This window comes from Nonomuraea sp. NPDC049637 (genome assembly GCF_040675235.1).
Lineage (GTDB): Bacteria > Actinomycetota > Actinomycetes > Streptosporangiales > Streptosporangiaceae > Nonomuraea.
In genome coordinates, this window is record NZ_JBFAOM010000007.1 from 115,344 (window position 1) to 173,014 (window position 57,671).

Below are 57,671 nucleotides of genomic sequence, written 5' to 3' on the forward strand. Positions count from 1 at the left end.
GGCGGACCTGGCGCCCGTGGTGCCGGTGCCGGGGAAGATCATCTGTGTCGGGCTCAACTACCGCGATCACATCCTGGAGATGGGACGGGAGTTGCCGCGGTATCCGACGGTGTTCGCGAAGTTCGCCGAGGCTTTGATCGGGCCGTACGACGACATCGAGTTGCCCGCGGTGTCGGACTCCATGGACTGGGAGGGTGAGCTGGCCGTGATCGTCGGGGCGGAGGTGCGCGGCGCCTCGCGCGAGGAGGCCGAGGCGGCCATCGCCGGGTACTCGGTGCTCAACGACGTGACGGCCAGGGACTACCAGAACCGTACGGCGCAGTGGCTGCAGGGCAAGACGTTCGAGGGGACGACGCCGTTCGGGCCCTTCCTCGTCACGCCGGACGAGATCAGCGGGGCGATGACCCTGGAGTGCGAGGTGGACGGGGAGGTCGTGCAGCAGGCGGACACGGCCGGCCTGGTGTTCCCGCCGGCCGAGCTGATCGCGTACCTGTCGCAGATCCTCACGTTGCGGCCGGGCGACGTCATCGCGACCGGCACGCCCGGAGGGGTGGGGCATGCCCGGAGGCCGCCGCGGTATCTGATGGACGGGAGCAAGGTCGTCACCCGGATCGCGGGGGTCGGCGAGCTGGTGAACACGGCTCGCCGCCTGACCTGACCCGGCCTCGCCGGACGCCGGGCCGACGTATTTCCCGGACCGCCCCGGGCCGGACCTGGTCTTTCTGGGTGCCGCGACGACGTTTCCTTCCCTGATCGCCTGTGCGCAGCCGACCTCGACCGTCGCCCGGTGCTGCCGGCGCCGTCGTGGGTGGCTGCCGAACTGCACGAGGGTTCGGCGGCGGGCCCAGGAGACGTGGTGCAGGGGCGGTCCCAGCGGACGGATGCCGGCGATAGGGAGGGCCGGTGCTCGCTGCAGGACGGTGTGCTCGGTGTGCGGGTCAGGGTGAAGGGTTCCATGGCGGGGGTAGGTGGGGGGCGGCTGCGGTGGCGGTGCCTGGGAGGATCACGGTCAGGACCTCGGCTGCGCTTCCTGACGTGATCGTCACCGCCTCCTCCGTGCGCAGGTAGCCGGTGGAGACGGTGGTGGTCCCCACCTCCATGCCCGTCGCGGGCCGCTGGAGCAGCGTGACCCGCCAGCCGCCGTCGCCGAGAACCACGACGTCCGTCCGCCGCTCGACCAGCCGTAGCGCGGGGTCGAAGTGCCACAGGCTGCGCAGCGTCCCCGACGGCACCGAGTCGCGGACGGCCATCACGTCCTCGCCGTGCCCGACCAGGACGCGGCGGGTCCTGGTCACCTCGTAGGCGTCGTCGGCGAGCTCGAACTCCTGGCGTCCGGGGCCGAGGTCGGCGTGCACCAGGCGGGTGGCCGTGCCAGGACGGAAGTCCCCGTCCGGGACGGGCACGTTGTGGGCCTGCGGGGTACGGGTCCAGGCCGCGTACTCGGTGCGTTCGTAGGAGTGGAACCCGGCCTCGACCAGGATGCGGCGGCCCTGGGCGCTGTAGGTGACGCCGAGGTGGTCCTCGTGGCCGTGCAGGCGGCGGCCGGGGCCGAACCTGATCGAGTAGTGGGCCGAGCGGGGGTCGTCCCAGGCGGTCCTGCCGAAGACGTATCCGGCGTCGAAGACGCGTACGAGGGGGCCGTCGTGGGGGAAGCCGGGGGCGCGGGTGTCGGCCGGGCTGTCGCCGATGGGGGTCAGGCAGCCGTCGGGCTGGGTGGCGTGCGCGATGTAGCCCTCCAGCGCGGTCCGGCGGGCGGCGAGGCGGGCTGGGGGCTCGGCGCCGCTCTCGCTGATCGCGCGCAGGGCCACGCCGAGACGGCGGTGCACGTACAGGCCGTAGCGGGGGGCCTGTTCGTGCAGCACGCCCTGGGCGTCGACGGCCAGTTCGGCCGATCCGGTCATCCTGCGTACGGCCAGGTCACGCCACTTGGCGCGGCCGAGGCGGCAGCCGATGAGCAGCAGCCCGATGTCCTGGTCCAGCCCGTGGTTGTGGCCCGCGCGGTAGAGCGCGGGGTCGGCCAGGACCTCGCCGTGCTCGGCCAGGCTCGCCCACAGCTGCGGGGTGCGCACGTGCTCGCTCAGGCAGACCAGCACGGGCGCGCGCAGGGCGACGGCGTGCTCGGCCCACGCCCACGGGCTCAGGTCGTGCCCGCCGCGCGGGTTCCGGCTGATCCACTGCGCGGTCACGTCGGCGGCGCGTTCCAGGCAGGCCCGCTCGCCCGTGCGCTCGTACGCGGCGACCAGCCGGCCCGCCCAGCGCAGCGTGTGCAGGTTCAGCGCCCAGGAACGGTTGCCGTACGGGTCGGCGGTCCAGTCGATCTCCGTGCCGAGGTCGGCGGGTGGCAGGCCGGCGAATCGGACTCGTCCGTCCATCACCTCCGCGACGTCGGCGGCGGGGAACTGGTCGCTCAGGCAGATGGCCCTGCCGGTGGTCGTGCGGGCACGCCAGAACACGTCGCGGCTCCTGTTTCGGGGCGCGCTGAACTCGCCGCGCGGCGGTCACGCGCCTGCCGGGATGGGGTCAGTGCAGGTCGGGGGTCAGTGCAGGTGGGGGGTCAGTGCAGGTCGGGGGTCAGTGCAGGTCGGGGGCCTGGTCGGTCCAGCCTGCCGTGAGGACGATCTGCGAGCTGCCGGTCCCGCCCGCGTCGGCGCCGGCCAGGACCTGGGAGGTGGCCGGGTCGATGATCAACGTACGCCGGACGCCGGTGGGGAGCGGATAGCTGAACGCCTCCCCCGGACGGCCCAGCGGGTCGGCGCGACCGCCCAGGTAGCGGACGTCGGGCAGGTCGGCCAGCGCCCGGTAGGCGGCGGCGCGTACGGCGGGGGGTGACGGCTTGCTCCACAGCAGGCCGCTGAGCGCGTCGGCGAGCAGGCCCGCCGAACCGGCGGGCAACATGGCGGCCACTCGCTCCCTGAGCGCCGCGGGGTCGGCGGGCAGCTCCTGGATCTGGCGGAACGTCAGGTCGCGGCCCGCCATGGTGAACGGCGCCCGGCCCGTCACCGGGACGACCCGCCCATGCCCCGCACAGCTCTCCTCGGAGGCCGGCCCCGAGGGGGGCGCTGGGGTGGTGGCGCGGCCCGGGTCCGACGCGGAGGCGGCAGGGGGCGAGCTGGGGGCCAGGGTGGAGGTGATCGTAACGGTGGAGTCGGGAACCGGGGAGGAGGTGGGCGCCAGGGTGGAGGTGGGGGCCAGGGTGGAGGTGATGGTGAGGGAGGAGTCGGGAACCGGGGTGAAGGTGCAGGTCCAGGCTCGGCCGTCGCGGGTGGCCCAGAGTTCGGTGAGGCGGTCGCCGTCGTGCACCCGGCTGATGTGCCAGTAGGCCGCCTGCTGTCCGGAGGCCGCCGTACTGGCCGCCGCTAGCAGGATCGAGCGGCCCGGCACGGCGGGCGGCGTCCCTCTGACCAGCATGAGCGCCACGGCGAGCGCGGCGGCCGTGGCCGTGGCAAGGGAGAGCGCCGACAGCCGCGTCAGGCGCCGGCGGCGGCGCCCGGCCGCCACCCGCCGCCATACCCTGGCCTGGGCGTAGGGCGCGGGCGCCGGATGCCCGTACAGGTCACGCAGGGCTCGCAGGTCGTCACCGCCAGGAAACGAGCGCGGGTCGGGAGCGGGCCCGGACTGCTCGGGGACGGAGGAGGAGCGCGGCCCCGGGGCGTCGGAGGCGGGCGGGCGGGGGTCAGGCATGGGTGGCCTCCAGGACGTGCGTGCCGAGCAGGACGCGCAGCTTCCTGCGGGCCCGGCTGAGCCGCGACCCGACGGTCCCGTACGGGATGCCGAGGACGGTGGCGATCTCGTCGTGGCTCAGCCCGGCGAGCGCGACGAGCAGCAGCACGTCGCGGTCGCGCCGGTCGAGCTCGGCCAGGGCGGCGGCCAGGTCGGGACGCAGGCTCTGGGCGCTGACCCGCAGGGCGACGGCCTCCTCGTGGCCGGGCGCGTCGCCGTCGGGGCCGCAGCGGCCGAGCGCCCGCAGCGTGCGGGCCTCCAGCCGGCGCTGCTTGCCGATGAGGTTCGTGGCGATGCCGTAGAGCCAGGCGCGCACGCCCGCCCGCGACGGGTCGTAGTGCGCGCGCTTGCGGAAGGCGGTCAGGAAGGTCTCGGCGACGATGTCCTCGGCGTGGTCGGGGCCGAGCCGCTGCGCGACGTAGGCGTGGATCTCGCCGAAGTACCGGTCGAACACCTCCTCGAAGCGTTCGTCGAGCGTGCGCTCGCCGGGCGCGCGGGCGGCCCACGGCACCGCCGTCGCGATGGTCTCCCCCGTCATGTCCAGCCTCCGTGCGTCAAGTGGTTCTTCTCTTATCACCCGATGCGCCGGATCGCTTTCACGACAATTCACTCTCAACGGTCACATGCCTTTCTTCCGGGTAGGCGGATGGCATGGGGGAGCTGGTCATCGCCCTGGTCGGGGTGGGACCGCGGGGGTTGTCGGTGCTGGAACGGCTGCTGGTCCGGCCGGCCCGCGTGGTTCGGGGCGAACCCGACGGCGGGCGAGAGCACGGTGCGCTCGCCCGACGGTCTCCTGCCCGAGGAGCGGTTCGGGTCGCCGGCCGTCTGGGGCGGCCTCGACCCGGCGGAGTGCCCGCCGCGCCGGCTCTACGGGCAGTACCTGGCCGACGCGTTCGCGGCGTTGCGCGCGTCGGCGCCGCCGCGGGTTGGGGAGCGTCCGTTGGTGGCCGAGGTGACGCGGATCGTGCGGACGGCGGACGGGCTGCGGGTCAGCGCGGGCGGGACGGCGTACCGGGTGGACGAGGCGGTGCTGACGACCGGGCACGCGGACGTGGTCACGCGGGAGCAGCTCACGCCGGGCCGGCACGCCGAGCGGTGGAGCGGGGCCGTCTACGTCCCGCCGGGGCCGGCCGTGGAGATGCGGCTCGACGTCCTGCCGCCGGGGGCTCGGCCAGGAAGAGCGCGGCGGAGACGCGGTCAGCGACCGCTGAGGAAGCGGCGGACGTCCTCGACCTCCGCCTGGACCAGCTCCTCGGGCAGCTCGCCGAACGGCTGCACGCTCACCTGCGCGCCCTTCCTGGACCACACGCCCGCGACCGTCCCCGCCGACAGCACGACCGGGCGCAGGACGCCGCCGCCGGGGAACACCTCGGCGGCGTGCTCGGCGGCCAGGACGCCGTCCCGGCCGCGCCAGCCCATCAGGTACTCGTCGAAGGCGGGCGCGAGGCGCAGCACGGGCTCGCCGGGCTCGGGCGGCTCCTGGTCGGTGCTCGCCCGCCAGGCGGCGCGGGCCTCGCCGAGCGGCAGGCCGGACCAGGCGGCCAGGTCCTCGGGGGTGGCCGGGTGATGGGCACGGCGGTAGCGCACCGCCAGTTCCTTCAGCGCCTTCCCGCGGTCGGGCTCGGGCACGACGGGCGCGCCGAGCCAGTCGCCCGCGTGCACGTACGTCGGCTTGCCCGCCCTGGACGGGCCGAGCACCGCCAGGCCGTGATGGGCGGCCAGCGCCATCAGGTGCACGACGCCCTGGCCGCGGGCCCGTCCGGCGAGGCGTTCCGTCAGCTCGGCCTTGGTCAGCGGGCCCTGGCCGGCGAGCGCGTTCACGGCGAGCGGGAGCAGGTCGTCGCCCGTGACGCCCTCCTGCCGCAGGCGGCGCAGGGCCGCGGTGTCGCTGCTGGTGAGGGCGTGGATCCAGGGGAGGTCGTCGGCGTGCACGAAGTGCAGCGTGCCGCGCGGGCCCCACGTCCTGACGATCTCGCGGGCCTGCCAGGCGGCCTCGATAGCGGACGGTGTAAGGGTGGCCGAGCGGGCGCGGAAGGCGAGCAGGGCGGAGGGCACGTCCTGGGCCTGGATCGCGGTCAGGTGCCGGACGACGTCGGCCGCGGTGAGGCCGGGCGGGCGGTGCAGGAGCTGGGCCTCGACGCTTCTCATGGCCTGGATCATCGCAGGAGGAGGCGGTCGCGCAGGCGGGTGGGGAGGGGGGTGCGCGAGCGTGCGGCGCGGCGGACTGCGTCGCTGCCGTCCCATGCGCGGGCGGCGTCGGCGTCGGTGACGTCGTCGGGGGCGTACCGGACGAAGTTCGAAATTTCGGCCAACGGCCTGAGATGGGTTGTGATGTCGGGTGGCTGGCCGGTCAGGACGTCCTCGGCGGTCAGCGTCCGCCTGCCGCCCAGCCGCAGGTCGTGGCAGGTCTGCCGCCAGGCGGCGAGTACGCGGTCGCCGGGCGTCCCGCGGCGTCTTCTGGACCGCCTGCGCCACCAGGGCAGCACGGCGGCCGTCACCGCGTACGCGACCAGCAGGCCCCCGCCCGCGGCGGCGGCCGGCAGCCAGGGCGACGGCCCGCCGCCGGGCGGCGCGCCCTGTTCCCCGGCCTTCGGGCGGGCCGTGCCGGACCGGTCGCCGCCCCCGCGCGCGAACTCGCCCTCCAGCCGCTCGCTCTCCTCGATCGCCGAGGAGACGACGTCGTGGTCGTCCTTGGCGCCGCTGCGGCCGGGCGTGGGGTAGAACGGCCGCCAGCCCAGCCGCTCGAACTTGATCTCCGCCCACGCCATGACGTGCCCCGACCTGACGTGGTAGACGCCTCCGGACGCCTGTCCCGGCCGGAAGCCCACCACCACCCGCGAGGGCAGCCCGAGCGTCCTGGCCATGAGCGCGAACGTCGCCGCGAACTGCTCCGACGTGCCCCGGTGCGTGGTCCGCAGGAAGAACTCCAGGCCCTTGAGCGAGTGGCCGGGCGGCGCGGTTACGTCGTAGGAGGCGCTGGTGCGCAGGTAGCTCTGCAGCCGGTACGCCTGCTTGATCGGCGCGTCCGCGCCCTTGGTCGCCTGCTGCGCGAGCTCGCGGAACAGCTTCTCCTGCGGCCCGGGCGGGAACGCGGTCAGCGCGGCGTCGTCGTGCGCGGGGGTGGCCGCCAGCAGGTCCTCCTTGGACGGCTCCGGCACCCTGGACGTCACCGCGTAGGCGAAGCCCCTGCCAGGACGCCTGCCGGCGCCCGCGGCGGGGTCGGCCAGCAGGGCGCCGCTCTGCGGGTCGGCGGCCAGCCCGGGCACGCCGTCGACCTCGACCGGCCGTTCGGCGGCGGGCAGCCACGTCCCCGGCAGCCCGGTGAAGGTCACCCGCTGCCGGACGACCCGGGCGGCTCCCGTCCACTCCCCCTCGGGGACCCGGCCGCCCGTGGGACGGAAGCGGGCCCCGGACGTCCAGCGCACGCCGTCGTAGCGGTCGAGCACGGCCAGCCGCCAGTTGAGCGGCTTGTCCGCCTTGACGGTGAACAGCTCCCTGTCGGGGATCTGCAGCCAGCCCGACACGCGGTCGAGCGGGCTCACGCTGTCCACCCGCCGGGGCGGCGGCGGTTCGGCGTCCTGCCTCGGGTCGTACGGGTGCGCCGCCACGGGCAGCAGCGGCCCCACCGCCAGCGCCAGGGCGGCCAGGACGGCGGCGGCGGGCAGGCCGCCGAGCAGCCAGAGCGGCGAGCGGTCGTCGCGGACCAGGGCGAGGGCGGCGACGAGCACGAACAGGGCGGCGGCGACCGGCAGGTTCGAGCCCTCGCCGTCCACGCCGAGCAGCAGCGCGGCGGCGAACACGGCCAGGGCCGGGACGGCGGCGGCGATCCTGGTGCGGGTGCGGGTGAGGGTCTCGGCGCCGATCACGGCCGCGGCCCAGACGAGCGTGTGCACGAGGACGAGCAGGCGCGGCTCGGGCTGGGCCGGGAGCAGCGTGGTGAGCAGCGCGTGCCAGGCGTCGGCCACGTCGGCGAGCACGCCGGGGGCCAGGCCGTGGTAGAGCGGGATCGTCCCGGCGAGCCAGGCGACGAGGTCGAGCGCGAGCGCCAGCCACAGGGGCCGCCGCGCGGTGAGCGCCGCCACCAGGACGGGGGCGACGGCGGCGGGCACGATCGCGAGCAGGAGCTCCGCGCCGGGGAAGACCCGGTGGAACCCCCACCCGGCGACCCCGGCCACGGCGGCCACCACCACCAGCCCGACCCCTCCCCGCCACCCCACCCCGAACGCAGGCGGAGGAACGACAGGGGCGGACGCGGAAGGGGCAAGGGCGGGCGCGGGAACGACAGGCGCGGACGCGGGAACGACAGGCGCGGGCGCGGGAGCGACAGGCGCGGGCGCGGGGGGTTCTGGGGGGGTCATCGCGGGGTCCAGGCGAAGGGGAGGGCGGCCAGGTCGGTGAGGGGGACGACCGTGACGCCGGGCACGCTCACCGGCCCCGGCCCGGTGTGCACGCAGATCACCCGGTCGAAGCGCCGCCGGACCCCCGCCGCCCGTCCCGCCTCGGCCGCGTCGCCGGTGACCAGCACCAGCGACCCGCCGCCGCGCGCCACCCGCATGATCTCCCCCACGCCCGCCGGGCCCGGCCGCGCCAGGGCGAGCCGGTCGAGGATCGCGTCGGGGTCGGCCTCGGCCCTGGCGTCGGCCGCCGCCCGCTCGCCGGTCAGCACCCGCACCGGGAACCCCGCGCGGGCGGCCGCCACCGCCACGGACGCCGCCGCGTCGACCGCCAGTTCCGTCAGCTCCCGCGTGTCCAGGACGACGGTCGTGGTGGGCAGGCTCGCGTCGATGAGCTGGCGCACCATCAGCGTGCCGGTCCTGGCGCTGGAGCGCCAGTGGACGTGCCGCAGGTCGTCGCCCACGACGTACTCGCGCAGGGTGTGGAAGGTGACGGTGCCGCTGGGGGCGTTGTCGCTGGTGGGGCCCTCCAGGTGGTGGGCCCGGCCGGACGGCGGCACGGACAGCGCGACGGTGCGCGGGCGGACCAGGAGGGTGACGGCGTCGCCGTACCGCCGCACCCGGCGCGTGAGGCCGAACGGGTCGGCCCGGACCAGCAGCAGCGGCCCGACCGGGATCTCGCCGCGCACGCCGGTGGGCAGCGGGTAGGAGACGGTGCGCGCGGCGTTGCCGGGCAGCCGGGGCAGGCCGATCAGGTGCTCCGACGCCCCGACGCGGTCCTGGACGCGCAGCCCCGACAGGCTGCGCCGGCCCCGGTTGACCACGTTCAGCACCGCGACCGCCGCCTCGCCCCTCGGCACCTTGAGCGGCGTCACCTCGCGCCGCACCTCCAGGTCGGGCGCGGGGGCCGTCCAGGCGAGGGCGGCGGCCAGGGCGAGCACGCCGCCGGTGGCCAGCACGACCGGCTCGGGGTAGCCGAGCGCGAACCCCGCCGCGTAGAGCGCCGCCGAGCCCGCGAGCGTGGCCCACCCGAGCGGGGTGAACAGGGCCGTGAGCCGCATCTACGCCGCCTGCGGCACCGGCGTCCCGGCGATGATCTCGCCGAGCGCGGACGCCGCGCCGATCTCGCGCAGCTCGGCCTCCGGCGTGACGATCAGCCGGTGCGCCAGCACCGGGACGGCCAGCGCCTTGACGTCCTCGGGCACCACGTAGTGCCGCCCGGCGGCGGCCGCCCTGACGCGGGCGGCGCGCAGCAGCGCGAGGCTCCCCCGGGGGCTCGCGCCCAGCCGCAGGTGCGGGCTGGTACGGGTGGCCGCGCACAGCCCGACGATGTAGTCGTAGACCGGGTCGGCCACGTGGATCCGGGAGGCGAAGTCGATCATCCCGGCCACGTCCGTCGCCCGCGCCACCACCGGCAGCCGCTCGACCTGCGGCCCGGTCGGCCCGCCCTTGAGCACCTCGACCTCCGAGACGTGGTCGGGGTAGCCGACGGAGATCTTCATCAGGAACCGGTCGAGCTGGGCCTCGGGCAGCGGGTACGTGCCGTCCATGTCCACCGGGTTCTGCGTGGCCACCACCAGGAACGGCCGCGGCACCGGGTGCGGCTCGGCGTCCACCGTGACCCGGCGCTCCTCCATGACCTCCAGCAGGGCCGATTGGGTCTTGGGCGAGGCCCGGTTGATCTCGTCGGCGAGCACGATGTTGGCGAACACCGGGCCCTGGTGGAACTCGAACCTCTGGTGCGCCTGGTTGAAGATCGACACGCCGGTGATGTCGCTCGGCAGCAGGTCGGGGGTGAACTGGATGCGCCGCCACTCGGCGTCCACGCTGGCCGCGACCGAGCGGGCGAGGGTGGTCTTGCCGGTGCCCGGGACGTCCTCGATGAGCAGGTGGCCCTCGGCGAACAGGCAGATCAGGGCCAGTTCGACGGCCTCGTGCTTGCCGCGGACGACGCGTTCGATGTTGCCGGCCAGGAGCTGGAACCGCTGCGCGAACTGGCCGGCCAGGGCGGCGGGCGGCTGGGCCTGGACCATCTGGTCCGGGTAGTTGTACTGGGTCAAGCGGTCCCCCTCCTCAGTCGGTGCACTCGAAGAGCGGCGGCGCCGGGAACGAGCCGCGGGGCGTGGTCATGAGCGTCTCGCTCAGGTAGGCCACGCCGCCGTTCCACTCGATCCTGTTCCAGACGTCGCTGGTCTCCTTGCTCTCGTCCTCCGTGACGCTCTGGCCCTTGACCTGGCAGATGACGGTGAGCGAGAGGTACTGCCCCTTGGGGATGCGGCCCGCCTCGCCGGTCTTCGTCGCGGCGGGGCGCACCAGCGTGTCCACCACGTTGTTGTTGGCGTTCTTGTACTGCTGCCTCGGGTAGGTCAGGTCCGCCTCGGCGGTGGCCACGTCCGGGCTCTCCCCCGCCGCGTTCGTGGCCTTGAGCTTGAAGGCGTACTTCGCGTTGTTCTTCAGGCCGTCCACGGTGAACGACGTCCCCTTGATCGCGTCGTTCGCGGCCGCGCCGCTGAGCTGGTAGGTCACGCCCGGGTCGCCGTTCTCGGGGGCGCTCCAGGTCAGCTCGGCGCCCCGGTTCCTGGGCTTGGCGGCGAAGTTCGACGGCGCGCCGGGCGCCACGCAGGGCCTGGCCCCCGCGCTGCGCTGCGACTCCACCTCGCCGCCCGGCCAGTGGGCGACGACGACGAAGGTGTACTCCCGGGCGCAGTCGCCGCCGGTGAACTCGAACTGGAAGGGCCCGTCGGCGTCCACCGACTGCGGTTCCGGCCGCCCCTCGCCGGACGCCTTGAGCGTGTAGCGCTCGACCTTGCCGCCGGTGGACGGGCTGAAGGTGACGGTCACCCGGCCGGGGCCCGACCGCGCGGTCACCGCGCCGGGCGCGCCGGGGGCGGCGGTGGGCGTCGGGGTCGGGGTCGGGCTGGTCGTGGGGGTGGGCGTGGCCGTCCTGGCCGGGCGGCGGGGGCGCTCGGCCTCCTTCGTCCCGGTCGGGTCGGGTTCGCTGGTCTGCGGCGGATCGTCCGGCGGCGGGTCGGTGATCGTGGGGTCGGGGCGCGGGGTCTGCTTGGGCTTGGGGGTGCTGGTCGGCCCCGGCACGTCGGAGTCGTCCTTGTCCACGTCGTGCTTGCGGCCCTCGGGGTCGATGACCAGGGCCTTGTCGCCGTTCTCGTCGTTGGCCCAGAGCAGGCCGTCCTTGACGAACACGTCCACCGGGCCCGGCCCGTCGGCGACCTGCAGCGTGGTGGGCCGGCCGCCGGCGGCGCTGTCCCAGACGATCAGCGCGCCCCGGCTCTTGTCCGGTACGTACACCTTCGACCCGAGCACCTGGGGCACTCCGAGCCCGGCGGGGTCGTCGATCGCGAACCTGGTGCTGAGCACGGCGTTGGAGGAGGTGTCCAGCACGACGAGCAGCCCCGAGCCGCCCGGCGTCAGCACCGGGACGAGCGGGCCCTCGGTCGTGGCCGGGGTGAGCACGCCGCCCTTGGCCGCCCGCGCGACCTCCTTGGGCAGGGCGATCTCGCCGACGCCGCCGTCCGCGCCCACGGTGACGGCGGTGGCGGCCCGCGTGTTGACCACGACGGGCAGGCCGCCGGCGATGGTCACGGCCAGTTCCTCGCCCGGTTCGCCCACCTTGACGGGGGTCGCGGCGACACCGCCGGACACCGGCACGACCTCGCCCCTGGCGGTCACCGGCACCCACAGCCTGCCGCCGCCGTCGATCCTGGCCGCGCCGAGCGGGCCGGGCAGGGTGACCGGCGCGCCCACGGCGTTCAGCGTGACCGGGTCGATGCGCTGGACGCGGCCCGCCGCCGGATCGACGGCGTAGGCCGTGCCGCCGGAGACGGCGAGCTGCGTCCCGGCCGCGCCGAGGTCGCGGGTCTGGGTGACGGTGAGCTGGCTGGGCTCGACCCGGCTGACGAAGCCGGTGCGGTCGTCGACGAGCAGCACGTTCGTGCCGTCCTGGACGACGCGCAGCTGCTTGCCGGCTTTGTCGTCGAGGTAGCCGTCCACCTCGCCCGACAGGCCGTTCACGTGCACGATCTTGCCCTTGGCCCTGGTCCACAACCACGCGCCGACGTCGGCCAGCTCCGGATTGGCGCTGGAGACGCCCACGCCGAACCACGCCGCCGCGGCCACCAGGATCACGGCCGCCCCACCGGCCATCAGGGCCGTCGCCCGGTCCCCGCCGAGCACACGGATGGACAACCGTCACTCACCCCGTATGTGCGATCACAAAGAGTTTGCCCCGCTTTAACCGGGATCACCCTAGCGGCCAGGAGTCCCATCCGCGTCCGTACCGGCTGGTAGCCCGCGCCGGGTTCCGTGTCTGTCGGTGTGAAGCCGTACCTTAGTGCGCGTGTCCGAACAGCCCCTGACCCTCGACGCCGCCCTCTCCGAGGAGGCGGTGTTGTCGACCTACCGCCGCATGTTCGCCGCGCTGGCCCGCGACAGCGGCGCGGTGGTCGACGACCCCGCCCTGGTCGACATCGCCGAGACGCTGTTCGCGGCGTTCGCCGAGGCGGGCGAGGAGTGGCTGACGCACGAGCAGATGCGCTTCGCCTGCCGGGCCTACCCCGGCGACCAGTTCGACAACCGGCTGCGGGTGCTCAAGGGGCTCGGCGCGATCCGCGAGGTGTTCCCCAAGCCCAACCAGCTCCGCTACCGCGCCTCGTTCACCAGCGTCGTCGGCCTGATGTTCATCCGCCGCATGATGGACGACGGCGGCCAGTCCGAGATGCACCGCCTGCTCGCCCTGGAGGACCTCAACGTCGCCGATCCCCGCACCACGATGGAGGAGGCCCGGCAGAGCGCGGTCAACCTGGCCCGCGCGTTCCGGCTCTGGGCCCTGGAGCTGATCACGCTGACCACGGGCACCATCGAGGAGCTGCGCGAGCAGGCCCCCAAGCTGTGGGGCACCGAGGAGATCGCCCGGCGCGCCCAGGGCCTGCACGGCACGATCCTGACCCGCTGGCCCGAGCTCGACCGGGTCTGCACCGACCTGCGCGCGTCCATCTACTCCTACAGCGACGCCTCCCGCCGCGCCGCCGGCCGGCTGGCCGACTCGGCGGGCACGACCCGCAACCTGACGCTGCTGCCCACCGAGACGTGGCGCACGTTCGCCCAGACCGCCTCCAAGGAGCGGCTGGCCTCGGTGCTCGACGGGTTCGTCTTCGACGCGCCTGCGCCGTGGCACGATCCGGCCGCCGTCGCGCGGGCGGTCGACGAGGCGCCGCGGCCGGCTCCCGTCCAGCCCACTCCCCCGCGTTCGGCGCTGCCCGACCCCGGGCCGGAGGGCTCGCTCGACTCCTCGCCGGGGGCCGCCGTCGAGCGGCTCACGCAGGTGGCCGAGTCGCTGCTCGGCGCCGCCTCGCGCGTCGCGCTGGCCGACGTGATCGGCTCCGACTGGCCCGCGGCCCGCCGGCTGCTCGCCGACCTGACCACCGCCGACCTGCGCCCCGAGCTCCCCTACCGGCTCACCTGGTCCGACGGCCTGACCGTCGATCCCGACGGCGAGCCCGCCTGGCTGTCCCACGGCTATCTGGAGCGCACCTCATGACGTCCACCGGTTCTCCGGCCTCCGAGCGCGGCCGGTCCGCCGGTCAGGCGCTCGCCCACGCGCGGGCGCGCTCCGGCGGGCCGCTGCCGCTGGGGGCGGGCGTGCCCGCGCCCGCCGGGATGACCCGCCTGACCCGGCCCGACTCCACCGGGCACGCGCTGCCGGTCTGGCCCGACGGGGTGACGCCGTCGCTGCTGGAGGAGTACCAGGTCGCCGCCGTCCCGGTGGAGCGGGCCGGCGAGACGCGGCGGGTGCTGGCGGCCACGCTCAAGTGCTGCTGGAACGATCTGTCGGTCGATCCGTGGCCCGGCGACCCGGCGCCGGTCGAGCTGGTGCTCGACACCTACCGGGCGCTGATCGGGCGTACCGACGACCTGATGCGCAACTGGGCTCGGGGGGCGCTGCGGCGGCTGCACGACTCGGCGTGGATCGTCCTCGACGACGGGGTGGTGCGGCTGGGGCCGCGCTGCGCGCTGTGGCCGGCCGAGTCGCACGCCCAGTTGCAGGAGCTGGTCCGCCGCCTGCCCGAGCCCGAGCGGCCGGAGCTCACGGTGGTGGGCGACGCCGACATCGTGGCCGCGGCGGTCCTGCCCGTGCCCGGCGCGGGCGGGCGGGCCGAGCTCGGCGTGGCGGAGTTCGACGACCTGCTGGGCGCCTACGACGAGCGGCGGCGGGCCGAGCTGGTGGCCGCGTTCATGGTGGTCGAGCACTCCGCCGAGCCGGTCGCCGAGGGCCGCTTCGCCGCACTGCGCGATCCGGCGCTGCGCCACACGCTGGGCGAGATGCTGGCCCGCCGCGGCCGCGTCCTCGTCCAGCTGCGCGAACGCTGGACGTCGGGCTACGACGACACCCACACGGCCGCCCTGGCCCAGCCCCCGTCCCCCGCCCCCGAGCCGGCGGCCGAGGCTTCGGCCGCCGCTCCCGACGGGGAGACGGCGGGCGTGGGCGCGGCGGCTCGCCCGGCGGCGGCCGCGGGGCTCGGCGTGAGCGAGCGGGCGGTGCTGACGCTGGTGCTGGTGCACTCGGTCGCGATCCCCAGGGCCGAGGGCCTGCTGCCGGAGGACTCCTGGCTGTCGCCGCACCCCACCCCGGTCGAGGAGCTGCGCCGCCACACCCAGGTCCCGATCGGCGAGCTGGAGTCGGCGCTGCGCACGCTGCGGCACGCCGGCCTGCTGGCCCAGGTGAAGGCCGGCGAGGAGGCGGGCGGCTACGTCCCGGGCCCGCAGTTCCACCGGCTCACGCCGGCGGCCCGGCGGCGGCTGCAGGAGGAGCTGATCCTCGCCGCCGGCCCGCACACGCCGCTCGCGGCGGCCGTACGCGCCCGCAGGTCGGCGCAGTGAACGTCATGACAGATGGAAGGGTTACGGGGGTTCGGGTGTCGCAGATGGAGAACGTCGTCGGAGACCGGGTGCTGATCGCCGTGCAGGCGGTCAACATCTCACGGCTCTCGACCCATCCGGTGCCCACGGTCCCCGGCACGCTCATCGTGGTCGCGGGCGCGGGCCCCAAGGACTCCAACGGCGCGGGCAAGTCGTCGTTCATCGCCTCGATCACGGCGCTGCTCGGCGACGAGCAGTGGCGCTTCGCCTCGGGCGCCAAGGCGGTCTCCGAGCTGCTCTTCAACGCCGAGCTGGCCAGCGGCGCGGGCGCCCGCCAGTGGGCGAGCGCCGACCACGGCTACATCGTGGGCGTCTTCGGCCCGCCCGGCCTCGACTCCTTCGCCCCGCCGCCGGCCCCGCCCGAGCCGGTCGCCTCACCCGACCTCACCCTGACCGATGACGGAAGGGAGGGCGAGGAGGGCGAGCAGGACAGCGGGGAGTTGTTCGAGGTGCCCGACACCTCGGGCGGCGCGATCACCGTGTGGCTCAAGGTCAACCAGGAGGCTCCGCACCTGGAGATCCGCTGGCGGGAGGGCGTCCATCTGGCCGCCTCGCCGTCCGAGGCCGAGCGGGTGGCGCGGGCCGACGAGATCTGGGCGTCGCTGCCGAGGTCGGCGGGCAAGCGCGACGTCGTGGCCCGCGACCTGACCAAGGTGCTCTACGGCGACCGGGTCAGGTGCGTGTCGTTCCTGTCCACGTCCGTGCGCAGCAAGGTCGCCACCAACCTGCTCTCCCAGCCGCTCAACGAGATCTCCCCCGAGCGCGTCTTCGAGGCCATCGCGGCGCTCACCGGCCTCGACGCCGAGCTGGAGCAGGAGCGCGAGGCCCGGCGCGACGAGCACGCCAAGCGGGTGCGGGCGGCGCAGGCGGCCGACCGGCTGGCCGAGTTCGAGGTGGAGTCCAAGGCGCTGCTCGGCACGTTCGACCGCCGCGACCAGGCCCGGGTGCGCCTGGCCGAGGCGTTGCGCTGCTGGCGCGGCAGGCAGGCGCGCAAGCTCGCCGACGCGGCCGCGAAAGACGAGCTGCTGGCCGCCGACCTCGGCCGCCACCGCGCCGCGGGTGAGTCGGCGGCCGAGGAGATCGCGCTGGTCAAGGCCGAGATCGCCACGCTGCGCGAGGACACGCTCGACCGCCAGGTGTCCCAGGCGCGCAAGGAGCTGGCCGCCCTGCAGGCCCGTACCACCAAGCTCGACGCCGACCGCGCGGTGGCCGAGAACTCCGCCGACGAGCTGCGCGCCGCGATCCCGGCGCTGGAGGAGACGCGCAGGTTCGCCGACGGTCGTGACGTGCCCGCCGCCGAGGCCGAGCTGCGGCAGGCCGGGCTCCGGCTCAACGAGGCGCTCAAGGCGCTCGGCGTGGCCGACCAGGAGGTGTCCTCGGCGCGGGCGGCGCTCGACGACGCGGAGGGCGGCCCGGCCGCGGCCCAGCTCGACGCGCTGTCGGCGGCCGGTGTCGGGGCGACCGGCCTGCTCGACGCCCTCGACGTGGCCGAGCAGGCCCGCGACGCCGCCCTGCCCGGCGCCGGCCTGCGCGGCTGGCCGCACGAGCACGCCGTCATCGTCGACGCCGCGCGGCTCGGCGAGGCGGCGCGGGCCCTGGCCGGGCTGCCCGGGTCCGTGCTGGTCAGCGCGGCCGGGGTGAGCGTGGTGGGGGCCTTCGACGGGGTGGCGACCGGGCGCGAGGCCCGCATCAAGGCCGCCGGTCAGCGGCTCAACCGCGCCGAAGACGCCCAGGAGAGCGCCGCGGAGGTGGTGCGCGCGGCCGAGGAGGCCGTCGCCGAGGCGCAGCGGCGGCTGGAGGGCGCGCGGGCCGGGGTGCGGCTGACCGAGCTGGAGGCCAGGCTGGCCGAGCGCCGCGACCGGCTCGTCGGGCTCAACGCGGCGATCGAGGAGCTGGCGCCGAAGGTCGCCGAGGCCGAGCGGCAGGCGGGCGCGCTCGACTTCCGGGCCCGTACCCGCGACATGGAGATCGAGCGGCTCGACGGGCGGCGGCAGCGGCACGAGAGCGAGCGGGCGCAGGCCCGCGAGCAGGAGGCCAAGGTCACCGCCGAGCGCGAGGCGCTGCGGCTCGACGCGCTGGCCGCCGACTGGGGCGGCACGGTGGAGACCGCCCGCGAGTGGATCGCGGCGCTGCCGGAGGAGGAGCGCCCGCGCGCGGCCGAGGAGTGGTGGCGCGTCGCCGAACGCCACTTCGACCAGGCGTTGCGCGACACCTTCCCCGAGGAGGACGCCGAGATCCCGGAGGAGCTGGCGTTCCTGCTGTCGGAGCGGGGCGGCAGCACGGCGCGCGAGCAGGCGACGTTCGCGGCGGTGTGCGGGGCGCTGGCCTCCTACCTGCGCGGCCAGGAGGAGTACGAGAAGCACCAGCGGCGGCAGATCGAGGCGCAGGTCGTCTCCCGGCAGCGCGACCTGGCGGCGGCGGCCCGGGGCGCGGAGGAGGCGGCGCAGTCCACGGCCGTCCACCGGGCGGCGCTGACGGCGGCGATCAAGGCCAGGCTGACGCGGGTGGCCGAGGAGTTCGAGAAGCTCGACACCTCCTACGGCGGCTACGGCGCGACGCTGGAGTTCCCGGTGCCGCCCGCGCCCGCCGACCCCGAGCAGCGCTGGCAGTGGCGGGTGACGCCGAAGTGGCGGCGGGGCGAGGGGCAGGGGTTCGTGCCGTACAACCGGCGGGCCAACACCGCGCTCATGGACGAGAAGGCCGTCAAGCTGGTGTGCGCGGCGGCCATCGCCTCCTCCGGCGGCGGCCATCTGTGCCTGGTGCTCGACGAGCTCGGCCGCAACCTGGGCAAGGAGCACCGCAGGGAGGCGGTCGCGCTGTTCCGGCGGATCGGCGAGACGTACGGCATCACGGTGATCGGGGCGCTCCAGGACGACATGGAGCCGTACGCGATCGACGCCTGCGGCCAGTACGTCAAGCTGCGGCGCTCGTCGGACGCGATGCCGTACAACGAGCCGCCGGTGATCGTCGGCCACGACCAGCACGCCGAGCGGGTGCGCGCGCTGGCCGCGTACGTCGACCGCAGTCAGCCGGTCGGTCAGCCGGTCGAGCAGCCGGTGTAGCGGGCGCGGGGCGGCCGGCTCAGGCGGCGCGGCCGAGGTCGCCGGCCGTCAGGGCCCGGCGGAAGTCCTCCCCGGCGTGCTCGACGGCCGTGAGCTGCACGGCTTCCCGCCGGAACACCATCGACAGCCCCCAGTCCGCCAGCACCCGCGCCTTCTGGTTGAACGTCGGCACCCACGCCAGGTGGTACGCCCGGTGCGCCAGCCACCCCAGGAACCCGGTCAGCCGGATCGCGTGCACCTGCGCCACGCCCTGGTGGTGGCCGAGCCCGGCCACCGACCCCAGGTACGCGTGCCGGTACGCCTTCAGCCGGCCGCCCCTGACATGGGCCGCCATGTTGCGGGCGAGCAGCTTGGCCTGGCGCACCGCGTGCTGGGCGTTGGGCGCGGTGAACCGGCCCGGACGGGTCAGGTCGGGCACGGCCGCGCCGTCGCCGGCCGTGAAGGCGTCCTCCAGGCCGGCCACCGTCAGGTATTCGGTGGCCCGCAGCCGTCCGGCCTCGTCCACGGGCAGCCCGCTGTCGGCGGCCAGCGGGCTGGGCCGGCCGCCGGCCGCCCACACCAGGGTCCCCGCTTCCAGCGACGTGCCGTCCGACAGCCGGGCCACGCCGCCCTCGGCCGAGTTCAGCCGGGTCTCCAGCCGCACGTCCACGCCGCGGGCGCGCAGCGCGTCCACGGTCCAGCGGCCGAGGTCGGGGTGGAGTTCGGGCAGGATGCCGCCGGTCGCCTCGACCAGGGTCCAGCTCAGGTCGGCGGGCTCGATCCCGTCGTGGTAGCGCAGGGCCTCGTCGGCCAGCCCCTGCATCTCGGCCAGCGCCTCGACGCCCGAGAACCCGCCGCCGACCACCACGAACGTCAGCGCCCTGCGCCGCACCAGCGGGTCGTCGGTCGAGGCGGCCGCGGCGAGCTGGGCCAGGACGTGGTTGCGCAGGTGCACGGCCTCGCCGAGGCTCTTGAACCCGACCGCGTGCTCGGCCAGCCCCGGGATGGGCAGCGCGCGGGTGATCGACCCGGCCGCCATCACGAGGATGTCGTACGTGAGCGTCCTGGCCGGCCCCTGGACCGGCTGGAAGCGCGCGGTGCGGGCCTCGTGGTCGACGCGGGTGACGTGGCCGGTGAGCACGCGCGCGCCCTTGAGCACCCGGTTGAGCGGGGCGACGACGTGGCGGGGCTCGATCGTCCCGCCGACCGCCTCGGCCAGGAACGGCTGGTACGTCATGTACCCCCGCGGGTCGACCACGGTGACCGTCACCTCGCCCGACCGGATCAGCCGCCGCAGCCCGCGGGCCGTGTACATCCCGACATATCCACCGCCGACGATCAGAATGTGCTTGCTCATCGTCCGCTCCTCCTCATCAGGTTCTTCACCAGGAGGACGGGACAGCCCCGGCGGATGTGACAGGAAAACCCGGCCTATCGCAGCGAGATGTCACCGGTCTCCGGCAGGGCGAGCAGGCAGAGCAGGCTCAGCAGGGCCATCGCCGAGACGTAGAGGCCGACGCCCATGACGCCGAGGCCGCTCGTCTGCAGGCTGGTGGCGACCAGCGGCGGCACCGCCCCGCCCAGCACGCCGCCGAGGCTGTAGGCGACCGAGGCGCCGCTGTAGCGGAACTCCGTCCTGAACAACTCGGGCAGGTACGCCCCCATCGGCCCGAAGATCAGCCCCATCAGCCCGAGCGCGCCGGCCAGCGCCACCCCGGCCAGGACGACCGACCCGGTCTCCATCAGCGGGAACATCACCAGCCCCCACGCGACGGCGACGGCCGTGCCGGTGAGGAGGGTGCGGCGGCGGCCCAGCCGGTCGCTGACCACCGCCGAGACGACCGTGCCCGCCGCCATGAACAGCACGCCGATCATGGTCAGGGTCAGCATGGTGGTCTTCGGGATGCCGAGGGTGGCGGTGCCGTAGGACAGGCAGTAGGTGGTGGCGGTGTAGAAGAGCGTGTAGGCGACGGTCATCGCCCCGGCGGCGAGCAGCACCCGCCGCCACTGGTGGCGCATCAGCCCGGCGAACGGCACCTTGGCGATGCGGCGCTGGTCGAGTGCGGCCCGGAAGACCGGCGTCTCGGAGATCCGCAGCCGCACGTACAGGCCGACGACCACGAGGAGCAGGCTGGCCACGAACGGCAGCCGCCAGCCCCAGCCGCCGAACTGCTCGTCGGTCAGCGTCTCGCCGAGGATCAGGAACAGCCCGTTGGCCACGATGAACCCGGCCGCGGGGCCGAGCTGGGGGAACATCGCGTACAGACCGCGCCTGCCGGGCGGGGCGTGCTCGGTGGCCAGCAGCGCCGCGCCGCCCCACTCGCCGCCGAGGCCGATGCCCTGGGTGAAGCGCAGCAGCACCAGCAGCACGGGCGCGGCCACGCCGATGGCCGCGTACCCCGGCAGCAGGCCGATCGCCACCGTGGACAGACCCATCACCAGCAGCGAGACGACCAGCATCGACTTGCGCCCGACGCGGTCGCCCCAGTGGCCGAACACCGCCGACCCGAGCGGACGCGAGACGAACGCCACCGCGAACGTCGAGAACGCGGCCAGCCGGCCGGCCACGGGGTCCATGCCGGAGAAGAACGCGGTGTTGAGCACCAGCGCGGCGGCGGTCCCGTAGATGTAGAAGTCGTAGAACTCGATCGCGGTGCCCATGAGGCTGGCCATGGCGATCCTGGTCGTGCTGGGCGCGGAGGCCCGGGGGGAAGTCTTCACTTCGCGGCTCACTGTCCGGACTGACACCTTGTCAAGCGGTACAACGACGCTACCACCTGCGCAATGTCACACAGCCGCCCGATAGATTCGACGGCGAATGTCACCTTTCGGGAGGAACGCACCTTGGCCGTGGAACTGGTCATCTTCGACTGTGACGGGGTGCTCGTCGACAGCGAGCGCATCTCGGTACGCGTGGGCACCGCCGCCCTGCGCCGCCTGGGCTGGACGATCGACGAGACCGAGTACGCCGAGCGCTTCGTCGGCTGCAGCAACGAGTACTGGGACGAGCAGGTCGGCGAGACGCCCCCGGGCTGGCACGACCAGATCACCCAGGAGTACCTGGCCGCTATGGAGGCCGAGCTGCGTGCCATCGAGGGCATCGAGGCCGCCCTCGACCGCCTGGACATCCCCTACTGCGTGGCCTCCAACGGCCGGCACGCCAACGTCCGCAACAGCCTGGAGCTGACCGGTCTGGCCCGGCGTTTCGACGGCCGCGTCTTCAGCGCCGAGGACGTCGCCCGCGGCAAGCCCGCCCCCGACCTGTTCCTGCACGCCGCGGCGACGATGGGGGCCGCGCCGGAGGGGTGCGTGGTGGTCGAGGACAGCCCGTTCGGGGTGCAGGCGGCGATGAGCGCGGGGATGCGCTGCCTGGCGTTCGCGGGCGGCCTGACGCCTCCCGCCCGCCTGTCCGGCCTCGGCGCCACCCTCTTCCACGACCCCACCACCATCCCCGACCTGATCGCCGCCCTCTGACCCCCGCCGCGGAAGCGGCCGCTCACCTCACCCGCGCCACCCTGGCCGCGGCACCCTGGCCGCGACCGCCCTGACAACCGTCCTCCCGACGGCCCCGGACGCCCCCACCGCCCCGGTCACGCCTCGCCGTATCGGGCAGGCGGGCAGGCGGGGTCGAGGCGGTCGGCGGCGCGGCGCAGCGAGTGTGCGAGCCGCGCCCGTACGGCGGCCCGCTCCGGATCCCGCCTGTGCGGCGCCCCTGGCAGGGCCGCGTCGAGCGAGCCGCGGAACCCCATCGCCGTCCGGTGCGCGAGAACCTGCATGGCATCCATGTCTCTCCTCCTTAATCAATTAAGACCTTAATCAATTAAGAACGCACCGGCAAGGCGTTCGATACGGTTGGACGATGGCAAGGGTCACCCTGCAGACGATCGCCGACAGGCTCGGCGTGTCCCGCGCCACCGTGTCGTACGCCTTCTCCCGGCCCGACCAGCTCAGCGACGGGCTGCGGCGGCGCATCCTGGAGGTGGCCGACGAGCTCGGCTACGCGGGCCCCAACCCGACGGCGCGCTCGCTCCGGCTCGGTCGCGCCGGCGCGCTCGGCCTGCTGTTCAGCGAGACGCTGGCCTACGCCTTCGCCGACCCGTACGCGCTCGGGTTCTTCCAGGGGCTGGCCACGGCGGCCGAGGAGGCGGGCGTGGGCCTGCTCATCCTGCCGCTGCCGCACGGCGACCGGCGCAGCGACACCGTGCGCGACGCGGTGGTCGACGCGTTCTGCGTGGTCTCGCTGCCCGACGGCCATCCGGCGCTGGCCGAGGTGCTGGCCAGGAAGCTGCCCGTCGTGGTGGTGGACGAGCCGTACGTGCCCGGCCACCCCTTCGTCGGCATCGACGAGCCGGCCGCCGGGGCCGCCGCCGCCGCGCACGTGCTCGGCCTCGGGCACCGGCGCGTCGCGGTGGCGATGGTCGGCCTGCACGACGACGGCCACACCGGCTGGGCCGACCGCGCCCGCCAGGAGGGCGCGGTGTTCGCGGCGATGCGCGCCCGGCGCGGCGGCTACCAGACGGCCTGCGAGCAGGCCGGCCTCGACTGGGACGACGTGCCCTTCTACGAGGTCGCCAGGAACTCGCGGGAGGCGGGCAGGAAGGCCGGCCACGCGCTGCTGCGGCTGGACCCCCGGCCCACCGCGATCCTGACCAACACCGACGTGCTGGCCCTCGGCGTCCTCGACGCGGCCGCCGACCTGGGCCTCGACGTGCCGGGCGAGCTGTCGGTCGTCGGGTTCTCCGACAGCGCGGCGCAGGAGGCGGGGCTCACCACGATCCGGCAGGCCAAGCAGGAGATCGGGGAGGCGGCCGGGCGGCTGCTGCTGTCGGGGGCCGCGGCCCGGCCGGAGCGGCGGCTGTTCCCGTACGAGCTGGTCGTGCGGGCCTCGACCGCGCCGCCGCCTAGCTGACCAGGGTCGAGCCCCTGCGGGTCTTGCCCACCTTGAGCTGCACGGGGATCCGGGTGCGCAGCTCGCCGACGTGGCTGACGATGCCGACCGCGCGGCCGCCGTCGCGCAGCCCGTCGAGGATGTCCAGCACGTCGTCGAGGGTGTCCTCGTCGAGGGTGCCGAAGCCCTCGTCCACGAACAGCGTGCCGACCTCCGCGCCGCCCGCCTCCGCCGTGACCACGTCGGCCAGGCCGAGCGCGAGCGCGAGCGAGGTGATGAAGCTCTCGCCGCCCGACAGGGTCGCCGGGTCGCGGTCGACCCCGGTCCAGGCGTCGGCCACCTTCAGGCCCAGGCCGCCGCCGGAGCGCGCGCGGGATCCGGCGGTCTTGCGCAGGTCGTGCCGGAGCAGGTAGCGGCCGGACGACATGTGGTCGAGGCGCTCGTTGGCGGCGTCGACCACCTGCCGGAGCCGCTCGCCCAGCACGAACGACGTCAGGCTCATGTTCCACTGGTTGTCGCCGGACGTGCCCGAGGCCAGCGCCGCCATGCGTTCGGCCAGCCGGTGCCGCTCAGCCGCGGGACGCCACCGCTCGATGCGTGCGGCCAGCTCCTCGCGCAGCTCGGCGAGGCGGGCGGCCCTGGCCGCCGCCCGGTCGCGCTCGCTCGCCAGCCGCGTGTGCGCCTCCTCCGCGGCGTCTCTGCCGGCCTCGGCGGCCGCCAGGTCGGGCGCGGGCTCGGCGGCCGCGGCGATCAGCTCAGGGTCGGCGAGCAGAGCGGTGACGGCGGCGTGCTGGTCGTCGAGCCGCCGCAGCAGCTCCGCCTTGCCCTCCCGCTCGGCCGGGCTCCGGTAGGCCTCCTCGGCCTCCCGCACGTCGGCGAAGCCCGCCTCGGCCGCCGCCCGCCCGGCCGCCCCGGCCGCGGCGTCGAGCTCGGCGGCCGCCGCGACCGCCGCCCTGGTGGCCTCCAGCGCCTCGCGCAGCAGCTCGGCCTCGTCGTTGAGCCTGGACAGGCGGGCCGTCAGGGTCGGGTCACCGCCCCTGGCCGCGTCGAGCCGCGCGCCCAATCGCCCGGCGTCCGCGCTCAGCTCCTCATGTCTGGTACGGCCGGCCGCCACCCGCGCCGCGATGCGGCGTCCGCGCTCCTCAAGCTCGGCGCGTTCGCGGCCGAGCGCGGCCACCTCGGCCGCCAGCCCCGCCTCCCTGGCCGCCACCGCCGCCAGCCGCCGCACCTCCTCCTCGGCCGCGGCCAGCACCCGCCTCCCGTCGAGCTCCCCCAGGGTCTCAGGGCTGGCATCCGCCGCGAGCGGGCGCTCCGCGTGCACGGTCTCGGGGTGCAGGGTCTGGGTGAGACGGGTGTGCAGGCGGGTGCGTTCGGCGGTGAGCCGGGTGCGGTGGGCGTGGTGGGCGGCGAGCGCCTCGGCGATCTCCCGGGCCCGGTCGCGGACGTGGTCGCGCTCGCCTTCGAGGCGGTCGAGCGCGTCGGCGAGGGCGGGCTCCCGGTCGGCGACCGACCGCAGCCGGGCCAGCTCCTCCTCGGCCGCGAGCACGCGCCCGGCCGCGGTGTCGGCGGACAGCCCCTCGGTGGCCGCCGAGGCGTCGGCGAGCCGGGACTCGATCGAGGCCAGGGCGCGTTCGGCGGCCTCCCGGTCGGCGGCGGCCGCCTCGTGGGCGGTCTCGGCGGCGTGCTCGTCGTCGGGCGAGGGCGCGCTGGGGGCCGGGGCGGCGGGCACGGGATGGTGCTCGGAGCCGCACACCGCGCACGGACGCCCGTCGGTCAGGTCGCGGGCCAGCTCGGCCGCCATGCCGTCGATCCTGGCCTGACGCAGGTCGAGCCAGCGTTCGCGGGTCTCCTGGGCGCGGTCGACCAGGACCTGGTGGGCGGCGGCGGCCGACTCCAGCTCGGCGGCGAGGGCGTCGCGGCGATGCGCGGCCTCCAGGACGGAACGGGCGGCGTCGAGCCGGGCGGCGGCGGCGGGCACGGCCGCCGCCTCGGCGCGCACCTCGGCCAGGGCGGCGCCCGCCGCGGCCAGCCGGGCGGGCAGCTCGGCCTCGGCCGCCGCCACCTCGGCCTCGCGCTGGGCCAGCGCTTCCAGCTCACCGGCCAGCGCGCCGAGCTCCCGGTCGACGTCGATCAGGTCGGCGGCGGCGTCGCGGACGGCCTGGGCCGCCGGGATGCGCGCCGCGGCCACCCGCGCGTCGGCCAGCCTGCCCTCGGCCTCCGCGATCAGGCCGGGCAGGACGGCCAGCCGCGCGGCGACGGTCTCGTCGGCGCTGACCAGCTCGGCCAGCTCCTGCTGCACCCGCGACAGGTCACGCCGGACGACCGACAGCCGGGCCTCCTCGGTGAGCAGCTCCGACAGGCGGGCCAGCTCGGCCCGGCGCTCCCGCTCCAGGCCCTCCAGCTCCTCCACCGACGGCTCCGCGCCACCCGCCGGCCCCTCGACGCTCTGCGCGGGGCGGCGGGTGAGCAGGGGCCGGGCACGGGCCAGGGCGTCGGCGACCATGGCGCGGGCCTTCGCGGCGGCCTCGGCGCGCTGCCGGGCGGCCGTGATGAGCGGGAGCACGCGGTCGGCGCGGGCGGCGTCGTCGATGACGGCCTGGAGGTCGGCGCGTTCGTCGGCGCGCTCGTCGAGGGTGCGGCGCAGGGTCAGGGCCTCGGCGTGGCGGCGGCGGCGTTCGGCGAGGGCGGCGGCCTGCTCGAACCGCGACCGCGCCGCGCGTACGGCGTCGCCGGCGGCGGCGTGCCGCTCCTCGCACCCCTGGACGACGGCCCGCGCCGCGTCCAGCAACGCGCCGGCCCACCCGAGCGGATCGTCCGCCGCCGACGGCAGCCCCCCGTCCCCGCCACCGCCGTCCGACGCGGAGGCCAGGAGGGGGCCGGCGGCTTCCTCCAGGCGTTCGACGGCGAAGGCGACCTCGCGCCCCAGCTCCTGCTCCTCCCGCCCGGTGGCCCGCCGCCGCTCGGCCAGCCACGCCTCGGCCTCGGTGAACACCTTGACGGTGAACAGCCGCTCCAGCAGCCGGGCGCGGTCGTCGCCGTCGGCGCGCAGGAACTTGGCGAAGTCACCCTGCGGCAACATCACCACCTGGCAGAACTGCTCGGCGTTCATCCCGAGCAGCCCGCCCACCAGGTCGCCCGCCTCGTCGAGCCGGGTCGTGAGCCCCTGCCAGGCGGCCCCGCGGCGCTCCTCGACGACGACCTTGGCCTTCTCCTCGGTGAACCCGGTGCCGCGCAGCTTGGGACGCTGCCACGCCGGCGACCGCCGGATGCGCAGCGAACGCCCGCGGATCGTGACCTCCAGCGTCACCGAAGGGCCGGTGCCGGCGGGCGCGTGGTCGCAGCGCAGGCTGCGGGCGCTGTTGCGCTGGCCGGGCACGACGCCGTAGAGGGCGAAGCAGAGCGCGTCGAGGATCGTGGTCTTGCCCGCCCCGGTGGGCCCGTGGATGAGGAACAGGCCCGCCTCGGTGAGGGCGTCGAAGTCGACCGTCTCGGTGCCGGGGAAGGATCCGAAGGCCGTGAGGGAGAGCCGGTGGGGCCGCATCTACGCCGTCGTCTCCTTCATCCGCGACGCCTCGACCGCCTGTCTGAGCAGGTCTTCCTCCTCGGGCGCGGCGGGCTCGCCGCGCACCTCGCGGACGAAGTCGAGGGCGACCTCGGCCTCGGGCCGCCCGCTGACCTTCACCGGCCCGGCGGCGGGCGCCGCGCCCACCGGCTCGAACGACAGGGCGAGGGCGTGCGGGAACCGGGCCCGCAGCCGGTCCATGGCCTGTTTGGGACGGACGGCGTCGGTCAGGGTGATCTGCAGCCAGTGGTCTTCGTAGGCGGCGAAGGCGGGCAGGGTGAGCAGGTCGTCGAGGTCGCCGCGGAGCCGCCCGACCGGCCGGGGCACGGGCGCGGGCACGAACTCGGCGCCCGAGCCGAGCGTGACCAGCCAGCAGCCCTTGACGTGGCCGGCCTCGGAGAAGGAGTAGGCCAGCGGGGAGCCGGAGTAGCGCACGGTCTCGGACATGCGCTGCCGCCCGTGCAGGTGGCCGAGGGCGACGTAGTCGACGCCGTCGAAGGCCGACAGGGGCACGTGGGACACGCCGCCCACGCTGATGTCGCGCTCGCTGTCGCTGGCCTGCCCGCCGGTCACGAAGCAGTGGGCCAGCACGACGGCGGCCCGATGGCGGACGGCGTCGGCGCGCACGCGGCTCATCGCGTGGGAGATCGCGGCGGTGTGGCCGCGATCGGGCAGCTGCCAGGGGGTGCGCACCAGCTCGGGCTCCAGGTAGGGGATGCCGTAGAAGGCGACGTCGCCGACCAGCACCGGCTCCCACGACAGCGCGGGCTCGGTGCGGACGTGCACGCCCGAGGACTCGAACAGCGCCGACCCGAACCCCAGCCGCAGCGCCGAGTCGTGGTTGCCGCTGATCAGCACCACCCGCGCCCCGGCGGCGCGCAGGCGGGCCAGCGCGTCGGAGAGCAGGGCCACCGCGTCGACCGGCGGCAGGGCGCGGTCGTAGACGTCGCCGGAGACGGCCACGACGTCGACCCGCTCGGCGCGCACCGTCTCGACCAGGTGGTCGACGAACGCGGCCTGCGCCCCGAGCAGGCTCTCCCGATGGAAGGAGCGCCCGAGGTGCCAGTCGGAGGTGTGCAGGATCCGCATGTCGCAGGAAGCTAACATCTCTCACCGACAAATGCGGCCCCTCCTGTCACAGAAGCCGGGAGTAGGCTGGATGATCGGCGGGCAAACCAACGCACATGGGGAGGCCGATGCGCACTGGCCGTGGCACCTTGAGCGTCGCCGCCGGCCTGGTGCTGGTGGCTCTCGCGTCGGTCGGCTACGTGTTGCCGCCCGCGTTCGACCCGCCGCCGCTGAAGGCGGATCCGGCGTTCGCCGCGATTCCCCCGCAACCGGCGGAGGAGCTGCGCCCGGTGGTGGCGGCCACCCCGGTGCGGCGGGAGGAGATCTCGCTGCCGGCCGAGGGCCAGCGCCTGGAGGGCACCTTACGCGTGCCGCTCTCGCCCGGCCCGCACCCGGCGATGGTGTTCGTGTCGGGGTCGGGCAACGGGTCGCGGACGGAGTTCACGCCGCAGGCGGAGTTCCTGGCCAGGGCGGGCGTGGCGACGATCGCGTTCGACAAGCGGACGGTCGACTACGACTTCCGCGACCGCGACTTCGGGCTGCTGGCCGACGACGCGCTGCGCATGGTGGAGTACCTGCGCACCCGGCCGGAGGTGGACGCCTCGCGGGTCGGGTTGTGGGGGGTCAGCGAGGGCGGCTGGGTCGTGCCGATCGCGGCGGCCAAGAGCGCAGCGGTGGGCTTCGCGGTGCTGGTCTCCTCGCCGAACGTCTCGCCGCTGCGGCAGGTCGCCTGGGCCCTGAACGAGCAGTTGCTGCGGCTGCACGCCCCCATCGGCGCCCGCGACCTGCTGACCAGGGCGATGGGCGGCGTCGGCTTCACCTTCCTGCGTTACGACGCGATGCCGGCCTTACGCCAGGTCAGGCAGCCGGTCCTGGCGTTCTACGGCACGACCGACCCCTCGATCCCCTTCGTGGAGTCCACCAAGGCGCTGGTCACGGCGCTCGGCGAGGCGGGAAACGACCGGTACACGATCCGCTTCATGGACAAGGGCGACCACGCGATGCGGGTCAACGGCGGCCCGTTCACCAAGGGTTACCTGGAGACGCTGGCCAACTGGATCACCGGCCTGCCGGGCACCGCCAGGCCGTCGGTGCACATGGCGGGCAGCACGCCGGTCCAGCGCTTCGAGGCCAGCGACGTGCCCGCGGCCCCCTGGTACGCGGGCGGCACGATGCTCGGGCTGACCGTCTGCCTGGCCGCCGTCGGGTACGTGGCGGGCCCGGTGGCGGCGATGGTCGTCCGGCTGCGCGGGCACGGCAGGCAGCCGGTCGAGACCAACGCCCGGCTGTGGCCGCCGATCAGGCGCAGGCTGCGCAGGATGGCGTGGACGGGCCTCGGCCTGCTGGCCTCGGTCGTGGCGTTCATCATGCTGCTGGTGCTGTTCTCGGTGAACCAGGCGGGCGCCTGGCCGGCCGTGCTGGCGGGCTGGCTGGTGGTCCGCGTGCTGGCCGCGCTCATGCTGATCCAGGAGGTCACGGCGGTGGCCGCGTACGTGTCGGCGCTGCGCGAGGGCATGCAGCCCACCCGGTGGCAGTACGTGGCGATCGGCGGCGTGCTCGGCGGCACCGGGCTGCTCCTGGTGGCGGCGGCCTACTACGGCCTGTTCTCGTTCCCCTGGTAGGCGGTCATCCAGCGGTCGAGCTCGGCGAAGACCTGCTTGCGCGCGGGCTCGGCCGACAGCACCAGGTCGTGCACGCCGTCCTGGATGCGCACGCAGGTGACGTGGGGGCCGATCGAGGTGGCCCAGCGGGCCATGTGCTCCGGGTCGAGCACGATGTCGGCCGAGCGCGCCTCGGGCACGAAGTCGCGTACCCGCAGGCCCGTGGAGGAGGCCAGGACGAGCACCGGCACGTCCACCGCCAGCCCGCGGTGCAGCCGCCGCTGGGCCCGCCGGATGGCGGCCAGCCACATGGCGTGCACGGAGAACCCGACCAGCGGCTTGAGCTCCAGGTCGTAGTCCCATTCGCCCTGTTCGGTGCGGTGCAGGCTCTGGCCGTAGGCGGTGCTGATGCCGAGGGGCAGCGGCCGCCGGACGTAGGACATCGGGGTCTTGAGCAGGTCGGCGGCCAGCCGGAGCGGGGCCGGCACGTTGAGGTCGAGGAACGGGCTGTTGAGCACGAGCCCCTGCACCAGGCCCCGGCCGCGGACCCGGTCGGCCCACAGCGCGGCGATCAGGCCGCCGGTGGAGTGGGCGTTGACGGTCAGCTCGTCGTGGTCGCGGCGGATGAGGCGGACTGCCTCGTCGATCTCGGGGAAGTGGTCGGTGACGCTCCTGATCAGCCCCCTGGTCTGGTGCGGGAGCAGTGAGCGGCCGTACTTGCGCAGGTCGAGGGCGTAGAAGTCGATGCCGCGCTGGACGTAGTGGTCGGCCAGATGGTCCTGGAAGAAGTAGTCGGTGAACCCGTGGACGTAGAGCACCGCCCTGCGCGAACCGGTCTTCCTGGAGATCAGGGTCGCGACGACCTCGCCCTCGAAGTCGGGCTGCATGGGGAGAACGGTGATCTCGTACATATCAGACAGAATATGGATTGTCCGGCCATGTGGGGACGCCGGGCGGAAGGTCGGTGCTCACCTTCATCGGGAAGTCGGCCGGGCGCTTCTCCAGGAACGCCGTCACCCCCTCCACCGTGTCGGCCGCGCCCCCGAGTTCGGCCATGAGCCGGGAGTCGGCGGCGTGCGCCTCCCACGGCGAGGCGGCCGACAGGCCCGACCACATCAGCCTGCGCACGGCGGCGACGGAGACGGCCGAGGTGTTGTCGGCGATCTCGCGGCCCAGCGCGTACGCGGCGGGCAGCAGCTCCTCGTCCGGCAGCACCCGCGACACCAGGCGGCCCTCCAGCGCCTCGGCGGCGGGGAAGACCCGGCCGGTCACCGCCCACTCCATGGCCCTGGAGATGCCGACCACCCGCGGCAGGAACCAGCTCGACGCCGCCTCCGTGACGATGCCGCGCCGGGCGAACACGAACCCGAACCTGGCGCTCTCGGCGGCCAGCCGGACGTCCATGGGCAGCGTCATCGTGACGCCCACGCCCACCGCCGGGCCGTTGATCGCGGCGATGACCGGCTTGAGCGAGGCGGCGATCCGCAGCGCGACCGTGCCGCCGCCGTCGCGCGGCGCGCCCTCGACCAGCTCGGCCGGCTCGGCCTGCGCCCGGTGGCCGAACGTGCCACCGCCGCCGCCCAAGTCGGCCCCCGCGCAGAAGGCCCGCCCGGCCCCCGTGACGACCACCGCGCGCACGTCGTCGTCGGCGTCGGCGAGGTCGAACGCGCTGATCAGCTCGGCGCGCATGGTCAGGGTGAAGGCGTTGAGCCGCTCGGGGCGAGACAGGGTGATGGTGGCGACGCGATCGGCCACGTGGTACTCGATCTCGGAGAAGGCCATGACCCGAATCTTATTCGGTTTCCGATGTTCATCCTCCGATAAAGACATATTTCGCATCCAATGCGTAGGCTGCCCGCGCTGTCCGTGCCTGCGGGTTACGGTGGAGTTCGGGAAACGGGGATGGCGTGCAGGGTAAGGAACCGGTGAGCGCGGGAGCGGTCCTCGGCTGGCTGGCGCTCTCGGCGCTGGCGCCAGGGGCCGCGCATCTGCGCGCCGGCCGGCGCACGGCCGGCCTGATCCTGCTGTCGTGCTACTTCGCCGGTCTGCTGGCGCTGCTGGCGCTGGCGCTGACGACCGACAACCTGCTGGGCGCGCTGACCCAGGACTCGTGGCTGACCGCGATCGTCGTCGGAGCCGCGGCGCTGGGCGTCGCCTGGTTCGCGGTGATCGTGCACTCCTTCGTGGTGCTGCGTCCCGGGCGGCTGCCGCAGAACGGCCAGATCCTGGCCGGCACCCTCGCGGGGCTGCTCGCCGTCGCCGTGGTGGTGCCGTTCGGGCTGGTCGCGCAGAACGTGTGGACGTACCAGAAGACCCTCGGCGACATCTTCACCGGCCCCGAGCCGGCCGAACCCGCCGTCCCGGCCGGGCAGGAGCCGCCGCAGGACCCGTGGGCCGGGCGGGACCGGGTCAACATCCTGCTCCTCGGCGGCGACGCCGACGACAACCGCACCGGCGTGCGCACCGACAGCATGAACGTCGCCAGCATCGACGTGAAGTCCGGCAACACCGTGCTGGTCAGCCTGCCGCGGAACCTGGAGAACGTGCGCTTCCGCCCCGGCACGCCCATGGCCCAGCGGTTCCCGGACGGCTTCCGGCTGCCGCCCGACCCCGGCGGCGGCCGCAGCGACCTGCTCAACAGCGTCTGGGAGTACGCCGACGCGCACCCGGAGATCTTCGGCGGCCGCCGGCAGCAGGGCCCGCAGGTGCTCATGGACACCATCGGCTACACCCTCGACCTGAAGATCGACTGGTACGCCCTGGTCAACATGTGGGGCTTCGCCCGGCTCATCGACGCCATCGGCGGCATCACGCTCACCGTCGAGCAGGACGTGGTGTTCGGCAAGTACAACGAGGGCCTGGTCAAGGCCGGCACCAGGAAGCTCAAGGGCGCCGACGCGATGTGGTACGCCCGCTCCCGCACCTTCAGCGACGACTACACCAGGATGCGGCGGCAGCGCTGCGTGCTCGGCGCGCTGCTGGACCAGGCCGACCCGGCTACCGTGCTGGCCCGGTTCAACCGGATCGCGCTGGCCACCAAGGAGCTGATCAGGACCGACATCCCGCGCTCGATGCTGACGAACCTGGTGCCGCTCGCGCTCAAGGTCAAGAACGCGAAGGTGACGAGCCTGCAGTTCGTGCCGCCGCTGATCCGCACCGGCTACCCCGACTGGGACAAGATCCGCCGGCTGACCGCCAAGGCCGTGCGCGACTCGGCCGCGGCGACATCCGCCGTCGCGGCCTCGGCGAGCCCGTCGGCCACGGCGTCGGCCACCGAGGGTTCCTCTCCCCGGAAGTCCGGCAAGCCATCCGCGCCGCCGACCAAGGGGCTCACCGAGGGATGTGGAGCGGGTTGAGCCGGACGCCCTGACGACCCGGTCACGGATGGCATGCTGGGGGGGCACCGGCAAACCTGGAGGAGATTCGCGATGTCCCACCCCCTCGGCAGCTCACCCGCCGTCCGGCGCACCCCTCTCGACGCCGAGGAGAGAGTGCGGGCCGAGGCCGGTTTCGTCCCCCTCGTGGCCCAGCAGCTCACCGAGAACGGGCGGTTCAGGGTGAGCGCCGACAGCGCCGAGCTGGTGGAGGTGTTCCAGGGGGTCGCCCGCAAGGTGGGCGAGCTGCTCGGCCGCCCGGTGGTCAGCTACTCCAACGGCCGCTACATGGTGATCACCTTCGCCCAGGACTCACCGGTGGGCTGAGGCGGGGCTGCGGTCCAGCAGGGCGCGCAGGATCCGGTGGGGGTGCGTCCACAGCAGCGCGCCCCCGGCGCCGGGCACGACGTGCCGCACCGCTCCCGGGATGCGGGCGGTCAGGCCCTCCCCCAGGTCGGGCGAGTGGGTGGCGTCGAGCTCGCCGTACCAGACGTCGACCGGCGCCGTGATCGACGACAGGTCGATGCCCCAGCGGCCCATCGCCAGGACGGTGTCGCGGGCGTAACCGGCCGGCCCCTGCGCGAACGCCTCCCCCAGCGCCTCGCGGTATCCGGCGGCGAACTCGGGCCGCTGGTAGACGGCCAGGTCGCAGGCCGGGCTGCCGCCCATCACCAGGTCCCACATCGCCTGCGGGGTGAAGCCCGCGAAGATCTGCTCGGCGGCCTGCGGGTCGTGCGTGGACAGGTCCGACAACTGCCGCAGCTCGGCGGGCAGCGCGCCGGCGAAGCGCGGGTCGGCCACCTCGTCGGCGGCCGAGACCAGGGCCAGCGCGCCGGTCACGCCGGCGGCGGCGCAGGCGAGCGCGAACGGCGCGCCCTGCGAGTTGCCGACCATGGCCGGACGCCCGAGGCCGCGCAGCCCGGCGAAGACCCCGACGTCGGCGGCGAAGTGGGCGAACGTGCGGCCCGGCGCCGGGGTGGAGACGCCCAGACCGGGCCGGTCCAGGGAGATCAGGCGCACGCCGAGGTCGTCGGGGGCCGCCGCGCCCATGCCGAGCCGGCGGCTGGTGGCCGCGCCAGGGGAGAGCAGGACGGGCCTCCCGTCCGGCGGCCCCCACTCGGCCCAGCCCAGGAGGCGGCCGTCGGGCAGCCGTTCGGCGCCCGTGCGGGAAGGAGGTTCGACCACGATGTCCATGCGCCCATCATCCCGTGCGCACCTGTAGGCGCTTCCACCGGTTTTCCGTGGCACGCCGGGTCACCCGACAGGTGAATCCGCAGGTCATCCTGCACACTGGGCTTGTGCTCATCGATCTCGTTCCGCCCTTCGAAGGGCGTCACTGTGAGACGACCACCGCCGGCACGCTGCTGCGGCACGCGGGCGTGGAGCTGTCGGAGGCGATGCTGTTCGGGCTGGGCGAAGGGCTGAGCTTCATCTACTGGGACAGCGGCTCGCTGGACGTCCCGCTGATCGGCGGGCGGGTCAAGCCGCACGCGCTCACCGAGAAGCTGGCCGCCGCGCTCGGGTTCACGCTGGACACGCAGGAGACCTCCTCCCCCATCACGGCCTGGTCGAACGTCCGCCGCCATCTCGACGAGGGCGCCCCCGTCGGGATCCGGCTCGACTGCTACCACCTCGACTACGTCCGGACGCCCTACCACTTCGGCGGCCACTACGTGGCGATGATCGGCTACGACGAGGGCCACGCCCACCTCGTGGACACCGCCCAGCACGGCACCCGCAACCGCGTCCCGCTCGACTCGCTCGAACGGGCCCGCGCGGCGACCGGGCCGATGACGGCGCACAACCTGTCGTACACGCTGGGGCCGTGCGCCGAGCCCGACCTGCCGCAGGCCGTCAGGACGGCCGTGCGGTCCACCGCCGCCGCCTTCCTCAACCCGGCGATGAGGAACGTCGGCTACCGGGGCATCGAGCAGGCCGCCGCGCTCATCCCCACCTGGCTGGAGCGCGGGCCGACCGCGCAGCTCACGCGTACGGCCAACCTCATGGAGCGAGGCGGCACGGGCGGCGCGTTCTTCCGCAACCTCTACACCGAGTTCCTGGCCGAGGCCCAGATGATCGCGCCCGGCAAGGCCCTGGAGACGGCCTGCCAGGCGTACATGGCGCTGGCGCCCAAGTGGAGCGAGGTGGCCGACCTGCTGGCCCAGGCCGGGGAGACCGGCCGGCAGCAGCCGCTCGACCAGGCGGGGGCGCTGCTGTACGACCTGGCCGTGCGCGAACGGCTGGCCATGGAGACGCTGTACGAGGCCGCGTAGCCGGACTGAGGGTCAGCGGTGGCGATCAGGCGGGCCGGTCAGGCGTGGAAGGACTCCTTGGCCAGGCGGACGAGGCGGGTCTCGTCGATCGTGTGGCCCAGCCCGGGCTGGGTGAGCGGGACGGCGATGACGCCCGCGTTCGCGCCCACCAGCGGCGTGACGATCTGGTTCTGCTTCGGCGGCTGGGTGACGTCGCACGGCAGCGTGCAGCCGGGCAGGCTGGCGACCGCCACCGTGGCCGCCCTGGCCAGGCCGGCTCCCTGGCCGCCCGCGCACTGGATGTCCCAGCCGGCGGCGGCGGCCCGGTCGTGCGCCCGCCGGGCCTCCGACAACGACGGGAAGGCGGTGGGGCGCAGCAGGAGCACCCTGGCGGCGCGCAGGGTCAGGTAGTCGTCCAGCTCGGCGGTCGAGCGCACCTCGACGGCGACCGAGGCGGCCACGTCGTCCTGGAGCGCGGCGTGCGCGTGCACGTCGCCGAGCGGGAAGGGCCGCTCGATGACCTCCAGGCCGTAGGAGTCGAGGGCGACGAGCTGGCCGAGGTCGGTGTAGGCGTTGCCGCCGTCGACGGCCAGGGTCAGGGCGGGGTAGGCCCGCCGCACCGCGCGTACCGGCTCGACGTCCCAGCCGGGCCTGATGTCGAGGGTGACGTGCCCGTAACCGGCGCAGACCTGCTGGTTGACGCGGGCGACGAGGCTCTCGACGGACGGGTCGGGCGCCAGGCGCACGGTGGCCATCACCGAGGTACGGGTGCCGCCGATCGCGTGCGCGAGCGGCACGCCGCGCATCCTGGTCCACAGGTCCCAGCAGGCCATGTCGACGGCCGGATCGCCGCTCGGCACGGCGTCGGGGTGTTCCCAGTCGACGCCGATCAGCAGCGCGGCCAGCGATTCCTCCAGCCGCGACCAGGCCTTGGGCTCCGGCGAGACGGCCTCGCCCCAGCCGGTCATGCCGCCGTGGTCGGTGAGCTTGACGAGCAGGCTCTCCGACCTCGCGCCGTACGGCAGGACCAGCCGGAAGACCTCCAGCTCCCGCACTCGCGGCATGAACCCCCCTTAAGCCATGACGAGAGAGTCGTCGCGCCTGGTGAAGGCCATCCACGCCGATGCGTTTGGCAGCGTTCTCAGCACTATGACGTTCTCATCACTATGACGCGGTCCCTTCCATAGTGCCTGCCTTGGCGGACTGCACAAAACGGGGGGCCAGCACGAAGGCCAGGACGGCGAGCACGACGGTGAATCCGAGCCCCACGGCGTAGTTCTCGCCCGTGGCGGTGAACAGGGCGCCGCTGACGGCGACGGCCACGACGGTGAACACCGACTCGCCGACGCCCACGGCCGCGCTGTTCTGCCCTTCCTCGCCCTCCTTGGACATCTCCAGCACCAGCACGGACACCGTGGGGTGCAGCGCGCCGATGCCCAGGCCGGAGATGGCCATGGCGACGTAGGCGATCGCGATGGGCAGGGAGTCGACGAGCACGAGCGACACCAGCGCGATGCCGACGGCGATCATCGCGGCGCCGCCGCGGATGGCGGTCATGTGGCTGATCGTGCCGCGGCCCTTGATCCACGAGCCGGTGGACCAGCCGAGCGCCCCCACCGTGAGGACGACGCCCGCGCCGGTGGCGGTCAGGCCGCGCTCCTTCATCAGCATGAGCGGGATGAGCACCTCGGCGGCCATGAGCGAGCCGTAGGCCAGCCCGCGCAGCACGGGGGCGGACGGCAGGCCGCGGGCGGCGCGCAGCGAGCCGGGCAGCAGCAGCTTGGGCAGGGCCACGGCCAGCAGGACGACGCCGGCCACGAGCAGCGGCAGGCCGTCCAGCTTCGCGGCGCTGCCGTACTGGATGAGAGCGGCGGCGACGGCGGTCAGCGTGGCCCAGACGAGCTTGCGGCCGATGCCGGGAGCGGGTTCGGCGGAGCCGCGCTCGGCCGAGCGGCCCGCGGTGCCGCGCCACAGCAGCAGCGCCGCCGGGATGACCAGCGCGGAGACGCCGAGGAAGATCCACCGCCAGCTCACGTTCTCCACGACGAACCCGGCGATGGCCGGTCCGATCATGGAGGGCACCACCCAGGCGGCCGAGAACAACGCGAACACCTTGGGATGCATGGCCCCCGGGAAGACCCGGGCGACCAGCACGTACAGGGAGACCTGGATCAACCCGGCGCCGAGCCCCTGGATGAACCGCCCGGCGACCAGCACCTCCATCGTCGGCGCGAACCCGGCGACCAGCAGCCCGGCGACGAAGGCGACCACGCCGACGGCGATCGGCTGCACCGGCCCCCGCACGTCGCTCCACCTGCCGCCGAGCACGGTCGCGATCACGCTGGCCGCGAGGGTGGCGCTGAAGGCCAGGTTGTACAGGGGCATGCCGTCAAGATCGCGGGCCACGATCGGCATCGCGGTCGCCACCGCCATCGCCTCGAAGGCCACCAGCATGACGAGCGCGACCAGGCCGACGCTGAGCGCCCGGTACCGCGCGGACAACACCCCGGCCGGGGCCGGGGCGACGTCCTCGATCGGATCAACAGTCGTAGTCATGACCGTAAAGCTACGAGGAGGCCCGGTTCGGCACATCGGGCGCGGGGCCTAGGCAATTGGGCCTAAGGCATGCGCGACTCGATGCCGTCGAGCATCAGTTCCAGGCCGTAGCGGAAACGTTCCTCGCCGCCGGCGGCGACCAGGTCGTCGATGTGCTCGACCAGGTAGGGGAAGCGGTCGCGGGGCAGGGCGCGGTAGTAGTCGGCGACCTGGCCGACGAAGGAGGCGAAGTACTCCTCCTGCGAGGACATGCCGGCGGCGCGCATCCGGCTGATGTGCACCGAGCCCTCGTAGGCGTCGCCGATGAGGTAGAGGGACAGGCGGTCGAGGCACAGGGCGGCCTCGCGCGGCGGCATGCCGGCCTCCACCAGCAGCCCATAGACGAACTCGCCGGTGCGCAGGGAGTTGCCGCCCGAGGGGATGTTCGCCAGGGCCGCCCTGGCGACGTCGGCGTGCCTGTTCAGCACCCGGTAGACCTCCAGCGCGTACGACCTGAGCTGGTCCTTCCACCGGGCCGGGTCGCGCTCGGGCAGCCGGATCTCGCCGAGCACCCGGTCGTAGACCAGTTCGAGCAGCTCCTCCTTGTTGGCCACGTGCGCGTACAGCGAGGCGGGGCCGGTGTCGAGCTCCTGGGCGACGCGTCTCATGCTGAGCGCGTCGAGCCCTTCGGCGTCGAGCACGCGCAGCCCGGTCTCGACGATGAGCTCCTGGCTGAGCTGCCGCCTGATCTGCGGTTGCTTGCGGGACTTGCGCCACGGCGGCACCGGCACGACTTCTTCCTTGCTCCCCATGGCGAACACTGTACTTGACACGAACGCTGTTCGCCACTAAAACAGTGTTCGTAAACGAACAGTGTTCGTACTTAAGAACGGCGTTCTGAAGGAGTTCCTGTGACAGTGACCAATGCGGGGCAGGCCACGGAGGCCGTCGCGCCCTACCGGTGGCGCTGGGCCGCCCTTTTCGTGATCCTGGCCGCCGAGGTGATGGACCTGCTCGACGCGCTGATCACCACGATCGCCGCCCCCACCATCCGCGCCGACCTGGGCGGCAGCGACAGCCTCGTGCAGTGGCTCGGCGCCGGCTACACGCTGGCCATGGCCGTCGGCCTGGTCACCGGCGGGCGGCTCGGCGACCTGTTCGGCCGCAAGCGCATGTTCCTCATCGGCGCGTTCGGCTTCACCGCCGCCTCGCTGCTGTGCGGAGTGGCGGGCAGCCCCGAGATGCTCATCTCCAGCCGGGTGCTGCAGGGCCTGTTCGGCGCCGTGATGTTGCCGCAGGGGCTGGGGCTGATCAAGGAGATGTTCCCGCCGCAGGAGATCGGCAAGGCGTTCGGCATGTTCGGGCCCGTCATGACGATCTCGTCGGTCGGCGGCCCGGTGCTGGCCGGCTGGCTGGTCGACGCCGACTTCTTCGGCACCGGCTGGCGCATGATCTTCCTGATCAACCTGCCCATCGGCCTGGCCGCCGCCGTCGCCGGCATCCGCTTCCTGCCCGAGTTCCGCCTCTCGAACGCCACCAGGCTCGACCTGGTCGGCGTCGGCCTGGTCTCGGTCGCCGGGTTCCTGCTGATCTACCCGCTGATCCAGGGCCGCGAGCTCGACTGGCCCGCCTGGACGTTCGTCTCGATGGCCGCCTCGCTGGTCGTCTTCGCCCTGTTCGGCAGGTACGAGTCGCGCCGCGCCGCGTCCGGCAAGGACCCGCTGGTCACCCCCAGCCTGTTCCGCAAGCGGGCCTTCTCCGGCGGCCTGGTGGCCGGTCTGGCGTTCTTCTCCGGCATGATCGGCCTCAGCCTGGTCTTCAGCATCTACATGCAGGCCGGCCTGCACTTCAGCCCGCTCAAGGCGGGCCTGGCCAGCCTCCCCCAGGCGGTCGGCGGCGTGCTCGGCTTCGGCCTGGCCATGTCGGGGCTCCAGGAGAAGCTGGGCCGCGGGCTGCTGCAGATCGGCGTGGCCGTCATGGCCGCCGGCGCGGCCGTGCTCGGGGTGACCATCCAGCTGGCCGGCACCGACGTCGGCGTCTGGCAGCTCGCCCCCGGGCTGGCGCTGGTCGGCATCGGCATGGGCCTGACCATGGCGCCGTTCTTCGACATCGTGCTGGCCGGCGTCGAGCCGCACGAGTCGGGGTCGGCCTCGGGCACGATGACCGCCGTCCAGCAGCTCGGCGGCGCGCTCGGCACCGCCGTGCTCGGCACGCTCTTCTTCAACCTGCTCAAGCACGAGTGGAGCTTCGGCTCGGCGATGCAGGTGACCGTCTGGGTGGAGGTCGGGCTGCTGGCCGTGACGTTCGCCCTGTCGTTCCTCATGCCGCGCAGGGCCCGTCCCGAACAGGCCGGCCACTGAGCGCTGCCCCGGCCGCGGCTCCCCTGCGGGGGGGGGAGCCGCGGCCGTTCGCGTGCCCGGGTCACGGGCTGACGCGGCGTTCGGAGCCGCCGTCTTCTGCGTGCACCGCTCAGGTGCTGACGTGGCGTTCGGCCCAGCGCGCGATGTCGCGGCGTTCGATGGCGGCGGCCATCAGGTCGGGGAAGGCGTCGGGGGTGCAGGCGAACGCGGGCACGCCCATCGCGGCCAGCGCGGCGGCGTTGTCGTGGTCGTAGAAGGGCGCGCCCTCGTCGGAGAGCGCGAGCAGCACGATCACCTGCACGCCGGCCTGGGTCATCGCCGCCACCCGGCGCAGCATCTCCTCCCGCACGCCGCCCTCGTACAGGTCGCTCACCAGGACGAAGACGGAGTCGGCCGGGCGGGTGACGAGCCCCTGGCAGTAGGCGATCGCCCGGTTGATGTCGGTGCCGCCGCCGAGCTGGGTGCCGAACAGCAGCTCGACCGGGTCGTGCAACTGCTCGGTCAGGTCGACCACCGCCGTGTCGAACACCACCAGCGACGTCTTCAGCGACCGCATCGAGGCCAGGACCGCCCCGAACACGCTCGAATACACCACCGAGGCCGCCATCGAACCGCTCTGGTCGATGCAGAGCACCACCTCGCGCTGCACCGACCGCTGCCGGCGCGCGTAGCCGACGAGCCGCGACGGGACGACCGTGTTCCGGTCGGGCAGGTAGTTCTTGAGGTTGGCCCGGATCGTCCGGTCCCAGTCGATGTCGGCCACCCGCCTGGGCCGGTGGGTGCGCGCCGAACGGTCGAGCGCGCCCGTCACCGCCGCCCTTGTGCGGTCGGCCAGCCGGCGTTCGAGCTCGTCGACGACCTTGCGCACCACCGCCCTGGCCGACTCGCGGGCCTGCGCGGGCATCACCCGGTTGAGCGCGAGCAGCGTGCCGACCAGGTGCACGTCGGGCTCCACGGCCTCCAGCATCTCCGGTTCGAGCAGCAGCCTGGTGAGGTTGAGCCGCTCGATCGCGTCCTTCTGCATGACCTGGACGACCGTGGACGGGAAGTACGTGCGGATGTCGCCCAGCCAGCGGGCCACCCGCGGCGCGGACGCCCCGAGGCCGCCCTCGCGCCGGCTCTGCCCCTCGCGGCCGTCGTGGTCGTAGACGGCGGCCAGGGCCGCGTCCATCTGGGCGTCGGCACCCTGCAGGGCGCAGCCGGTGCCGTCGGCGTCGCCGCCCCCGAGCACCAGCCGCCACCTGCGCATGCGCTCATCCACGGTCTCTCCCGATGATCGCCAGCACGGTCGCCGCGGCTCCCGCCGCGCGCCGCTCGTCGATGTGCGGCTCGTTCGCGCTGCCGGCACCGACTGTGCCGCCGGCGCCGCCTGCGCGGCCCGCCGCGCTCACCCGCTCGCCGACGGCCCGCCGCTCCGGCACGGCGAAGCCGCCGAACGTGCGGCGCAGCAGCGGCAGCACGTCGGTGAACTGGTCGGCGGGCAACGCGGTCAGCCAGGCGTCGACCAAGCCCAGCAGGCGCGGATCGTGCACCAGGAGCAGGCCGCCGCCGGACAGGAAGCCCTCGACCCAGGCCGCCGCCCTGACCGGGGTCTGTCCCCGGGACATGGCTCTGGACATGCGGTCGCCCGCGTCGGCGAGCTCACCGCAGTCGAGCAGGACGCGGGTGAGCCGGCCCTCGATGAGCCCGTGCAGGTCCTGCCGGTCGGCGATGCCCCGCAACGTGCCCAGCCACCGGGCCCGCGGCGAACCGCCCGCCCCGCCCTCGTCGGCCCCCTCCGCCGCGTCGCCCAGGCCCTCAGCGTCGCCGTCGGCGTCGGCCGCCGTGGAGGACGCCGTGGGCGGCGGCGAGCCGGCGGGGGGTTCGGCGAGCAGGGCGACGGCGGCGTGCACCGCGTCGACGTGTCTGAGCAGCTCGGCCGCCGCGTCGTCGTCGAGCGCGGTGACCGCGACCGGCAGCCCGACGCAGATCCGGTCGAGCATCGAGCGCACGATCACCGCCAGTCCCTCGGCCGAGGTGCCGCGCACGTCGCCGTACCGGTGGGCGCGGACCATCGCGGGCAGCGCCGCCATCAGCTGGGTGACGTCGGTGTCCAGCGCCGCCTTGGCCGACAGCGCGGCGAGCACGCCGGGCAGCGCCTGCGGCAGGTCGGCCAGCAGGCACTGCTCCACCAGCGCGGTCAGGTCGGCGAGCGTCGCCGACGCGGCCCCGGCCAGGTCGCGGGCGCGCCGCGCGGCCGCGGCCTCGACGGTGGTGCCGAGGGCGGCGTGCTCGATGAGCGCGAGGTCGTGCTCGGGCCGCCACTGCAACGTCCAGGACTCGCGGAACGTGCCCTTGCCGCGCGCCTGCCCCGGTGTGCCCCAGCCCACCTCCAGCAGCCGCAGCCGGTGCAGCAGATGGCTGCGCTCCAGGTCGAGCGGCTTGCGCAGGTCGAGGTCGAGCTCCCGGTCGAGGGCCTCGGGCCGCAGCTTCAGCCGCCGCCGCTGCTCGCGCAGGTCGCGCTGGAGCGGGACCATCGGGGTGCCGTCGGTGACGTGGCCCAGCCGGTCGCCGACGACCATCCGCCGCTGGATCAGCTCGACGGCCAGGTCGTCGCCCTCGCACAGCACCGCCCTGGCCGCCTCGGTCACCTCGCCCAGCCCGGCCAGCGGCCTGCCGCGCAGCCCGGCCAGGGCGGCGGCCAGGCGGACGGACTCGATGACGTGCGCCGAGGAGACCGGCAGCCCCTCCTCGCGCAGCACGGCGGCGGCCTCGGTGAGCCAGCGCTCGACCGGCCGGTCGGGGGCGGTGAACAGGTGGTGGTACCAGCCCGGCGAGGTGATGCCCGCGCCGTAGCCGCTCCAGGAGGCCAGCCGCCCGTACGTCCAGGGCACCCACGTCAGCTCGGCCTTCACCTTCGGCAGGCCGCGCAGCAGCGCGTTGTCGGCCGCGGCCGGGGGCAGCGGCCCGGTGAGCGCGGGCACGTGCCAGGCGCCGCAGACCACCGCGATCGTGCCGAACCCCTCCTTGATCGCGGCCCGCAGCGCCTTGCGCATGTACGCCTCGCGCCTGGCCTCCCGGCCGGCCGGCACGTGGCCCTCGCGCACGGCGGCCATGGCCTCGGCGATCACCTCGAAGGGGGTGTCGCCGCGGTGCTCGACGACGTCCTCCCACCAGCGTTCGGGATCGTCGTGCCCGGCCGCGGCGGCCAGCGCGCCGATCGGGTCGGTCCGCAGCCCGTCGCCGGTCTGGTCGGCTTCCTCGTCGTCGGCCAGGGAATGGGCGGCGGGCAGGTCGCAGAAGCGCACCGGGACGCCGGCGGCGGCGCCGTACAGGATCGCCTGCCATTCGGGCGAGAACTGCGCGAACGGCCAGAACGCGGCCCTGGCCGGCGCGCCGGGCACGTGCGCGAGCAGCGCGACCGGCGGCTCCAGGTCGGGGGCGAGCGCCACGAGCGCGTCGGCCTCCGGCGGCCCCTCGACGAGGATCGCGTCGGGCCGCAGGCGTTCGAGCTCGCGCCGCAGCGCGCGGGCCGAGCCTGGGCCGTGGTGGCGCACGCCCAGCACGGAGACGGCGCTCATGACACCTCGCGGCAGGCGCGGTAGAAGTCGCGCCAGTCGGGACGCTCGCGCACCACGGTCTCCAGGTACTCGCGCCACACCACCCGGTCGGAGACCGGCTCCTGCACCACCGCGCCCACGATCCCGGCCGCGACGTCGGAGGGCCGCAGCACGCCGTCGCCGAAGTGGGCGGCCAGCGCGATGCCGCTGGTGAGCACCGAGATCGCCTCGGCCGTGGACAGGGTGCCGCTCGGCGACTTGACCTTGGTGCGGCCGTCCTCGGTGACGCCGGCGCGCAGCTCGCGGAAGACGGTCACCACGCGCCTGATCTCGGCCAGGCCGGTGGAGGTCTCCGGCAGCTCCAGCGAGCGGCCGAGCTGGGTGACGCGGCGGGCGACGATGTGCACCTCCTCCTCGGCGCTGGCGGGCACGGGCAGCACGACGGTGTTGAACCGGCGGCGCAGGGCGCTGGACAGCTCGTTGACGCCCCGGTCGCGGTCGTTGGCGGTGGCGATGACGTTGAAGCCGCGCTCGGCCTGGACCTCGCGGTTGAGCTCGGGGATCGGCAGCGTCTTCTCCGACAGGACGGTGATCAGCGCGTCCTGGACGTCGGAGGGCATGCGGGTCAGCTCCTCGACGCGGGCGACCCGCCCCTCGGCCATGGCCCGCATCACCGGCGAGGGGGTCAGCGCCTCGAACGAGGGGCCCTCGGCCAGCAGCCTGGCGTAGTTCCAGCCGTACCGGACGGCCTCCTCCGCGGTGCCCGCGGTGCCCTGGACGAGCAGCGTCGAGTCGCCGCTGACGGCCGCGGCCAGATGCTCCGACAACCACGTCTTGGCCGTGCCGGGCACGCCGAGCAGCAGCAGCGCGCGGTCGGTCGCGAGCGTGGCCACGGCGACCTCGACGATGCGGCGGGCGCCGACGTATTTGGGGGTGACGCGGTCGTCGTCGCCCAGGATGTAGCGGGTCACCGCCCACGGCGACAACTTCCAGCCGGGGGGCCGGGGGCGGTCGTCGTCCTTGGCCAGGTAGGCCAGTTCCTCGGCGTACTGGTCTTCGGCGTGGGGACGCAGGACGGTCATGCGAGCTCCTTGTACATGTCGGCACGGAAACGCAGGAGGGCGGCGACCTGCTGGATCGGCGCCACCGGCGAGTAGCTCTCGGCCAGCGGGAACAGCGCGGGGTCGATATGCTCGCCCGCCAGCTTGACCAGCTCGCCGAGGTTCCACGGCTGGACGGCCGCCACCTTGACGATCTTGTGCAGGACGGCCGTGGCCAGGCCCTCCCGCCAATGGGACGAGACGCCGCCGAGCACCATGATCAATTGGCTGTCGAGGTCGTGCTGCTGGACGAAGCCCGCGGCGAGCTCCTGCTGCTCGGCGGGCGGGAGCGCTTCGAGCAGGTCGGCGATCGGGTCCCAGCCGAACATCGCGCGCGCCCACTCCGGGTCCTTCTGCAGCACCGCGGCCCGGACCCAGGCGGCCTTCACCTCGGCGTCCCAGTCGGGGATGCGCATCTTCAGCAGCGCGGACGGCGGCCGGCCCCAGAAGCCCAGCGGCGCGCGGGCCAGGATCTGCTGCAGCCACCAGGCCCGCTCGCCGATGCCGCGCGGCGGCTTGGGACGCACGCCGTCGCGTTCCATCGCCCGGTCGCACTCCAGGGGCGCCTCGACGGCGATGGCCGAGCCGGAGATCGACACGCAGGCCCGCGCCCGCTCGGCCATGCGCCTGGACAGGCGGGAGCCGGGCAGCCGGGTCAGCAGGTTGGCGGCGGCCTGGCGGACCTCCCGGCGGCGGTCGTCGAGCGCGGCCTCCAGGAACGGCTCGTCGCCCATGGACAGCCCGTCGGCCAGCAGCTCGACGAACTCGGCCCGGTCGTCGGGCGTCTCCCGCTCCCAGGTGCTCTCCAGCAGCTCCCTGGCCGCGTCGGGGTCGGCGGCGCGCAGGGCGCGCAGGTGGGCGCGGCGGTCGGCGGGGCCGCCCAGCTCCCAGGTCTCGCCGGTGGGCTCCTCCAGCAGGTAGCCCCACGCCGGGTTGAGACCGGCCAGCCAGCGGCCGCGCCGCCCGGCCAGGACGCCGAGATGGGCGCGGATCGAGCGGTCGCGCCGGCCTCTCTCGAGCAGGTCGGGCAGCACGTCGCAGGGCACCCTGCGGCCGGTCGCGGCGGCCGCGGCCAGCCATTCGGGCAGCAGGCGGTCGTAGTCGCCGCCCATGATCCGGACCAGCCGCCCGGCCGCGCGCCTGCCCACGGCGGGCAGGTCCTCGGCGGGGGCGGGGGCCGGCGGCGCGGCCTCGACCGGGCCGCGGCCCGCGCGCCGGCGGGCCGTCTCGACGGCGGCGGCAGCCAGCAGGTCTCCCCGGTACGGCCTGCGGTCGGTGCCCACCAGGGCCGTGGAGGCCAGGTCGTCCCAGGTCACAGAAGCACCGCCGTTCCCTCGTCGTCGTAGGTGGTGAGCGGGCGCAGGCCCTGCGGGGTCCATTCGGCGGCCAGTGTGACGGGACGGCCGCCCGAGACGGCGATCAGCCGCCAGGGGTCCCGGGCCCGCGGGTGCAGCGGCAGCCCGCCGACCGCGGTGCGGCCGGGGACGACGCCGGCCAGCACGAGCGGCCACGACTCGGTCCAGGGATCGTCGGCCAGCACCCGCGCCACCTCCTCCAGCGCCTCGCCGACCGGCACCCCGGCCGGTGGAGCGCCCTCGCCGGGAAGGGGATCGGTGTCGTGGCGGGCGGCGACGAGGGCGCGGAGGGGCGCGGCGCCCGGGTAGAAGGCGAGGTCGGCGTCGATCGTGGTGCCCGTGACCAGCGAGGCGTCGAGGGCCTGGCCGGGCGGGGCGAACGAGAGGATCAGGGCCACCCGGCCGGTGGCGCGGCCCTTGAGCCAGACGCGGCGGGCGGTCAGCCGGTCGTGCTCGTCGTCGCGGCGGCCGAGGACGTGCCAGTGGTCGCGCACCGCAGGCCCGGCCAGCACCTCCTCCCGGGTGACCGGGAAACCGGTGCGGATGCGGACGGTCTCCGCCAGGGGGGCGGGCAGCTCGGCGCGGCGGCGGTAGGCGACGGCGAGCAGGTTGATCAGCGCGTACTCCTCCAGGAGCCGGCCGGGCCAGTCGTCCTCCGCGCGCACCTGGGTCAGCCGGGACACCAGGCCCGCGACGCCGGGGGCCTGGGCGTCGATGAGGCGCTTGGCCAGGCCGTCCCAGTCGTGCTCGGCGGAGGAGGCGAGGCCCTGGCGGATCTGGTCGGCCAGCCAGCGCTCCAGCTCCGCCAGCCCGGCCCCCACCCGCGCCTGCCGCACCGTCTCCGCCTTCCCCGCCCCGGCCGCCCCAGCGCCGGCGCCCGCCCCGGCGCCCGCCCCGGTGCCGGCTCCGGCCGCCGTCCCAGCCCCCGGCCCGGTCGCGGGCGCGGGCGCGGCGGCGGCGTCGCGGGAGGTCTCGGCGCGGGCCGCGGACCTGGCGGCGCGCTCGGCGCGGCCGTCGAGCCACTCGGTGACCCACTGCGGCGCGGCCTCCTCGGCGGGCACGTCGTCGGCCGACCACAGCAGCAGCAGGCCCAGCGCGTGTTTGCAGGGGAACTTGCGGCTGGGGCAGCTGCACCGGTAGGCGGGCTCGGTCAGGTCGACGCACGCCAGGTAGGGCTTGGACCCGCTGCCCGCGCACTCGCCGTAGAGGACGCTGCCCGTCGTGCCGCGCGAGGACCACTTGCCCGCCGCGGCCACCCCCTGAGCCGCCTTCCTGGACGGCGCGTCGGGGGCGAGGGCGAGCACCTGATCACGGCTCCACCGTTCGATCACCTGCCGCAGACTAGCCAGGCCGACCGACAGTTCGCGCGGCGGGCGGCCTGCCCGCCGGACGCGGTCCGCGCGCGTCCCGGGGCCTCGTAAGATCGGCCATGTGGAGCTGAGGATCTATCCCGACGGCGCGCCCACCGAGGTCGCCGACGAGGCCGCCGCCCTGGCGCTGGCCGCCGCGCTCGACGGCCAGGCCGTCCTCGACGGCACCCGTTTCCTGCGGCGCGACGTCACCGGCGCGCCCGTCGCCTTCGTCGAGCGCCCGCCCGTGGCCGCCGCGCTCGACCTGCTCCCCCATCCGGAGGGCGGCTGGTACCGCGAGACCTGGCGCTCGCCCGTCACCCTCCGGCCCGACGGCTACCCGGGGCCGCGCGCGAGCGCCACCGGCATCTACTTCCTGCTCCAGCCGGGTGAGGAGTCCGTCCCGCACGTCGTCAGGTCGGACGAGGTGTGGTTGTGGCACCGGGGCGGCCCGCTGAGCCTGACCGTGGGAGACCGCGACGTCGTCCTCGGGCCGCTGGTCGAGCGAGGGCAGGTGCCGCAGGCGGTCGTGCCCGGCGGCGTGTGGCAGTCCGCGCGCCCGGCCGGGGACGAGGCGGTGCTGGTGAGCTGCGTCGTGTCGCCGGGGTTCGACTTCGCCGATTTCACCGCGTGATCGTAAAGATCGTCTTATATAGAAGGCATGCCGGGCATCGAGGCGGCCCTGACCGCCGCTGGGAAGAGCGTCGCGGAGCGCGCCATGCGCGAATGGCTGGCCGTCCGGGCCGCGCGCAAGGACCGGACGAGTGAGCTGAAGGACCTGGTCCAGAGCGGCTTTCGCGACCGGCTGGCGCACCGGAAGATCGACAACCAGCTCCAGGGCATCGCGCTGGCCGTCGAGGGCCGGCTGTCACGGCTCATCGAGCAGGAGTTCCGCGGGCTGGACGAGTCCGCGCGGGCCGCCGTCCTGCTGGAGACCGTGGCCGCGCTGCGCGCCGCCGACCTGTCGGACGAGGCGCTGTTCGAGTCCGACGCCGACCCGGCCAAGCTCGCCGAGCGCATCCTGGCCGCCCTCCCGGAACCGCGTCTCGGGGAGGCCGAGGACCGCCTGTACGCCGTCCTGCTCGCCGAGTCCGTCGACTGCCTTGTCGGCCTGATGCGGCAGCTCCCCCAGTACGTGCCGCGCGCCGCCACCGAGACGCTGGGCAGGCTGAGCGGCCTGGCCGAGGGCGTGGAACGGCTGCTCGCCAGGATGCCGCAGCGCACCCTGGAGGCCCCGGAGGGCACCCAGGACGACGCCGCGTTCGAACGCCTCTACCTCGGTTTCGCCAGCCGCACCCTCGACGAGGTCGAGCTGTTCGGCGTCCGGGTGGAGACCTACCGCCCGCGCACGTCGCTGAGCATGGCCTACATCAGCCTCAACGTCTCCTCCGGCGAGCGCGGGCCGCGCGCGCCGGAGCGGCTGTCGATCGCCGCGCTCACCGGCGGGCATCCCGCCGAGCGCGGCGCCGAGCGCATCGAGTCGGCGCTCGGCCGCGCCCGGCTCACGCTGCTGCGCGGCGACGCCGGTTCGGGCAAGAGCACGTTGCTGCGCTGGCTCGCGGTGACCGCCGCGCGCGGCGGCTTCTCGGGCGACCTGGCCGCCTGGAACGGCTGCGTGCCGCTGATGATCAAGCTGAGGAGCCATTCGTCGGGACGGCTGCCCGCGCCCGCCGCCTTTCTCGACGACGTCGCGCGGGAGGTCGCCGGGCGCATGCCGCGCGGCTGGGTGGAGCGCGTGCTGGACTCCGGCCGCGGCCTGCTGCTGGTCGACGGGGTGGACGAGCTGCTCGTCCGGCACCGGCCGGCCGTGCGGGAGTGGTTGTCGCGGCTGCTGGCGGCCTATCCGGGGCTGCGGGTCGTGGTGACCTCGCGTCCGACCGCCGCCGACGCCCGCTGGCTGGCCGACGAGGGGTTCGCGGCGTCGACGCTGGAGCCGATGACGCCCGACGACCAGCGGGAGCTGATCCGCCAGTGGCACGTCGCGATGCGCGACTGCCCGAGCCTGCCGTGCGAGCCGGGCGAGCTGGAGGGCTACGAGGTCGCCCTGCTGGCCCGCATGGAGTCCAATCCGCACCTGGGCGTGGTCGCCTCGACCCCGCTGCTGGCCGCCATGTTGTGCGCGCTCAACCTCGACCGCCGCACTCAGCTCCCGCGCAGCCGGATGGGCTTCTACGACGCCGTGCTGAGCCTGCTGCTGGAACGCCGCGACGCCGAGCGGCGGATCGACGACGACGTGTCCCTCGACCCCGACCAGAAGGTGTGGATCCTGCGCGACCTGGCCTGGCGGCTGGTGTCGATGGGCCGTTCCGAGCTGTCGAAGGCGACCGCGCTGCGCCGGGTCGAGCAGAAGCTCGCCTCGATGACCCGCGTCTCGCACACCGCCTCCGACGTGCTGGAACACCTGCTGCGCAGGAGCGGCGTGCTGCGCGAGCCGGTGCCCGGCCGGATCGACTTCGCGCACCGGACCGTGCAGGAGTACCTGGCCGCCGGGCAGCTCGTGGAGGACGAGGACGTCGAAGCCGCGGTCGAGCGGGCCCACCTGGACCAGTGGCGCGAGGTCGTGGTGATGGCCGCCGGGCACGCGAACGGCCGGCTGCGCGGTGAGCTGCTGGGCGGCCTGCTGGACCGGGCCGACCAGGGCGGCAAGCACGCCCGCCGGCTGCGGCTGCTGGTGGCCGCGTGCCTGGAGACCGTCCAGGAGATCCCGGCGGGGCTGCGCGACCGGGTGGAGGCGTGCCTGGCGCAGGTGATCCCGCCGCGTACGGAGGAGGAGGCGACCCTGCTGGCGGCGGCGGGCGAGGAGATCCTGCGCCGCCTGCCCCGCGACCTGACGGCCCTGCCGGTGCAGCGCGCGGCGTGGACGGTCCGCACGACGTTCCTGATCAACGGCCCCGAGGCCCTGGACCGCCTGGCCGGATACGCCGCCGACCCGCGGTGGCAGGTACGGGAGCAGCTTCGCCAGGGCTGGGAGTACTTCGACGCCGACGTCTACGCCCGGCGCGTCCTGGCCGACATGGAGGACGTCACCTTCTCCAGCGCCCGCCATCTGCGCAGCGCCTGCCTGCTGAAGGCGGCAGACGTGCGCGTCACCGTGCCCACTCCCCTCCCCGACCTGCGGTTCCTCCGCGACCTGCCACAGACGGAGTCGCTGAGCCTGCAGGACGCCCAGATCCGGTCCCTGGACGGGGTGGAGTCGCTGCCCCGGCTGACCCATCTCGGCCTGTTCTTCTACGACGAGCCGCGCGCCGTGGACGTGGCCCGCCTGGACGAGTCGCGACAGCTGCGCACCCTGCGGCTGTGGGGGGTCCGGCTCGACGATCCGTCCTTCCTCGACCGGCTGCCCCGCCTGAACGATCTCCTCATCGACCTGCTCGACGACGGCCGGGACTCCTGGCACGCGCCGCTCGCCCGCCAGGACGAGCTGGAGTCGCTGCACGTGAGGCGCGAGGGCCTGCCGCTGCCCGGCACGGTCCTTTCCGGGATGCGGCGGCTGCGGCAGTTGTGGCTGGACGGCGTCGCGGAGGCCGGCGCCTGCCTCGACGCCGCCGCCCGGACCTGCCCGGCCGTCACGGAGGTGTCCCTCGACGGGGTCGGCGGGCTCGACCTCGCGCCGCTCGGCGGGTTCTCCCTGACCCGCCTGCGCCTGCGCCACTGCCCCGCCCTGACGGATCTCGGCCCGCTGCGCGGCCAGACGCGGCTCTCCTCCCTCACCCTGGCGCTGTGCCCCGCCGTGACCGACCTATCGCCGCTCGCCGCGCTCCCTCAGCTCCGCAGCCTGAGCCTGTTCCTCATGCCCCACGACCTCGACGTGAGCCCGCTGGCCGGGATGCCGGGGCTCACCGTCCGGCTCGGGCACACGCAGCGGGTCGTCAACGGGGACGGCGTGCGGATCAGGAGGGTGTGACGTCCCGGCAGGGGTGGGCGGCGCCTTTTACTACCCGGCATTTCGTGCTAAACGTGGCAATATCCCGTTCGGAGTTCCCATCAACCGGCCATGGCCGGCCTGGCGCCCTGCCCTGATCACCGTCCAGGCCGTCGTCACAGAACTTGCACGGCGTGTACACGTTCACCCCCCGGGACGCCCGGCGTCCGCCCGTGCGCGGGCGCCGCGTCCCGCTGGACGAGAAGGGGAACCACCATGACCCTGCCCCTCGCCGCGACCCCCGCCGTCGACTCCGCCCCCGCCCGCCGCCGCGGACTCGTGCTGCTGCTCAGCGCCCTGGTGGGATTCCTGCTGACCGTGGTGTGGTCGGCCGAGTTCGTGGACCAGACGATCGGCTCGACGGTCGCCGACACGATGCTCGGCCGCGACGCCGACGCCACCCCCATCGCCGGGACGCTCTCCGGCATCGTGTTCGCCTTCGCCTCCGGCCTGGCGGGCTCGTTCACCGCCTGCAACATCGCCGCGCTCGGCGCGGTCGCGCCCCTGGTCGGGGCCAGGCCGTCGGTCGGCGCGCGGATCCGCGGCACGCTGCGCCCGCTCGGCTGGCTGGCGGCCGGCGCGCTGACCGTGTCCGGCGCGTACGGCGTCGTGGTGGGGATCGTGGGCACCGCCATGCCGCAGTTCGCCACGGCCAGGCCCGCGCCGGGCACCCTGTCCCCCGGCCTGGTCCAGGCGATGGTCACGTTCGGGCTGATCGGGCTGGCCTTCCTCTACCTGGGCCTGGCCGCGCTCGGCTACCTGCCCGACCCGCTGGCCCGCCACCCGAGGGCCCGCATGGCCGTCATGGGCGCGCTGATCGGCGGCTTCCTGATCGGCCGCCCGTTCCCGCTGTTCCGCCAGCTCTTCCGGGACGCCGCCGAGAGCCACAACCCCCTGTACGGCGCGCTGGCGTTCATGCTGCAGTCGGCCGGCAACCTCGTCGTCATGTCGGTCCTGTTCGTGCTGCTCGCCCTGGCCACCGGGGGCCGCGCGCACCGCTGGCTGACCGCCACCCCGGCCCGCCTGGCCCTCATCACCGGCGCGGCGCTCGTCGTGGCCGGCGTCTTCACCCTTCTGTACTGGGACGTCCGGATCCTGGCCCGCCGCGACCTCATCTGGTACCCGACGGCGCCCTGGAGCTGACCGGCACGGCGGCTGCCCGCGGGCGGGCTACCGGCCGTTTCTGCGGGAAGGAGGAAAGGTGACCGTGGGAGGTGCGCGATGAGGGCCGTCATGAACGCCGCGCTGTTGCGGATCCGCAGGCACCGGCCGGACCGCAACCCGTTGCGCCGCCGCTCCGACCGGGTGGAGAGCGCCGTGCTGGCGGTGGCGGTGCTGCTCGTCCTGCTGAGCGTCTGGCCGGCCGTGCTGGCCGGCCGGGTCACCTACGAGGGCGGCCTGCGCGAGGCCCGCGTGGGCCCCGGCTTCCGGCAGCAGGTGACCGCGACGGCGCTGCGGGAGCCGCGGCCCGTGCGGCCGTCGTTCGGCGAGGCGGCGACCACCATGGTCCCGGCGAGCTGGACCACCCCGGCGGGGGTGGCCAGGACCGGGCAGGTCCAGGTGCCGGCCGGCACGCGGGCGGGCCAGACCGTCCCCCTGTGGATCGACCGCGCGGGCGACCCCACCACGCCGCCGCCGAGCCGCACCGACGTGGTCCTGCGTGGCGTAGGCATGGCGGCGTTCGTCCAGGTGCTGGCCTTCCTGCTGGTGCTGGGGGCCGTCGCGGCGCTGCGCCGGCTGCTGGACCGGCGCAGGTACGCCGACTGGGACGCCGCCTGGATCCGCGCCAACGACCGGTGGCGCCGCCCGCGCCGCCCGTAGCCGCGCCGTCCGGTTTACCGCCGTGTGTCCGGGCAGCCGTACGCGGGAGGAGGCGAGCCATGCAAGCCAAGGAGTGGACGGTCCGGATCAGTCTCGCCGAGGACGGCGACGACACCTCGGCGCGGGCGGTCCTGACCGTCCCGGACGGCACGCGGGTCGAGGGCTCGGGCCACGCCCGCCGCAACCCCGCCGACCCGTCCATGCCCGAGGTCGGGGACGAGCTGGCCGTCGCGCGGGCGCTGGCCGACCTGGCCGGACGGCTGTCCAGCGACGCCCGGCACGAGCTCGGCGACGGCGGCCCGGTGCCGACCAGGTCCTGGTGAGGGCGGCGAAAACGACTTGACGCGCCCGCCCCCGGTCCGCTGACATGGCCCCCGCGGATCGTACGGACCGAGGGGGACGCGCATGGGCGGCAGGATGCACGCGGACGAGGCCGACATCGACGAGGCCCTCGTCCGGCGGCTGCTGGCCGCGCAGTTCCCGCGGTGGGCCGGTCTCCCGCTGCGCCGTTTTCCCTCCTCCGGCACCGTCAACGCGGTCTTCCGGCTCGGTGACGACCTGGCCGTCCGCCTGCCGCGCGTCAGGCAGGGCGCCGGCGACGTCGCCCGGGAGGGGCGGTGGTTGCCGCTGCTGGCCCCCGCGCTGCCCATCCCGATCCCGTCGGTGCTCGGCCAGGGCCTGCCGGGTGAGGGTTTTCCCTGGCCGTGGTCGGTGTGCCGGTGGCTGGACGGCGACAATCCGGAGGCCGGGGCGCTCTCCGGCGGCGGGGAGGCGCTGGCCGCCGACCTGGCGTCGTTCGTCGCCGCGCTGCGCGAGGTCGAGCCCGCCGGCGCGCCCGGCGCCTACCGGGGCGGCCCGCTGTCCCGCCTGGACGAGGCCACCCGGGCCGCGATCGGCGAGCTCGACGGCATGATCGACACCGCCGCCGCCACGGCCGCATGGAAGGAGGCGCTGAGCGCGCCCGAATGGCAGGGCGGGCCCGTCTGGGTGCACGCCGACCTGATGCCGGGCAACCTGCTGGTCCGCGACGGACGGCTGAGCGGGGTCATCGACTGGGGCACGGCCGGCGCGGGCGACCCGGCCTGCGACCTGATCCCGGCCTGGAACCTGCTGCCGCCCGCCGGTCGCGAGGTCTTCCGGGCCGCGCTCGGCGCCGACGACGCCACCTGGGCGCGCGGCCGCGGCCGGGCCCTGTCCATGGCGCTGATCCAGCTCCCCTACTACAAGGACACCAACCCGGCCATGGCGGCCAACGCCCGCCACGTGATCCGCGAGGTCCTCGGCAGCCCGCGCTGAACCGCGCACCGAACCGCACGCTGAATCGCACGCTGACGGGTTTCTTGGGTTTTTTCCGGCGAGATGATTGTCTGTCCGGAGGAACTACGAGGAGGCCACCGGTGAGCCGTCAGATCGTGTCAATCGTGGGTGGGAAGGACACCACCGGCGAGAGCGTGTACGAGTCGACCAACCCCGCCCGCCCCGGCGAGGTCGTGGCCCGGGTCGGCCTGGCCGACGCCGCCGCGTTCGCCGCCGCCTGCCGCACCGCCAAGGAGGCCCAGCGCGAGTGGGCCAAGGTGCCGGCGCCGGTGCGCGGCCGGGTGATCGCCTCCATCGGGCGGCTGGTCGAGGCCAACGCCGAGAGCCTGGCCCGCCTGGTCACCCGGGAGATCGGCAAGCCGTACGCCGAGGCGCTGGGCGAGGTGCGGGAGATCGTCGACACCTGCGACTTCTTCCTGGGCGAGGGCCGCCGGCTCTACGGGCAGACCGTTCCGTCGGAGATGCCGGACAAGAACCTGTTCACCTTCCGCAACCCGGTCGGGGTCGCCGCGGTGATCACGGCGGGCAACTTCCCCGTGGCCGTGCCGTCCTGGTACCTCGTGCCCGCGCTGCTGTGCGGCAACGCCGTGGTGTGGAAGCCCGCCGAGTACGCCGCCGCCTCCGCCGAGGCCATGTACCGGCTGTTCGCCGCCTCGGGGCTGCCCGACGGGGTGCTCAACGTGGTCTTCGCCGACGGCGCGCAGACCTTCGCGGGGCTGGAGCTGGCCCTGGAGGAGGGCAGCGTGCACAAGGTCGGCTTCACCGGGTCGAGCGAGGTCGGCCGGAAGGTCGGCGAGCTGGCCGGGCGCCACCTGCAGTCGGCGTGCCTGGAGCTCGGCGGCAAGAACCCGATGGTGATCATGCCGGACGCCGACCTCGACCTGGCCGTCGAGGGCGCGCTGTTCTCCGGCTTCGGCACCGCCGGCCAGCGTTGCACGAGCCTGGGCACGGTCATCGTGCACGAGAGCGTGCACGACGAGTTCGTCGAGCGGTTCGCGCGGGCGACCGGCGCGGCCAGGATCGGCGACCCCGAGCAGGACGTGCTGGCCGGCCCGCTGCTCGACCAGAAGTTCGCCGACCGGTACGAGGAGTACCTGACCTGGATCCAGCCCCACCACCAGGTCGTCTCGGGCAGCACGGGCAGGATCACCAAGGACAACCCGCGCGGCGACTTCGACGGCGACGGCGGCCTCTACTACCACCCGGTCATCGTCGACGGCGTGCGGCCCGGCGACCGGCTGTTCCTGGAGGAGACGTTCGGCCCGATCGTCGGCGTCACCACCTTCACCACCCTGGACGAGGCCGTCGAGCTGGCCAACCGCCCCGGTTACGGCCTGTCGAGCTCGATCTACACGACCAGCCCCACGCACGCCTTCCGCTTCCGCGAGGGCATCTCGGCCGGCATGGTCAGCGTCAACAACTCCACCTCCGGCGCCGAGGCCCACCTGCCCTTCGGCGGCAACGGCAAGTCGGGCAACGGCAGCCGCCAGTCGGGCATGTGGGTGCTCGACCAGTTCACCCGCTGGCAGGCGATGAACTGGGACTTCTCGGGCCGGCTGCAGAAGGCCCAGATGGACGTGGCGGAGATCGTCCCGGATCTGGAGTTCCGGATCTGACACGGAAGAAGCCGCCCCCGGCCGGGGGCGGCTTCTTGCGTGTGCGGGCGGATCAGACCTGGCCGGCCTTCTCCAGGGCCTCGCAGCAGGTGTTCACCAGCAGGCGGGTGACCACGTATGGGTCGACGTTGGCGTTCGGGCGGCGGTCCTCGATGTAGCCCTTCTTGTCCACCTCGACCTGCCACGGGATGCGCACGGACGCGCCGCGGTTGGACACGCCGTAGGTGTACTTGTTCCACGGGGCGGTCTCGTGGTGGCCGGTCAGGCGCAGCTCGATGTCGGCGCCGTACTGGGAGACGTGCTCCATGGGCTTGTCGCCCTCGCCGAGCGCCTCGCAGGCGGTGATGATGGCGTCGTAGCTCTCGCGCATCGCCTTGGTGGAGAAGTTGGTGTGCGCGCCGGCGCCGTTCCAGTCGCCGCGGGCGGGCTTGGCGTCGAGGGTGGCCTCGACGCCGAACTCCTCGGCCGTCCGGTAGAGCAGGTAGCGGGCGACCCACATGTGGTCGGAGACCTCGAGGGGGCCGGCCGGGCCGATCTGGAACTCCCACTGGCCGGGCATGACCTCGGCGTTGATGCCGGAGACGGCCAGGCCGGCCGCCAGGCAGCGGTCGAGGTGCAGCTCGACGATCTCGCGGCCGAACACGGCCTCGGCGCCCACGCCGCAGTAGTAGTGGCCCTGCGGGGCGGGGAAGCCGCCCTCGGGGAAGCCGAGCGGGCGGCTGCCCTTGAAGAAGGTGTACTCCTGCTCGATGCCGAACCAGGACTCCTGGTCGGCGTACCGCTCGGCGATCGGGCGCAGCAGGGCGCGGGTGTTGCTGGAGTGGGGCGTCCCGTCGATCTCCTCGACCTCGCACAGGACGAGCACGTTGTCGCCGCCGCGGATCGGGTCGGGGCAGGTGAACACCGGGCGCAGCACGCGGTCGGAGGCGTGGCCCTTGGCCTGGTTGGTGCTGGAGCCGTCGAAGCCCCAGACCGGAGGCTCGGCACCGTCAGCCAGGATCTTCGTCTTCGAGCGCAGCAGAGCCGTGGGCTCGGTGCCGTCGATCCAGATGTACTCAGCCTTGTAGCTCACGGTGGTCCTTTCGGGATTTCTCTCAGCCACGCCGAGTCTTATGGACGGCCATTTCCCGGTTTTTGCCCGAATGTGAACGCCATGTTAATCGTGCCGCCACCCGTGCCGCTATTAGGGGGTAAATCCAATAAAGCCGGTTAGCTGAGGCAGGTCGGCCGTCCGGGGGACGGCGGCCGTACGACGATCGAGCCCGGGGGATGATGATCATGGACGATGTCTGGTTCGGCGCGCTGCTCGCGCCCGAGGCGGCCGACGGCGAGCGGGTCCTGCGGCACGCCGAGCTCGCCGACCGGCTCGGCCTGGACCTGGTCGGCGTCCAGGACCACCCCTACCAGGCGGGTTTCCTGGACTCCTGGACCCTGCTGGCCGCCATCGCGCAGCGCACCGAGCGCGTCCGGCTGGTGCCCGACGTGGCCAACCTGCCGCTGCGCCCGCCCGCCGTGCTGGCCAGGGCCGCCGCCTCGCTGGACATCCTCAGCGGCGGCCGGGTGGAGCTGGGGGTCGGCGCGGGCGCGCTGTGGGACGCCATCGCCGCCATGGGCGGCCCCCGGCTCTCCCCCGGCGAGTCGATCGAGGCGCTGGCCGAGGCGATCACCGTCATCCGGGCGCTGTGGACCCCGGGCGACCCGGTGACCTTCTCCGGCGGCCATCACCGGCTGGCGGGCGCGCGGCCCGGCCCGTTCCCGCCGCACCCGATCGGAATCTGGATCGGCGCGACCAGGCGGCGCATGCTGGAGCTGACCGGCCGGACGGGCGACGGCTGGCTGACCTCGTCCTTCCACAGCCCGCCCGAGGCCGTGACCGCGCAGGCCAGGATCCTCGACGCGGCCGCCGCCGACGCCGGGCGCGACC

At 74.5% G+C, this 57,671-nt stretch carries 44 protein-coding genes and 1 pseudogene (2 of these 45 cut by a window edge); 20 read left to right on the top strand and 25 right to left on the bottom strand.

The window, feature by feature from the left end; translation table 11 throughout:
• Positions 1–658 carry the 3' portion of a fumarylacetoacetate hydrolase family protein gene (locus tag AB0J71_RS12540; protein ID WP_352320318.1) on the top strand. 164 nt of this gene lie to the left of the window's left edge, so 658 of the gene's 822 nt are visible here — the last part of the coding sequence; its start codon lies beyond the left edge, outside the window; its stop codon occupies positions 656–658.
• 280 nt (positions 659–938) lie between these two features.
• On the opposite strand, the gene AB0J71_RS12545 is transcribed toward AB0J71_RS12540, so the two are convergent.
• The 3 genes from AB0J71_RS12545 to AB0J71_RS12555 form a co-directional block, all read right to left on the bottom strand.
• Positions 939–2,453: a heparinase II/III family protein gene (locus AB0J71_RS12545; RefSeq protein WP_364414109.1), complete on the bottom strand. Its 1,515-nt coding sequence runs from the start codon at positions 2,451–2,453 to the stop codon at positions 939–941.
• 118 nt (positions 2,454–2,571) lie between these two features.
• Positions 2,572–3,681: a hypothetical protein gene (locus AB0J71_RS12550; protein ID WP_364414111.1), complete on the bottom strand. Its 1,110-nt coding sequence runs from the start codon at positions 3,679–3,681 to the stop codon at positions 2,572–2,574.
• Positions 3,674–4,258 carry an RNA polymerase sigma factor gene (locus AB0J71_RS12555; protein WP_352320324.1) on the bottom strand — a complete coding sequence of 195 codons (585 nt, stop codon included), beginning with the start codon at positions 4,256–4,258 and terminating at the stop codon, positions 3,674–3,676. Before AB0J71_RS12555 ends, AB0J71_RS12550 begins: the two co-directional genes overlap by 8 nt.
• Positions 4,259–4,366: 108 nt before the next feature.
• On the opposite strand from AB0J71_RS12555, the pseudogene AB0J71_RS12560 reads away from it, so the two are divergent.
• A pseudogene (locus tag AB0J71_RS12560) lies at positions 4,367–4,705 on the top strand (FAD/NAD(P)-binding protein); the annotation flags it as partial.
• A 212-nt stretch (positions 4,706–4,917) separates the two neighbouring features.
• Here the strand turns inward: AB0J71_RS12560 and AB0J71_RS12565 are convergent.
• The 5 genes from AB0J71_RS12565 to AB0J71_RS12585 all read right to left on the bottom strand — a co-directional run bounded on the left by AB0J71_RS12565 (position 4,918) and on the right by AB0J71_RS12585 (position 12,317).
• Positions 4,918–5,868, bottom strand: coding sequence for a winged helix DNA-binding domain-containing protein (locus AB0J71_RS12565; RefSeq protein WP_364414113.1), 951 nt, complete (start codon positions 5,866–5,868; stop codon positions 4,918–4,920).
• A gap of 8 nt (positions 5,869–5,876) precedes the next feature.
• On the bottom strand, positions 5,877–7,910 hold the full coding sequence (locus tag AB0J71_RS12570) for a DUF3488 and transglutaminase-like domain-containing protein (RefSeq protein WP_364390007.1): 2,034 nt from the start codon (positions 7,908–7,910) through the stop codon (positions 5,877–5,879).
• A 164-nt stretch (positions 7,911–8,074) separates the two neighbouring features.
• On the bottom strand, positions 8,075–9,175 hold the full coding sequence (locus AB0J71_RS12575; RefSeq protein ID WP_364414115.1) for a DUF58 domain-containing protein: 1,101 nt from the start codon (positions 9,173–9,175) through the stop codon (positions 8,075–8,077).
• A complete protein-coding gene (locus AB0J71_RS12580; RefSeq protein WP_352328495.1) occupies positions 9,176–10,174 on the bottom strand; it encodes a MoxR family ATPase in 999 nt (332 codons plus the stop codon).
• 13 nt (positions 10,175–10,187) lie between these two features.
• Positions 10,188–12,317: a hypothetical protein gene (locus AB0J71_RS12585; protein WP_352328493.1), complete on the bottom strand. Its 2,130-nt coding sequence runs from the start codon at positions 12,315–12,317 to the stop codon at positions 10,188–10,190.
• A 151-nt stretch (positions 12,318–12,468) separates the two neighbouring features.
• Between AB0J71_RS12585 and AB0J71_RS12590 the strand changes: the two genes are divergently transcribed.
• Genes AB0J71_RS12590 through AB0J71_RS12600 form a run of 3 tightly spaced genes read left to right on the top strand, consistent with a single transcriptional unit; the run spans position 12,469 to position 18,109 of the window.
• On the top strand, positions 12,469–13,668 hold the full coding sequence (locus AB0J71_RS12590) for a hypothetical protein (RefSeq protein WP_352328491.1): 1,200 nt from the start codon (positions 12,469–12,471) through the stop codon (positions 13,666–13,668).
• Positions 13,665–15,008: a hypothetical protein gene (locus tag AB0J71_RS12595; RefSeq protein WP_364390004.1), complete on the top strand. Its 1,344-nt coding sequence runs from the start codon at positions 13,665–13,667 to the stop codon at positions 15,006–15,008. The genes AB0J71_RS12590 and AB0J71_RS12595 overlap by 4 nt, the downstream gene beginning before the upstream one ends.
• A 44-nt stretch (positions 15,009–15,052) precedes the next feature.
• Entirely contained in the window at positions 15,053–18,109 is a 3,057-nt protein-coding gene (locus tag AB0J71_RS12600; RefSeq protein ID WP_364414117.1) for a chromosome partitioning protein ParA, read from the top strand.
• 19 nt (positions 18,110–18,128) lie between these two features.
• Here AB0J71_RS12600 and AB0J71_RS12605 read toward each other — a convergent pair whose 3' ends face one another.
• Entirely contained in the window at positions 18,129–19,445 is a 1,317-nt protein-coding gene (locus AB0J71_RS12605; protein ID WP_364414119.1) for an FAD-dependent oxidoreductase, read from the bottom strand.
• 74 nt (positions 19,446–19,519) lie between these two features.
• Positions 19,520–20,809, bottom strand: coding sequence for an MFS transporter (locus AB0J71_RS12610; RefSeq protein WP_364414121.1), 1,290 nt, complete (start codon positions 20,807–20,809; stop codon positions 19,520–19,522).
• Between the two features lie 129 nt (positions 20,810–20,938).
• Here AB0J71_RS12610 and AB0J71_RS12615 point away from each other — a divergent pair, with 129 nt between their 5' ends.
• Positions 20,939–21,562, top strand: a complete 624-nt coding sequence (locus AB0J71_RS12615) for an HAD family hydrolase (protein ID WP_352321485.1) — start codon at positions 20,939–20,941, stop codon at positions 21,560–21,562.
• A 116-nt stretch (positions 21,563–21,678) separates the two neighbouring features.
• Here AB0J71_RS12615 and AB0J71_RS12620 read toward each other — a convergent pair whose 3' ends face one another.
• Positions 21,679–21,873 (bottom strand): hypothetical protein, encoded by a 195-nt coding sequence (locus tag AB0J71_RS12620; protein WP_364414123.1) that lies wholly within the window; start codon positions 21,871–21,873, stop codon positions 21,679–21,681.
• A gap of 74 nt (positions 21,874–21,947) precedes the next feature.
• Between AB0J71_RS12620 and AB0J71_RS12625 the strand changes: the two genes are divergently transcribed.
• On the top strand, positions 21,948–22,997 hold the full coding sequence (locus AB0J71_RS12625; RefSeq protein ID WP_352321480.1) for a LacI family DNA-binding transcriptional regulator: 1,050 nt from the start codon (positions 21,948–21,950) through the stop codon (positions 22,995–22,997).
• On the opposite strand, the gene AB0J71_RS12630 is transcribed toward AB0J71_RS12625, so the two are convergent.
• Together AB0J71_RS12630 and AB0J71_RS12635 are read right to left on the bottom strand one after the other, a co-directional pair.
• Positions 22,990–26,517, bottom strand: coding sequence for an AAA family ATPase (locus tag AB0J71_RS12630; protein WP_364414125.1), 3,528 nt, complete (start codon positions 26,515–26,517; stop codon positions 22,990–22,992). The genes AB0J71_RS12625 and AB0J71_RS12630 overlap by 8 nt on opposite strands.
• Positions 26,518–27,627, bottom strand: coding sequence for an exonuclease SbcCD subunit D (locus tag AB0J71_RS12635; protein ID WP_364414127.1), 1,110 nt, complete (start codon positions 27,625–27,627; stop codon positions 26,518–26,520).
• Positions 27,628–27,734: 107 nt separating this feature from the next.
• On the opposite strand from AB0J71_RS12635, the gene AB0J71_RS12640 reads away from it, so the two are divergent.
• Entirely contained in the window at positions 27,735–29,228 is a 1,494-nt protein-coding gene (locus AB0J71_RS12640; RefSeq protein ID WP_364414129.1) for a prolyl oligopeptidase family serine peptidase, read from the top strand.
• Here the strand turns inward: AB0J71_RS12640 and AB0J71_RS12645 are convergent.
• A complete protein-coding gene (locus tag AB0J71_RS12645; protein WP_352323449.1) occupies positions 29,201–30,118 on the bottom strand; it encodes an alpha/beta hydrolase in 918 nt (305 codons plus the stop codon). The two genes, AB0J71_RS12640 and AB0J71_RS12645, sit on opposite strands and share 28 nt — an antisense overlap.
• A 1-nt stretch (position 30,119) precedes the next feature.
• Positions 30,120–30,989 carry an enoyl-CoA hydratase-related protein gene (locus tag AB0J71_RS12650; protein ID WP_352323448.1) on the bottom strand — a complete coding sequence of 290 codons (870 nt, stop codon included), beginning with the start codon at positions 30,987–30,989 and terminating at the stop codon, positions 30,120–30,122.
• Between the two features lie 143 nt (positions 30,990–31,132).
• Here AB0J71_RS12650 and AB0J71_RS12655 point away from each other — a divergent pair, with 143 nt between their 5' ends.
• Together AB0J71_RS12655 and AB0J71_RS12660 are read left to right on the top strand one after the other, a co-directional pair.
• Positions 31,133–32,563 carry an LCP family protein gene (locus AB0J71_RS12655; protein WP_352323447.1) on the top strand — a complete coding sequence of 477 codons (1,431 nt, stop codon included), beginning with the start codon at positions 31,133–31,135 and terminating at the stop codon, positions 32,561–32,563.
• 72 nt (positions 32,564–32,635) lie between these two features.
• Positions 32,636–32,908 (top strand): hypothetical protein, encoded by a 273-nt coding sequence (locus AB0J71_RS12660; RefSeq protein WP_352323446.1) that lies wholly within the window; start codon positions 32,636–32,638, stop codon positions 32,906–32,908.
• Here the strand turns inward: AB0J71_RS12660 and AB0J71_RS12665 are convergent.
• Entirely contained in the window at positions 32,894–33,775 is an 882-nt protein-coding gene (locus AB0J71_RS12665) for an alpha/beta hydrolase (RefSeq protein ID WP_364414131.1), read from the bottom strand. The two genes, AB0J71_RS12660 and AB0J71_RS12665, sit on opposite strands and share 15 nt — an antisense overlap.
• 104 nt (positions 33,776–33,879) lie before the next feature.
• Between AB0J71_RS12665 and AB0J71_RS12670 the strand changes: the two genes are divergently transcribed.
• The gene (locus AB0J71_RS12670; protein ID WP_352323444.1) at positions 33,880–34,854 is read left to right on the top strand and encodes a BtrH N-terminal domain-containing protein; all 975 of its coding nucleotides are present in this window, start codon (positions 33,880–33,882) and stop codon (positions 34,852–34,854) included.
• Positions 34,855–34,892: 38 nt separating this feature from the next.
• Here AB0J71_RS12670 and AB0J71_RS12675 read toward each other — a convergent pair whose 3' ends face one another.
• The 3 genes from AB0J71_RS12675 to AB0J71_RS12685 all read right to left on the bottom strand — a co-directional run bounded on the left by AB0J71_RS12675 (position 34,893) and on the right by AB0J71_RS12685 (position 38,180).
• Positions 34,893–35,897 (bottom strand): enolase C-terminal domain-like protein, encoded by a 1,005-nt coding sequence (locus tag AB0J71_RS12675; protein WP_352323443.1) that lies wholly within the window; start codon positions 35,895–35,897, stop codon positions 34,893–34,895.
• Between the two features lie 100 nt (positions 35,898–35,997).
• Positions 35,998–37,389 (bottom strand): MFS transporter, encoded by a 1,392-nt coding sequence (locus AB0J71_RS12680; RefSeq protein WP_352323442.1) that lies wholly within the window; start codon positions 37,387–37,389, stop codon positions 35,998–36,000.
• Between the two features lie 62 nt (positions 37,390–37,451).
• Positions 37,452–38,180 carry a TetR/AcrR family transcriptional regulator C-terminal domain-containing protein gene (locus tag AB0J71_RS12685; RefSeq protein WP_352323441.1) on the bottom strand — a complete coding sequence of 243 codons (729 nt, stop codon included), beginning with the start codon at positions 38,178–38,180 and terminating at the stop codon, positions 37,452–37,454.
• A gap of 99 nt (positions 38,181–38,279) precedes the next feature.
• Between AB0J71_RS12685 and AB0J71_RS12690 the strand changes: the two genes are divergently transcribed.
• On the top strand, positions 38,280–39,728 hold the full coding sequence (locus AB0J71_RS12690) for a DHA2 family efflux MFS transporter permease subunit (protein WP_364414133.1): 1,449 nt from the start codon (positions 38,280–38,282) through the stop codon (positions 39,726–39,728).
• Positions 39,729–39,837: 109 nt separating this feature from the next.
• On the opposite strand, the gene AB0J71_RS12695 is transcribed toward AB0J71_RS12690, so the two are convergent.
• From AB0J71_RS12695 to AB0J71_RS12715, 5 genes are read right to left on the bottom strand one after another with little or no spacing between them, the layout of a single operon-like run.
• Positions 39,838–40,977: a VWA domain-containing protein gene (locus AB0J71_RS12695; RefSeq protein ID WP_352323453.1), complete on the bottom strand. Its 1,140-nt coding sequence runs from the start codon at positions 40,975–40,977 to the stop codon at positions 39,838–39,840.
• Between the two features lie 4 nt (positions 40,978–40,981).
• Positions 40,982–43,288, bottom strand: coding sequence for a DUF5682 family protein (locus tag AB0J71_RS12700; RefSeq protein ID WP_364414135.1), 2,307 nt, complete (start codon positions 43,286–43,288; stop codon positions 40,982–40,984).
• The gene (locus AB0J71_RS12705) at positions 43,285–44,349 is read right to left on the bottom strand and encodes an AAA family ATPase (RefSeq protein ID WP_352323438.1); all 1,065 of its coding nucleotides are present in this window, start codon (positions 44,347–44,349) and stop codon (positions 43,285–43,287) included. The genes AB0J71_RS12700 and AB0J71_RS12705 overlap by 4 nt, the downstream gene beginning before the upstream one ends.
• Positions 44,346–45,683 (bottom strand): DUF5691 domain-containing protein, encoded by a 1,338-nt coding sequence (locus tag AB0J71_RS12710; protein WP_364389994.1) that lies wholly within the window; start codon positions 45,681–45,683, stop codon positions 44,346–44,348. Before AB0J71_RS12710 ends, AB0J71_RS12705 begins: the two co-directional genes overlap by 4 nt.
• Positions 45,680–47,053 carry an SWIM zinc finger family protein gene (locus AB0J71_RS12715; RefSeq protein ID WP_352330763.1) on the bottom strand — a complete coding sequence of 458 codons (1,374 nt, stop codon included), beginning with the start codon at positions 47,051–47,053 and terminating at the stop codon, positions 45,680–45,682. Before AB0J71_RS12715 ends, AB0J71_RS12710 begins: the two co-directional genes overlap by 4 nt.
• A 100-nt stretch (positions 47,054–47,153) precedes the next feature.
• Between AB0J71_RS12715 and AB0J71_RS12720 the strand changes: the two genes are divergently transcribed.
• From AB0J71_RS12720 to AB0J71_RS12750, 7 genes are all read left to right on the top strand, one after another.
• Complete coding sequence (locus AB0J71_RS12720; RefSeq protein ID WP_364414137.1) at positions 47,154–47,705, top strand: cupin domain-containing protein; 552 nt, start codon at positions 47,154–47,156, stop codon at positions 47,703–47,705.
• Positions 47,706–47,732: 27 nt separating this feature from the next.
• Positions 47,733–50,975 (top strand): NACHT domain-containing protein, encoded by a 3,243-nt coding sequence (locus AB0J71_RS12725; RefSeq protein ID WP_364414139.1) that lies wholly within the window; start codon positions 47,733–47,735, stop codon positions 50,973–50,975.
• A gap of 234 nt (positions 50,976–51,209) precedes the next feature.
• Positions 51,210–52,136, top strand: coding sequence for a hypothetical protein (locus AB0J71_RS12730; protein ID WP_364414141.1), 927 nt, complete (start codon positions 51,210–51,212; stop codon positions 52,134–52,136).
• Between the two features lie 78 nt (positions 52,137–52,214).
• A complete protein-coding gene (locus AB0J71_RS12735) occupies positions 52,215–52,814 on the top strand; it encodes a hypothetical protein (RefSeq protein WP_364414143.1) in 600 nt (199 codons plus the stop codon).
• 59 nt (positions 52,815–52,873) lie between these two features.
• Complete coding sequence (locus tag AB0J71_RS12740; protein ID WP_352324885.1) at positions 52,874–53,137, top strand: DUF1876 domain-containing protein; 264 nt, start codon at positions 52,874–52,876, stop codon at positions 53,135–53,137.
• A gap of 82 nt (positions 53,138–53,219) precedes the next feature.
• A complete protein-coding gene (locus AB0J71_RS12745) occupies positions 53,220–54,110 on the top strand; it encodes an aminoglycoside phosphotransferase family protein (RefSeq protein WP_364414145.1) in 891 nt (296 codons plus the stop codon).
• 125 nt (positions 54,111–54,235) lie between these two features.
• Positions 54,236–55,747, top strand: coding sequence for an aldehyde dehydrogenase family protein (locus AB0J71_RS12750; RefSeq protein WP_364414147.1), 1,512 nt, complete (start codon positions 54,236–54,238; stop codon positions 55,745–55,747).
• A gap of 52 nt (positions 55,748–55,799) precedes the next feature.
• On the opposite strand, the gene glnII is transcribed toward AB0J71_RS12750, so the two are convergent.
• Positions 55,800–56,819, bottom strand: a complete 1,020-nt coding sequence (gene glnII, locus AB0J71_RS12755) for a glutamine synthetase (RefSeq protein WP_352324888.1) — start codon at positions 56,817–56,819, stop codon at positions 55,800–55,802.
• Between the two features lie 206 nt (positions 56,820–57,025).
• On the opposite strand from glnII, the gene AB0J71_RS12760 reads away from it, so the two are divergent.
• Positions 57,026–57,671, top strand: the beginning of a protein-coding gene (locus tag AB0J71_RS12760) for an LLM class flavin-dependent oxidoreductase (protein ID WP_364414149.1). 809 nt of this gene lie beyond the right edge of the window; only the first 646 of its 1,455 coding nucleotides appear in the window; it begins with the start codon at positions 57,026–57,028; its stop codon lies off the right edge, out of view.

Bases quoted from the DNA above. Each gene is read 5' to 3' on its own strand.
- AB0J71_RS12550 (WP_364414111.1), bottom strand. From the start codon at position 3,681: ATGCCTGACCCCCGCCCGCCCGCCTCCGACGCCCCGGGGCCGCGCTCC.
- AB0J71_RS12555 (WP_352320324.1), bottom strand. From the start codon at position 4,258: ATGACGGGGGAGACCATCGCGACGGCGGTGCCGTGGGCCGCCCGCGCG.
- AB0J71_RS12565 (WP_364414113.1), bottom strand. From the start codon at position 5,868: ATGAGAAGCGTCGAGGCCCAGCTCCTGCACCGCCCGCCCGGCCTCACC.
- AB0J71_RS12575 (WP_364414115.1), bottom strand. From the start codon at position 9,175: ATGCGGCTCACGGCCCTGTTCACCCCGCTCGGGTGGGCCACGCTCGCG.
- AB0J71_RS12595 (WP_364390004.1), top strand. From the start codon at position 13,665: ATGACGTCCACCGGTTCTCCGGCCTCCGAGCGCGGCCGGTCCGCCGGT.
- AB0J71_RS12600 (WP_364414117.1), top strand. From the start codon at position 15,053: ATGGAGAACGTCGTCGGAGACCGGGTGCTGATCGCCGTGCAGGCGGTC.
- AB0J71_RS12605 (WP_364414119.1), bottom strand. From the start codon at position 19,445: ATGAGCAAGCACATTCTGATCGTCGGCGGTGGATATGTCGGGATGTAC.
- AB0J71_RS12620 (WP_364414123.1), bottom strand. From the start codon at position 21,873: ATGGATGCCATGCAGGTTCTCGCGCACCGGACGGCGATGGGGTTCCGC.
- AB0J71_RS12625 (WP_352321480.1), top strand. From the start codon at position 21,948: ATGGCAAGGGTCACCCTGCAGACGATCGCCGACAGGCTCGGCGTGTCC.
- AB0J71_RS12630 (WP_364414125.1), bottom strand. From the start codon at position 26,517: ATGCGGCCCCACCGGCTCTCCCTCACGGCCTTCGGATCCTTCCCCGGC.
- AB0J71_RS12635 (WP_364414127.1), bottom strand. From the start codon at position 27,627: ATGCGGATCCTGCACACCTCCGACTGGCACCTCGGGCGCTCCTTCCAT.
- AB0J71_RS12640 (WP_364414129.1), top strand. From the start codon at position 27,735: ATGCGCACTGGCCGTGGCACCTTGAGCGTCGCCGCCGGCCTGGTGCTG.
- AB0J71_RS12645 (WP_352323449.1), bottom strand. From the start codon at position 30,118: ATGTACGAGATCACCGTTCTCCCCATGCAGCCCGACTTCGAGGGCGAG.
- AB0J71_RS12650 (WP_352323448.1), bottom strand. From the start codon at position 30,989: ATGGCCTTCTCCGAGATCGAGTACCACGTGGCCGATCGCGTCGCCACC.
- AB0J71_RS12660 (WP_352323446.1), top strand. From the start codon at position 32,636: ATGTCCCACCCCCTCGGCAGCTCACCCGCCGTCCGGCGCACCCCTCTC.
- AB0J71_RS12665 (WP_364414131.1), bottom strand. From the start codon at position 33,775: ATGGACATCGTGGTCGAACCTCCTTCCCGCACGGGCGCCGAACGGCTG.
- AB0J71_RS12675 (WP_352323443.1), bottom strand. From the start codon at position 35,897: ATGCCGCGAGTGCGGGAGCTGGAGGTCTTCCGGCTGGTCCTGCCGTAC.
- AB0J71_RS12680 (WP_352323442.1), bottom strand. From the start codon at position 37,389: ATGACTACGACTGTTGATCCGATCGAGGACGTCGCCCCGGCCCCGGCC.
- AB0J71_RS12685 (WP_352323441.1), bottom strand. From the start codon at position 38,180: ATGGGGAGCAAGGAAGAAGTCGTGCCGGTGCCGCCGTGGCGCAAGTCC.
- AB0J71_RS12695 (WP_352323453.1), bottom strand. From the start codon at position 40,977: ATGCGCAGGTGGCGGCTGGTGCTCGGGGGCGGCGACGCCGACGGCACC.
- AB0J71_RS12700 (WP_364414135.1), bottom strand. From the start codon at position 43,288: ATGAGCGCCGTCTCCGTGCTGGGCGTGCGCCACCACGGCCCAGGCTCG.
- AB0J71_RS12705 (WP_352323438.1), bottom strand. From the start codon at position 44,349: ATGACCGTCCTGCGTCCCCACGCCGAAGACCAGTACGCCGAGGAACTG.
- AB0J71_RS12725 (WP_364414139.1), top strand. From the start codon at position 47,733: ATGCCGGGCATCGAGGCGGCCCTGACCGCCGCTGGGAAGAGCGTCGCG.
- AB0J71_RS12730 (WP_364414141.1), top strand. From the start codon at position 51,210: ATGACCCTGCCCCTCGCCGCGACCCCCGCCGTCGACTCCGCCCCCGCC.
- AB0J71_RS12735 (WP_364414143.1), top strand. From the start codon at position 52,215: ATGAGGGCCGTCATGAACGCCGCGCTGTTGCGGATCCGCAGGCACCGG.
- AB0J71_RS12740 (WP_352324885.1), top strand. From the start codon at position 52,874: ATGCAAGCCAAGGAGTGGACGGTCCGGATCAGTCTCGCCGAGGACGGC.
- AB0J71_RS12745 (WP_364414145.1), top strand. From the start codon at position 53,220: ATGGGCGGCAGGATGCACGCGGACGAGGCCGACATCGACGAGGCCCTC.